At 57.2% G+C, this 56,443-nt stretch carries 53 protein-coding genes and 3 pseudogenes (2 of these 56 cut by a window edge); 20 read left to right on the forward strand and 36 right to left on the reverse strand.

The annotated features are described in order from the left end of the window. Both TU74_RS01045 and argF read right to left on the reverse strand, forming a co-directional pair. A protein-coding gene (locus TU74_RS01045; protein ID WP_047273996.1) for an ABC transporter ATP-binding protein crosses the window boundary here: on the reverse strand, positions 1–130 show its start. It extends 980 nt beyond the left edge of the window; only the first 130 of its 1,110 coding nucleotides appear in the window; it begins with the start codon at positions 128–130; its stop codon lies beyond the left edge, outside the window. Beyond that, complete coding sequence (argF, locus tag TU74_RS01050) at positions 127–1,047, reverse strand: ornithine carbamoyltransferase (RefSeq protein WP_047292620.1); 921 nt, start codon at positions 1,045–1,047, stop codon at positions 127–129. The genes TU74_RS01045 and argF overlap by 4 nt, the downstream gene beginning before the upstream one ends. 389 nt (positions 1,048–1,436) lie before the next feature. Here argF and grxD point away from each other — a divergent pair, with 389 nt between their 5' ends. Continuing rightward, entirely contained in the window at positions 1,437–1,778 is a 342-nt protein-coding gene (gene grxD, locus TU74_RS01055) for a Grx4 family monothiol glutaredoxin (protein WP_047273998.1), read from the forward strand. Between the two features lie 94 nt (positions 1,779–1,872). On the opposite strand, the gene bfr is transcribed toward grxD, so the two are convergent. Next, positions 1,873–2,343 carry a bacterioferritin gene (gene bfr / locus TU74_RS01060; protein WP_047274000.1) on the reverse strand — a complete coding sequence of 157 codons (471 nt, stop codon included), beginning with the start codon at positions 2,341–2,343 and terminating at the stop codon, positions 1,873–1,875. 199 nt (positions 2,344–2,542) lie between these two features. Further along, the gene (locus TU74_RS01065) at positions 2,543–2,761 is read right to left on the reverse strand and encodes a bacterioferritin-associated ferredoxin (protein ID WP_047274002.1); all 219 of its coding nucleotides are present in this window, start codon (positions 2,759–2,761) and stop codon (positions 2,543–2,545) included. A gap of 277 nt (positions 2,762–3,038) precedes the next feature. Here TU74_RS01065 and TU74_RS01070 point away from each other — a divergent pair, with 277 nt between their 5' ends. Beyond that, complete coding sequence (locus tag TU74_RS01070; RefSeq protein WP_047274004.1) at positions 3,039–3,641, forward strand: peroxiredoxin; 603 nt, start codon at positions 3,039–3,041, stop codon at positions 3,639–3,641. A gap of 70 nt (positions 3,642–3,711) precedes the next feature. Here TU74_RS01070 and rnt read toward each other — a convergent pair whose 3' ends face one another. Together rnt and pyrC are read right to left on the reverse strand one after the other, a co-directional pair. Continuing rightward, on the reverse strand, positions 3,712–4,383 hold the full coding sequence (gene rnt / locus TU74_RS01075; RefSeq protein ID WP_047274006.1) for a ribonuclease T: 672 nt from the start codon (positions 4,381–4,383) through the stop codon (positions 3,712–3,714). Then, positions 4,380–5,426, reverse strand: a complete 1,047-nt coding sequence (gene pyrC / locus TU74_RS01080; protein WP_048374614.1) for a dihydroorotase — start codon at positions 5,424–5,426, stop codon at positions 4,380–4,382. Before pyrC ends, rnt begins: the two co-directional genes overlap by 4 nt. Positions 5,427–5,581: 155 nt before the next feature. Here pyrC and TU74_RS01085 point away from each other — a divergent pair, with 155 nt between their 5' ends. Next, the gene (locus TU74_RS01085; RefSeq protein ID WP_047292478.1) at positions 5,582–6,487 is read left to right on the forward strand and encodes a flagellar protein MotY; all 906 of its coding nucleotides are present in this window, start codon (positions 5,582–5,584) and stop codon (positions 6,485–6,487) included. A 128-nt stretch (positions 6,488–6,615) separates the two neighbouring features. Beyond that, complete coding sequence (locus tag TU74_RS01090) at positions 6,616–7,833, forward strand: argininosuccinate synthase (RefSeq protein ID WP_048374615.1); 1,218 nt, start codon at positions 6,616–6,618, stop codon at positions 7,831–7,833. Positions 7,834–7,911: 78 nt separating this feature from the next. On the opposite strand, the gene TU74_RS23025 is transcribed toward TU74_RS01090, so the two are convergent. After that, positions 7,912–8,700 carry a hypothetical protein gene (locus TU74_RS23025; protein ID WP_053069945.1) on the reverse strand — a complete coding sequence of 263 codons (789 nt, stop codon included), beginning with the start codon at positions 8,698–8,700 and terminating at the stop codon, positions 7,912–7,914. Positions 8,701–9,689: 989 nt separating this feature from the next. On the opposite strand from TU74_RS23025, the gene TU74_RS01100 reads away from it, so the two are divergent. Continuing rightward, positions 9,690–10,316, forward strand: coding sequence for a response regulator transcription factor (locus TU74_RS01100; protein ID WP_047274014.1), 627 nt, complete (start codon positions 9,690–9,692; stop codon positions 10,314–10,316). A gap of 115 nt (positions 10,317–10,431) precedes the next feature. On the opposite strand, the gene TU74_RS01105 is transcribed toward TU74_RS01100, so the two are convergent. From TU74_RS01105 to metG, 4 genes are all read right to left on the reverse strand, one after another. Next, complete coding sequence (locus TU74_RS01105) at positions 10,432–10,614, reverse strand: PA3496 family putative envelope integrity protein (RefSeq protein ID WP_047274016.1); 183 nt, start codon at positions 10,612–10,614, stop codon at positions 10,432–10,434. Positions 10,615–10,720: 106 nt separating this feature from the next. Continuing rightward, the gene (nth, locus tag TU74_RS01110; RefSeq protein WP_047278722.1) at positions 10,721–11,359 is read right to left on the reverse strand and encodes an endonuclease III; all 639 of its coding nucleotides are present in this window, start codon (positions 11,357–11,359) and stop codon (positions 10,721–10,723) included. Positions 11,360–11,428: 69 nt separating this feature from the next. After that, positions 11,429–12,424: an electron transport complex subunit RsxB gene (rsxB, locus tag TU74_RS01115; protein WP_048374616.1), complete on the reverse strand. Its 996-nt coding sequence runs from the start codon at positions 12,422–12,424 to the stop codon at positions 11,429–11,431. A 209-nt stretch (positions 12,425–12,633) separates the two neighbouring features. Then, a complete protein-coding gene (gene metG / locus TU74_RS01120; RefSeq protein ID WP_047292484.1) occupies positions 12,634–14,685 on the reverse strand; it encodes a methionine--tRNA ligase in 2,052 nt (683 codons plus the stop codon). A 181-nt stretch (positions 14,686–14,866) separates the two neighbouring features. Between metG and apbC the strand changes: the two genes are divergently transcribed. Further along, positions 14,867–15,961, forward strand: a complete 1,095-nt coding sequence (gene apbC, locus TU74_RS01125; protein ID WP_047274024.1) for an iron-sulfur cluster carrier protein ApbC — start codon at positions 14,867–14,869, stop codon at positions 15,959–15,961. A 121-nt stretch (positions 15,962–16,082) separates the two neighbouring features. Here the strand turns inward: apbC and TU74_RS01130 are convergent, their stop codons facing one another. Next, positions 16,083–16,292 carry a cold-shock protein gene (locus TU74_RS01130; protein ID WP_002554837.1) on the reverse strand — a complete coding sequence of 70 codons (210 nt, stop codon included), beginning with the start codon at positions 16,290–16,292 and terminating at the stop codon, positions 16,083–16,085. Positions 16,293–16,644: 352 nt separating this feature from the next. Between TU74_RS01130 and dcd the strand changes: the two genes are divergently transcribed. Both dcd and TU74_RS01140 read left to right on the forward strand, forming a co-directional pair. After that, positions 16,645–17,211 (forward strand): dCTP deaminase, encoded by a 567-nt coding sequence (dcd, locus tag TU74_RS01135; protein WP_019411020.1) that lies wholly within the window; start codon positions 16,645–16,647, stop codon positions 17,209–17,211. Between the two features lie 94 nt (positions 17,212–17,305). Beyond that, the gene (locus tag TU74_RS01140; protein ID WP_047274028.1) at positions 17,306–17,506 is read left to right on the forward strand and encodes a hypothetical protein; all 201 of its coding nucleotides are present in this window, start codon (positions 17,306–17,308) and stop codon (positions 17,504–17,506) included. 8 nt (positions 17,507–17,514) lie between these two features. On the opposite strand, the gene pdeM is transcribed toward TU74_RS01140, so the two are convergent. The 11 genes and pseudogenes from pdeM to TU74_RS01195 form a co-directional block, all read right to left on the reverse strand. Next, a complete protein-coding gene (pdeM, locus tag TU74_RS01145) occupies positions 17,515–18,171 on the reverse strand; it encodes a ligase-associated DNA damage response endonuclease PdeM (protein WP_048374617.1) in 657 nt (218 codons plus the stop codon). 1 nt (position 18,172) lies between these two features. Then, a pseudogene (locus TU74_RS01150) lies at positions 18,173–20,664 on the reverse strand (ligase-associated DNA damage response DEXH box helicase). Between the two features lie 79 nt (positions 20,665–20,743). Then, a complete protein-coding gene (locus tag TU74_RS01155; protein WP_048374621.1) occupies positions 20,744–21,871 on the reverse strand; it encodes a succinylglutamate desuccinylase/aspartoacylase family protein in 1,128 nt (375 codons plus the stop codon). Between the two features lie 139 nt (positions 21,872–22,010). After that, the gene (locus TU74_RS01160) at positions 22,011–23,666 is read right to left on the reverse strand and encodes an ATP-dependent DNA ligase (RefSeq protein WP_048374623.1); all 1,656 of its coding nucleotides are present in this window, start codon (positions 23,664–23,666) and stop codon (positions 22,011–22,013) included. After that, complete coding sequence (locus tag TU74_RS01165; protein WP_048374625.1) at positions 23,663–24,682, reverse strand: ligase-associated DNA damage response exonuclease; 1,020 nt, start codon at positions 24,680–24,682, stop codon at positions 23,663–23,665. Before TU74_RS01165 ends, TU74_RS01160 begins: the two co-directional genes overlap by 4 nt. A gap of 132 nt (positions 24,683–24,814) precedes the next feature. Continuing rightward, the gene (locus TU74_RS01170) at positions 24,815–27,259 is read right to left on the reverse strand and encodes a penicillin acylase family protein (RefSeq protein ID WP_048374627.1); all 2,445 of its coding nucleotides are present in this window, start codon (positions 27,257–27,259) and stop codon (positions 24,815–24,817) included. Positions 27,260–27,534: 275 nt separating this feature from the next. Next, on the reverse strand, positions 27,535–28,176 hold the full coding sequence (locus tag TU74_RS01175) for a glutathione S-transferase N-terminal domain-containing protein (RefSeq protein ID WP_047278705.1): 642 nt from the start codon (positions 28,174–28,176) through the stop codon (positions 27,535–27,537). A 204-nt stretch (positions 28,177–28,380) separates the two neighbouring features. Beyond that, positions 28,381–28,602 carry an SEC-C metal-binding domain-containing protein gene (locus TU74_RS23230; RefSeq protein WP_082149790.1) on the reverse strand — a complete coding sequence of 74 codons (222 nt, stop codon included), beginning with the start codon at positions 28,600–28,602 and terminating at the stop codon, positions 28,381–28,383. Between the two features lie 7 nt (positions 28,603–28,609). Then, a complete protein-coding gene (locus TU74_RS01185) occupies positions 28,610–29,095 on the reverse strand; it encodes an LEA/WHy family protein (protein ID WP_048374631.1) in 486 nt (161 codons plus the stop codon). 32 nt (positions 29,096–29,127) lie between these two features. Beyond that, a complete protein-coding gene (locus tag TU74_RS01190) occupies positions 29,128–29,604 on the reverse strand; it encodes a YchJ family protein (protein WP_048374633.1) in 477 nt (158 codons plus the stop codon). A 4-nt stretch (positions 29,605–29,608) separates the two neighbouring features. Next, entirely contained in the window at positions 29,609–30,106 is a 498-nt protein-coding gene (locus tag TU74_RS01195) for a DUF6231 family protein (protein ID WP_048374635.1), read from the reverse strand. A gap of 310 nt (positions 30,107–30,416) precedes the next feature. Here TU74_RS01195 and TU74_RS01200 point away from each other — a divergent pair, with 310 nt between their 5' ends. From TU74_RS01200 to TU74_RS01210, 3 genes are all read left to right on the forward strand, one after another. Then, positions 30,417–35,030 (forward strand): dermonecrotic toxin domain-containing protein, encoded by a 4,614-nt coding sequence (locus tag TU74_RS01200; RefSeq protein ID WP_053069946.1) that lies wholly within the window; start codon positions 30,417–30,419, stop codon positions 35,028–35,030. A 134-nt stretch (positions 35,031–35,164) separates the two neighbouring features. Next, a complete protein-coding gene (locus TU74_RS01205) occupies positions 35,165–35,443 on the forward strand; it encodes a DUF1145 domain-containing protein (RefSeq protein WP_047292504.1) in 279 nt (92 codons plus the stop codon). Next, on the forward strand, positions 35,436–36,194 hold the full coding sequence (locus TU74_RS01210) for a hypothetical protein (protein WP_048374639.1): 759 nt from the start codon (positions 35,436–35,438) through the stop codon (positions 36,192–36,194). Before TU74_RS01205 ends, TU74_RS01210 begins: the two co-directional genes overlap by 8 nt. 82 nt (positions 36,195–36,276) lie before the next feature. On the opposite strand, the gene TU74_RS01215 is transcribed toward TU74_RS01210, so the two are convergent. Further along, positions 36,277–36,741 carry a CopD family protein gene (locus TU74_RS01215; RefSeq protein WP_048374641.1) on the reverse strand — a complete coding sequence of 155 codons (465 nt, stop codon included), beginning with the start codon at positions 36,739–36,741 and terminating at the stop codon, positions 36,277–36,279. 97 nt (positions 36,742–36,838) lie between these two features. Between TU74_RS01215 and dinG the strand changes: the two genes are divergently transcribed. The 5 genes from dinG (at position 36,839) to pdxH (ending at position 44,826) form a co-directional block, all read left to right on the forward strand. Further along, the gene (dinG, locus tag TU74_RS01220; protein WP_047278693.1) at positions 36,839–38,983 is read left to right on the forward strand and encodes an ATP-dependent DNA helicase DinG; all 2,145 of its coding nucleotides are present in this window, start codon (positions 36,839–36,841) and stop codon (positions 38,981–38,983) included. Positions 38,984–39,078: 95 nt separating this feature from the next. Beyond that, positions 39,079–41,430, forward strand: a complete 2,352-nt coding sequence (locus TU74_RS01225) for a beta-galactosidase (RefSeq protein ID WP_048374643.1) — start codon at positions 39,079–39,081, stop codon at positions 41,428–41,430. Between the two features lie 349 nt (positions 41,431–41,779). Continuing rightward, positions 41,780–42,925, forward strand: a complete 1,146-nt coding sequence (locus TU74_RS01230) for a serine hydrolase domain-containing protein (protein ID WP_048374645.1) — start codon at positions 41,780–41,782, stop codon at positions 42,923–42,925. A 109-nt stretch (positions 42,926–43,034) separates the two neighbouring features. Then, a complete protein-coding gene (locus TU74_RS01235) occupies positions 43,035–44,153 on the forward strand; it encodes an OmpA family protein (RefSeq protein ID WP_048374647.1) in 1,119 nt (372 codons plus the stop codon). Between the two features lie 25 nt (positions 44,154–44,178). Beyond that, complete coding sequence (pdxH, locus tag TU74_RS01240; RefSeq protein ID WP_047278687.1) at positions 44,179–44,826, forward strand: pyridoxamine 5'-phosphate oxidase; 648 nt, start codon at positions 44,179–44,181, stop codon at positions 44,824–44,826. Here pdxH and TU74_RS23235 read toward each other — a convergent pair. Next, complete coding sequence (locus TU74_RS23235; RefSeq protein ID WP_080963764.1) at positions 44,774–45,055, reverse strand: 30S ribosomal protein S3; 282 nt, start codon at positions 45,053–45,055, stop codon at positions 44,774–44,776. The genes pdxH and TU74_RS23235 overlap by 53 nt on opposite strands. A 185-nt stretch (positions 45,056–45,240) precedes the next feature. On the opposite strand from TU74_RS23235, the gene TU74_RS01245 reads away from it, so the two are divergent. Beyond that, on the forward strand, positions 45,241–45,705 hold the full coding sequence (locus TU74_RS01245; RefSeq protein ID WP_047274071.1) for an outer membrane lipoprotein: 465 nt from the start codon (positions 45,241–45,243) through the stop codon (positions 45,703–45,705). Between the two features lie 111 nt (positions 45,706–45,816). On the opposite strand, the gene nhaA is transcribed toward TU74_RS01245, so the two are convergent. The 4 genes and pseudogenes from nhaA to TU74_RS23240 form a co-directional block, all read right to left on the reverse strand. Beyond that, a complete protein-coding gene (nhaA, locus tag TU74_RS01250; protein ID WP_047274072.1) occupies positions 45,817–46,998 on the reverse strand; it encodes a Na+/H+ antiporter NhaA in 1,182 nt (393 codons plus the stop codon). A 290-nt stretch (positions 46,999–47,288) separates the two neighbouring features. Continuing rightward, positions 47,289–48,899, reverse strand: a complete 1,611-nt coding sequence (locus tag TU74_RS01255) for an NAD(P)/FAD-dependent oxidoreductase (RefSeq protein WP_047274074.1) — start codon at positions 48,897–48,899, stop codon at positions 47,289–47,291. Between the two features lie 116 nt (positions 48,900–49,015). Further along, positions 49,016–49,687, reverse strand: coding sequence for a COG3650 family protein (locus TU74_RS01260; protein WP_048374650.1), 672 nt, complete (start codon positions 49,685–49,687; stop codon positions 49,016–49,018). Positions 49,688–49,746: 59 nt separating this feature from the next. Beyond that, positions 49,747–49,905 (reverse strand): annotated as a pseudogene (locus tag TU74_RS23240) (short chain dehydrogenase); the annotation flags it as partial. 194 nt (positions 49,906–50,099) lie between these two features. On the opposite strand from TU74_RS23240, the pseudogene TU74_RS23245 reads away from it, so the two are divergent. The 3 genes and pseudogenes from TU74_RS23245 (at position 50,100) to TU74_RS01270 (ending at position 51,579) form a co-directional block, all read left to right on the forward strand. Beyond that, positions 50,100–50,582 (forward strand): annotated as a pseudogene (locus TU74_RS23245) (Hcp family type VI secretion system effector). Further along, positions 50,583–51,293, forward strand: coding sequence for a DUF4225 domain-containing protein (locus TU74_RS01265; RefSeq protein ID WP_048374653.1), 711 nt, complete (start codon positions 50,583–50,585; stop codon positions 51,291–51,293). Continuing rightward, a complete protein-coding gene (locus TU74_RS01270; RefSeq protein WP_048374654.1) occupies positions 51,286–51,579 on the forward strand; it encodes a hypothetical protein in 294 nt (97 codons plus the stop codon). The genes TU74_RS01265 and TU74_RS01270 overlap by 8 nt, the downstream gene beginning before the upstream one ends. Positions 51,580–51,869: 290 nt before the next feature. Here TU74_RS01270 and TU74_RS01275 read toward each other — a convergent pair whose 3' ends face one another. From TU74_RS01275 to TU74_RS01305, 7 genes are all read right to left on the reverse strand, one after another. Further along, positions 51,870–52,379 carry a DoxX family protein gene (locus tag TU74_RS01275; RefSeq protein ID WP_048374656.1) on the reverse strand — a complete coding sequence of 170 codons (510 nt, stop codon included), beginning with the start codon at positions 52,377–52,379 and terminating at the stop codon, positions 51,870–51,872. Continuing rightward, positions 52,376–53,152, reverse strand: coding sequence for an HvfC/BufC N-terminal domain-containing protein (locus TU74_RS01280; protein ID WP_048374658.1), 777 nt, complete (start codon positions 53,150–53,152; stop codon positions 52,376–52,378). Before TU74_RS01280 ends, TU74_RS01275 begins: the two co-directional genes overlap by 4 nt. Further along, positions 53,149–54,033, reverse strand: coding sequence for an MNIO family bufferin maturase (bufB, locus tag TU74_RS01285; protein ID WP_193077414.1), 885 nt, complete (start codon positions 54,031–54,033; stop codon positions 53,149–53,151). Before bufB ends, TU74_RS01280 begins: the two co-directional genes overlap by 4 nt. Before the next feature lie 16 nt (positions 54,034–54,049). Further along, positions 54,050–54,358, reverse strand: a complete 309-nt coding sequence (locus tag TU74_RS01290) for a BufA1 family periplasmic bufferin-type metallophore (protein ID WP_047292525.1) — start codon at positions 54,356–54,358, stop codon at positions 54,050–54,052. 231 nt (positions 54,359–54,589) lie between these two features. Continuing rightward, positions 54,590–55,291, reverse strand: a complete 702-nt coding sequence (locus TU74_RS01295; RefSeq protein ID WP_048374660.1) for an ABC transporter ATP-binding protein — start codon at positions 55,289–55,291, stop codon at positions 54,590–54,592. Continuing rightward, on the reverse strand, positions 55,292–56,059 hold the full coding sequence (livG, locus tag TU74_RS01300) for a high-affinity branched-chain amino acid ABC transporter ATP-binding protein LivG (RefSeq protein ID WP_048374662.1): 768 nt from the start codon (positions 56,057–56,059) through the stop codon (positions 55,292–55,294). Continuing rightward, a protein-coding gene (locus TU74_RS01305) for a high-affinity branched-chain amino acid ABC transporter permease LivM (RefSeq protein WP_047274095.1) crosses the window boundary here: on the reverse strand, positions 56,056–56,443 show its 3' portion. Its footprint extends 869 nt past the window's final position; the window shows 388 of its 1,257 coding nt (coding positions 870–1,257); its start codon lies beyond the right edge, outside the window; the stop codon is at positions 56,056–56,058. Before TU74_RS01305 ends, livG begins: the two co-directional genes overlap by 4 nt.

Consider the following 56,443-nt stretch of genomic DNA (forward strand, 5'->3'; position numbering starts at 1 on the left):
CGCAGCCTGAAGAGCCCAGCAGGCAACCGATGTCGCCGGCGTTGAGGTGCAGGTTGAGGTTTTGCACAACGCTCTGGCCCTGATAGCCACAGGCCAGATCACGAAGGTTCAGCAGAAGAGGTTGACTCATGCGTGGTGGTACGCCGGTTGTACAAGGAATTCGAGCAGCGCTTTTTGCGCGTGCAAACGGTTTTCAGCCTGGTCCCACGCAACGGAGCGGGGATCGTCCAGCAGGTCTTCGCTGATTTCTTCCCCGCGGTGCGCGGGTAAGCAGTGCATGAACAGCACATCGTCGGCCGCCAGATCGAGCAGTGCCTTGTTGACCTGATAAGGCGCGAACGTCTTCAGACGCTTGGCGGTTTCTTCTTCCTGACCCATGGAGGTCCAGACGTCGGTACTGACCAGGTGGGCGCCGGTTACTGCGTCTTGCGGGGCACGTACGATGGTGACGCGTTCGCCTGCCTGGGCCACGAACTCGGGGTTCGGTTCATAGCCTTCCGGGCAGGCGATGCGCAGTTGGAAGTCGAACTGGATGGCTGCTTCTATATAGCTGTTGCACATGTTGTTGCCGTCCCCGATCCAAGCCACGGTCTTGCCTTTGATCGAGCCGCGGTGTTCCAGAAACGTTTGCATGTCGGCCAGCAGTTGGCACGGGTGCAGATCGTCTGACAGACCATTGATCACTGGGACGCGAGAATTGGCTGCGAATTCAGTCAGGGTGCTGTGGGCGAAGGTACGGATCATCACGGCATCCAGCATGCGTGACATGACGATTGCGCAATCGCCGATGGGTTCGCCACGCCCCAGCTGGGTGTCACGCGGCGACAGGAAGATCGCCTGACCGCCGAGCTGGATCATGCCCGCTTCAAAGGACAAACGGGTGCGGGTGGACGATTTTTCGAAAATCATGCCCAGTACACGGTTTTTCAGCGGTTCGAAAAGCACGCCGCGATTGCGCAGGTCCTTGAGCTCGATGCCTCGACGAATCACGCTGCTAAGCTCTTCGGGCGTGCAATCCATCAGGGAGAGAAAGTGCCTTGCGCTCATCATTAACTACCTTCTTTTGCAACGACTGCAGATGCTCAAAGCCAGGTTTTTCAGAAAAACGGGCGAGACCTGCGGCGTTAGCCGCACGTGGCGACGAAATAGGGGAAGGCGCGATCTTATAAGGAAATGTCGCGTCTTGCCAATAAGGGTGTTGTTTGGGAGGTTTCAGGCGCTGTGTACGCGGCATGAGCGCGTGCACTGTAAGCACTAATGGGTGGATTACCTGCCCTCAGCGCCCCATTTGTACACTGCCCTGCCATGGGTTGGCAATTGATGGGCAGCAGATGCAGACTATTGTCGGTGGGGGAGACCGAGCGTGGTGCCTGGGTTTCCGTTACAATGCGCCACCGTGCCGACAACTGAGTCGGAAAGTTCAGCCGAGGTGCTCCATGGATATCATCGAAACGATCAAAGAACAGATTGCCAACAACACCATTCTGCTCTACATGAAAGGCTCACCGAATGCCCCGCAGTGCGGCTTTTCGGCCAAAGCTGCTCAGGCCGTAATGGGCTGTGGTGAAAAGTTCGCTTACGTGGACATCCTGCAGAACCCAGAGATTCGTGCCAATTTGCCCAAGTACGCTAACTGGCCGACCTTCCCGCAACTGTGGGTAGGTGGTGAGCTGGTGGGCGGCAGCGACATCATGGCGGAGATGTTTGCCAATGGTGAGCTGCAAACCCTGATCAAGGATGCCGCCGCTAAAGCCGCAGCCGCCAAGACCGAAGCCTAAGGGGCTTTGCGCGCGAGTTTGAATAAATTAGCACGCATTAAAAACCCCGCCACTGTTTAGACAGGGCGGGGTTTTTTATTGGCTGAGGTTTGGATTATTCACCCATCTGCGATTGCAGATAGTTCTCAAGACCCACTTTATCAATCAGGCCAAGCTGAGTTTCCAGCCAGTCAATATGTTCTTCTTCAGACTCCAGAATGTCTTCTAGAAGTTCTCGGCTACCAAAGTCGCCCACAACTTCGCAGTGTGCGATGGCTGCTTTCAGATCGGCATGGCCTGTGCGCTCAATGCGCAGGTCGCACTCAAGCATCTCCTTGGTGTGCTCGCCGATGTGCAGCTTGCCCAGGTCCTGCACGTTAGGCAGGCCTTCCAGGAAGAGAATGCGTTTGATCAGCTTGTCCGCGTGTTTCATCTCATCGATGGACTCGTGGTATTCGTGAGCACCCAACTTTTCCAGGCCCCAATCTTGATACATGCGCGCATGCAAGAAGTACTGATTGATTGCGACCAGCTCGTTGCCGAGAATTTTGTTGAGGTGCTGAATGACTGAAATGTCGCCTTTCATCGCGAGGGCCTGCCTTAATGAACTGTATATGCGCAAGAGTTTGATCTGCACACTTACACCTGTCAAACCTAAGTATTTGAATAATAAATGAAAATTAATCGGAATAAGAATGTTTGTATTCCGCGTCTAGGCCCTAAGCACTTGAATTAATGGCATAAAAAAACCGGACATCATGTCCGGTTCTCTTTAAATGGCTACATCAGGCGACTGAAAATTCTGCCGGGTAACTCATGGCTGCCTGGCTGGCTTGCAGGGAAGACAGGGTTTCGCGCACCACTTGCTTGGCCAGGCACGCACATTTGCCACATTGACTGGCAACACCGGTCGCTTCGCGAACTTCACGGTAGCTGCAGCAACCTTCATAGATTGCGTCTCGGATTTTTCCATCAGTGACGCCAGTGCAGAGGCAAACGTACATAAATAAGAACCATCGCTGGTTGGGATTCAATGCGAAGGATCTTAATGTTAACGAGAATGATTGTCAAAGCAACTTAGGTCTCGATTGCGGGTTTAATTCCTGATGCTGACGAACGGTGTCACGCCTAACCCGGGTGGCTTTAAAAAAGGGGGGAGGCCGGACCCGACGAGCGGTGTATGATGGCCGATCTTTTTTCATGCGCGAGCTGATTGTTAACCGTGTCATTACCCATGACTGGCCAGCTCCCGTTTACCACGCTGCACATCAGGAGATATCCATGAGCGTACTCGTAGGCAAACAAGCCCCTGACTTCACCGTCGCCGCCGTTCTGGGCAATGGCGAAATCGTTGATAGCTTTACGCTGTCCACCGCGATCAAAGGCAAATACGGCCTGGTGTTCTTCTACCCGCTGGACTTCACATTCGTTTGCCCGTCCGAGCTGATTGCTCTGGACCACCGCATTCCTGAGTTCAAAGCCCGTAACGTAGAAGTGGTGGCAGTCTCCATCGACTCTCACTTCACCCATAACGCATGGCGCAACACGCCGGTAAACAACGGCGGTATCGGTCAGGTGCAATACACCATGGCAGCCGATATGAAGCACGAAATCTGCAAAGCCTACGATGTTGAATCTGAGGGCGGTGTCGCTTTCCGTGGCGCATTCCTGATCGATGACAAGGGCATCGTTCGTTCGCAGATCGTGAATGACCTGCCTCTGGGCCGCAACATGGACGAACTGCTGCGTCTGGTTGACGCCCTGCAATTCCACGAAGAGCACGGCGAAGTGTGCCCTGCGAACTGGAAAAAAGGCGACAAAGGCATGACGGCTTCCACCGCGGGCGTAGCGGCTTACCTGTCCGAGAATGCTGACAAGCTGTAAGCGTCGGTTGAGGGTATAAAAAAACCGGACGTTATGTCCGGTTTTTTATGCAGAATAGAAAGTCCCGGACTCAGTCGTCGAAATCTTTCCAACCGCCCATTTGCTTCCAGCTGTTGACGATGCCACAGAACAGCTCTGCCGTTTTTTCGGTGTCGTAACGCGCCGAATGCGCTTCCCGCCCATCGAAGTCGATATCAGCAGCCTGACAGGCTTTGGCGAGTACAGTCTGGCCGTACGCCAGGCCAGCCAGTGTGGCGGTGTCGAAGCTTGAGAACGGATGGAACGGGTTGCGTTTCATGTCCAGTCGAGCAACCGCAGCGTTCAGGAAGCCGAGGTCGAAACTGCTGTTATGGCCAACCAGGATGGCGCGTTTGCAGCCATTGGCTTTCAAGGCTTTGCGAACACCGCGGAAGATGTCAGTCAGGGCTGTTTCTTCGCTGACAGCCATGCGCAATGGATGATCCAGCTTGATACCGGTGAACTCCAGCGCAGCCGGTTCAATGTTGGCGCCTTCGAACGGTTCCACGCGGTGGAAATAGGTGTGTTCAGGGAACACGAAGCCTTTCTCGTCCATGCCGATCGTGACCGCTGCGATTTCCAGCAATGCATCGGTTGAGCTGTTGAAACCGCCGGTTTCAACATCGATCACCACTGGCAGGTAACCGCGAAAGCGCTCAGCCATGGGGTGACGTGGGCCGCCATGCCCGCCTTCATGTTCATCGTCGAAATGGTCGTCACTCACAGCTGTTCCTCCAGCAGGCGCCAGCGCAGTTTTTCACCGGCGCGCAGCGGGATTACGGTCAGCTCACCGAACGGCAGGCTGGTTGGGGCAGTCCACTCCTGGCGAACCAGTGTGATGTGTTCGGTGCTGGGTGCCAGTCCGTAGAAGCGAGGTCCGTTGAGGCTGGCAAAAGCCTCCAGCTTGTCCAGCGCATTACGCTGTTCGAAGGCTTCGGCGTACAACTCGATGGCTGCGTAGGAGGTGTAGCAACCAGCGCAGCCACAGGCCGCTTCTTTGGCGTGCTGGGCATGCGGTGCGGAGTCGGTCCCCAGGAAGAACTTCTCGCTACCGCTGGTTGCTGCATCGAGCAGGGCATGCTGATGAGTATTACGCTTCAGGATCGGCAAGCAATAGAAGTGCGGGCGTATCCCCCCCACCAGCATATGGTTGCGGTTGTAAAGCAGGTGATGAGCAGTAATCGTTGCGGCGACTTGACTGGACGCTTCGTTGACGAACTGCACGGCGTCCGCAGTGGTGATGTGTTCGAACACCACTTTGAGCGTCGGAAAACGCTCTACAACACGGCGCATGTGCTCGTCGATGAAGATTTTCTCGCGATCAAATACGTCCACATCGGTGCGTGTCACTTCGCCGTGAATCAGCAAGGGCATTCCGACTTCAGCCATGGTTTCCAGCACCGGGAAAATAGCGTCAATACTGGTGACGCCAGAGTCGGAGTTGGTCGTTGCGCCTGCAGGATATAGCTTTGCAGCGTGTACGAAACCACTGGCTTTGGCTGTGCGAATGTCTTCAGGCTGTGTGCGATCGGTCAGATAGAGCACCATCAGCGGCTCGAAGCGGCTACCCGCAGGGCGAGCGGCCAAAATACGCTGGCGATAGGCATCAGCTTCGGCGGCATTACGCACCGGAGGCACCAGGTTGGGCATGATGATGGCGCGGCCAAAAGTGCGCGCTACATCCGCGACAGTGTGAGGCAACACAGCACCATCTCGAAGATGTATGTGCCAGTCATCGGGACGCAGAAGGGTCAGGCGGTCGGACATTGGGGATTCCAGGCGGGTCAAACTGAGGCGAATCCTACCGGAAAACACTCTGTCAGGCACTCGCTATCAAGTTTTGCGGCGCTTAACCGATATCTTTTGAGAATGTCGTCTATCTGTTTGCTGTTTTTTTGCAGTACAAGCCTGTGGAGCCGCCCGTGCGCCAGCGTTATCTAGCCCTACTCAGTATGTTTGCCAGCCTGCCTGCCATGGCCCTGACTTTCCAGACCCGTCTGGAGAATATCGAGTGGAAGGTGGAAGGTGACAAATTCGAGTGCCGTCTGATTCAGCCCATCACGGACTTCGGTTCCGGGGTTTTCGTGCGCCGTGCGGGTGAACAGGCCATTTTTCGCCTGAATGCCTTCAACGCCATGCTCGGTGAGGGTTCTGCCACGTTGCTGGCTGCCGCAGCTCCCTGGCAGCCGGGGCGCGGAGATATCAACCTTGGCTCGGTACGTATTGGTCGGGGTCAAGTCTTGTTCAACAGTTCCCAGGCACAGGCCGCAAGCCTGGTGCGCGGTTTGCTGGAGGGGCGTACTCCGTTAGTCAGGCATTATTCCTCGACCAGCGGAACGTCCGAGGTTCGTTTGCTACCCGTCAAGTTTCGTCAGGCGTATAGCGATTACGAAGCCTGTACGACCAAACTGTTACCCAAAAACTTTGAACAGGTACGTCAAAGCCAGATCGGTTTTCCCGGGGGAGGGATCGATCTGGACAATCAGGCGCGGGCAAACTTACAGGTCATGGTGGAATACATGAAGGCAGATCCTTCGGTAAACCACATCACGCTGGATGGGCACTCGGACAACTCCGGTAATCGTCTGACCAATCGTGATTTGTCCCGGCGCCGAGCCTTGGCCGTGATGGATTTCTTCAAAGAAAACGGGATTCAAGAGTCGCAAATCACCCTGCGGTTTCACGGAGAACAGTACCCGTTGGTGCGCAATTCCAGCGCTGCGAATCGTGCAAGAAATCGCCGTGTCAGCGTGCGGCTTGAACGGGTCGCCGCGCCGGAAAAAACCACTTCCCCTGTAGGTACCACAAACCCTGCAAGCGTCTCTTAAAGCAGTCACCGTCGTCGCGCTATTGAAACTAACTGTCGCTTTGTCGTCTTAAGCTGTCGCGCCTCTGTAATTTTTGCAACTTGAGCGGTAGACTGTTCGGCTTTTCGAACAACCCGTGGAGTGATGGCATGGCGGACGTAAACAAGGTCGTTCTGGCTTATTCGGGCGGCCTGGACACTTCGGTGATCCTGAAGTGGCTGCAGGATACTTATAACTGTGAAGTCGTAACCTTTACCGCTGACCTGGGTCAGGGTGAAGAGGTCGAACCTGCACGTGCCAAGGCGCAAGCCATGGGCGTCAAGGAAATCTATATTGACGACCTGCGCGAAGAGTTTGTTCGAGACTTCGTGTTCCCGATGTTCCGCGCCAATACTGTTTACGAAGGTGAGTACCTGCTGGGTACCTCCATCGCTCGTCCGCTGATTGCCAAACGCCTGATTGAAATCGCCAACGAAACGGGCGCTGATGCCATTTCCCACGGTGCTACCGGTAAAGGCAACGACCAGGTACGTTTCGAGCTTGGGGCCTACGCACTGAAACCCGGCGTAAAAGTCATTGCGCCGTGGCGTGAATGGGATCTGCTCTCGCGTGAAAAATTGATGGATTACGCTGAAAAGCATGCAATCCCTATCGAACGTCACGGTAACAAAAAATCCCCTTACTCCATGGACGCCAACCTGCTTCATATCTCGTACGAAGGCGGTGTGCTGGAAGACACCTGGACCGAGCACGAAGAAGACATGTGGCGCTGGACCAAGTCCCCGGAAGATGCGCCGAACACCCCGACGTATCTGGAACTGACCTATCGCAATGGCGACATCGTGGCGTTGGACGGCGTTGAAATGACGCCTGCGACGGTTTTGGCCACTCTGAATCGTATTGGTGGGGAAAACGGCATTGGCCGTCTGGATATTGTTGAAAACCGCTACGTTGGCATGAAATCCCGTGGTTGCTACGAAACCCCGGGCGGCACCATCATGCTGCGTGCTCACAGGGCGATAGAGTCGATTACGCTGGACCGCGAAGTGGCGCACTTGAAAGATGAGTTGATGCCTAAATACGCCAGCCTGATTTACACCGGCTACTGGTGGAGCCCGGAGCGCGTTATGTTGCAACAGATGATTGACGCCTCTCAAGCCCACGTGAATGGTGTAGTTCGTCTAAAACTCTACAAAGGTAATGTCATCGTTACCGGCCGTAAGTCCGATCAATCGTTGTTTGATGCAAATATTGCAACTTTTGAGGAGGATGGTGGTGCTTACAATCAGGCTGATGCAGCTGGTTTTATCAAGCTAAACGCACTGCGCATGCGCATTGCGGCGAACAAGGGCCGTAGCTTTTTCTGATTAAGAGCGGCTTTCGAAAAAAACCCCGGCCACTGGTCGGGGTTTTTTTTAGGTGAGTGTTTAGGCATGACTATATGTTCAATAGGTTGTGCTCAATGCGTCTGTTTCAGTGTTGTAAGTGAAAATAGTGGTTGTCTCCCATAGCTGAAATTTTTTATAAATCAGGGGGGGTAAAGGGTGTTTGTTTATCAGTGCGTTGACGTGGCTATTGATTAATAGGATAAGCACCTTGTTTTTGTCGGCCGAGTGTCTTGCTGAGGTCATGGTTTCGTAAATTAATGACAGCACTTCTTCAAGTTCATGTTTGTTCATCAAGTGTTTGTCCGAACGTGTCAGGTTGGCAACGTGCAACCCCTCTGTAATGGCCCTTCTAAAGGTTTTGTGTTTGGCTGAATCCATTTCTTTATGCCGTTTGCCAGCCTCTGTGAGCGTCTTTTTGGTGCTTTGTTTAAGGTGGGCTTGTTGGGCATATGTTTGGCTTTGAGGCAGCAGTATGAGGTTGTGCGGGGTGCAAAAGCTAAACCTGATGTCTGGGTGATCGGTTATTTTTTTTGGCGCTGATTTCGAGCGTGCAGGCAGACTGTCATGACATTCTTTGCCTGGTTGTATTGCGTGAATGTTGGATTCTAAAAAGTTTTTTTCATTTGAGAAATCCGAGGGCGAGTAGAGTCTTTTGTTATTGAAATTTAAAGTTATAAAGAAAAGTATAACCAGCGCAATCGGGAAAGCGACTAAAAACCAAACGTAGATCTCCTGATTCTCCTTGTTAATGTAAGGCAGGGACACGGAGGCTGAGGCTTGCGTCAGTATTGAGAAAATGGCAATCACCGTCAGCGGATTTTTGGTGGTGGGTTTGCTCTTAAGCATAAGGGAACCTATTTGTCTGAAAAGACCTCGATTAATGAAGGAAAGTAAGAGTAGTCGGATGGAAATTATTTTTCGATGTTATTAAGAGGTCTTAGGCGTTTTTAATAGTGTGTCTATTTATAAACTTAGACGTGGGGTTTTGAATGTGCAAGTTTAACGTTGTTTGAAGTGGGCGATAGGTGATGAATGTTTTGCCCCTGAAATTTTTTTGGATGTAGTCCTGATCGCAAGTCGAAGAAGGAGTTTTTACGGGGATTAATCCTTTCTCGCGCTGATGTTTTATGCGTCATTGATGTCTCTGTTTTCAGCGTTATGGCGAGTCCTGTAAAAATATGAGTTAAATGATCCTTGCATATTTTTCCGAATGATCTGTAGTACCTTTCCTTAAGTGATAATTTGAAATACTTTCTTGAGAAATAAGAGTAGATTTTGCCGGGTGAGATTAAACGTGTGTGGCGGCACATAAGAGCGTGCTAGTGTGGTTCGCCTGCATAGTTTAAGAATATTTTGTAGTGATATTTATGTGTATCCACTGTCTTCAGACGAATTTTCATGTCTGTACGTGTTGTCACAACGAATATCATTGATATAAGGTTTGTCACAAGTAAATGAGTCTAAGGCTGTTTTTGAAACGCAGCAGGTGCATGTGTCAATCCACATAAGGGAGGGATCTCAGGAAGTAAATGACATGTATGGTGTTACGTCAAAGTGTCGCTTGCGTAGGTGCGATGGAATTGCAATAAAACACTCGTTTGATTAATCGTGTGTCCGTACATGCTGTGGGATACGGTTTTTATTTCGTGAGGATGTCCACGCTTTGACAAGCGGGAAGCTTTTCTTTAGAGCAGTTTTTTGTAGGGAAAATCGTTATTTTATGTAGGTGATGTCTTTGGCTGTTAGTGCTCGGGGGGGGGCGCTATGCCCAGGGTGTTACGACTAGGCTATTGTGCTGACTCTAAAAATTCGAACAGCGAAAATTGGAATTACCCATGAATAAAGTGCTGATCGTGGATGATCATCCCGTGATCCGTCTTGCTGTACGTATGCTCATGGAACGACATGGCTATGAAGTCGTTGCTGAGACGGATAACGGTGTGGATGCATTACAACTTGCGCGTGAACATGCGCCGGATATTGTGATACTCGACATAGGGATACCTAAGCTGGACGGGCTGGAAGTGATTGCTCGTCTTTCAACTCCGGCGCTGCCTGTGAAAGTACTGGTTTTAACTTCACAAGCGCCGGGACATTTTTCCATGCGTTGCATGCAAGCCGGGGCGGCGGGATATGTATGCAAGCAGCAGGATCTGACAGAGTTACTCAGTGCAATAAAAGCGGTGTTGTCGGGTTACAGTTACTTTCCTAATCAGGCATTGCACTCAGTGCGTACCAGTCTCGGCAATGCCAGTGAGGCCGATATGGTTAATCGGTTATCGGGCAGGGAGATGATGGTGCTGCAGCAATTAGCGCGCGGGAAAAGTAACAAGGACATTGCCGACGGGATGTTCTTGAGTAACAAGACAGTCAGTACATACAAAACGCGCTTGTTACTGAAACTCAATGCCCGATCCCTGGTTGATCTGATCGAGCTTGCTCAGCGAAACGGCTTGGTGTGAACGGCGGCGCCATTACGTTTCACCTTTAGACGGCTATCTCGCGTGTGTAGCGAGATAGCCGTACGCTCTGGCTCCCAGAAAAAAAGCCTCTTTGTGCAGGAGGCTTTCCAGCTGATCAGAGATCGAAGTCATAGTCCGAAAGCTGCTTCTGGAGTCTTCTTTCTTCCAGAAGATTATCAATGGTTCTGCGTTTGGCGAGATTGGTCTTCGCCACCTCCGGAGCCGGGACGACCTCTTCCTCCTGCTCGTCTGACACAAGCTCTTCGTCTACATCCAGTTCTTCTTTGCCAGTGCTCATTCTGCTCACTCCAGACCAAGACAGCTATTGGCGCCCCTTATAGCGACAAACATCGCCAGGGTAAAAAAGATTTTCTCAATCGATCAGTGAATAAAATCGCTATCGCTCAATCATCAGACGTCTTTTCCTTAAAGTCGCACAGGTCTTCAATTCGGCAGCTCCCGCATCTGGGCTTACGTGCTTGGCACACATAGCGCCCATGGAGGATGAGCCAATGGTGCGCATCCAGCAGGTAGGGCTTGGGCACGAACTTCATCAGTTGCTTTTCGACCTCCACCACATTTTTGCCCGGCGCCAAGCCGGTACGGTTGCTTACACGAAAAATATGAGTATCGACGGCCATGGCAACCTGCCTGAACGCGGTGTTTAGCACCACATTCGCCGTTTTGCGGCCGACACCCGGAAGTGCTTCGAGCGCTTCCCGTGTCTGCGGCACTTGGCTGTCATGTCGCTCAATCAGTAACCGGCATGCCTCAATCACGTTTTTGGCCTTGCTGTTATACAAGCCGATGGTCTTGATGTACTCCGATAAGCCGTCCACTCCCAGAGCGTAGATGGCTTCTGGCGTATTCGCGACCGGAAACAATTTGGCCATAGCCTTGTTGACGCTCACGTCGGTTGCCTGTGCGGACAAAATAACCGCGATCAACAGTTCGAAGGGCGATGAGTAAGCCAGCTCCGTTTTGGGCTCAGGATTGTCTTCGTGGAATCGACGAAATATTTCAAGGCGCTTTGCGGCGTTCATGAGTAGTGGCGTTTCCTGATGGGCTGTCGGTTTATGCGCGGTAGAAAATGTGTATCAATCTGAAAAATATCAAGCGCTAGCGTCGTGCAACGAAATAATCAGCCGTTCTGCGCGATCCGCGGCCTCTTTTAATGGCGCCAACTCTTCGGTTGAGCGATTCAGGCTGATGGCTTTGTTCAGCTCTGCCCGGCGCAGTGCCAATTGAATTTTTGCGCGCTTGAGATCGGCGCCCTGGGTGCTGGCTGTGGGCGCCAAGGGCTGAGGTGTTTTTTCAAGTGTCGCCAATACCTGTTCGGCAGATTCAAATTGTTGCCCGAGCACGTTGAGTTGGGCTTGTTGTTGCGCTGTAGGAGGGTGGCCAAAGGCTTTGAGTGACTTGTGCAGTTGAGCGCGGGCCATGGCCAGCGTAATTTTGGCCTTTTTAAGCGTCGCTTCATCGCTGCCGGGTGTGCTGGAGATGGATTGCACGTCGGATTCGCGCGTTGTCGGGTGGCCCACCGCAACAGGTTGGGAGCGTGCAGCGCGTGCGGCTTGCCTGATCTCATCTTCACGCTTGAGGCGGGCTTCACGTTGTTCATAACGAAAACGTGCATGTTGCCGTTTTTGTGCGCGGGCTTGGTACTCGTCCGTACGCTGTGCAAGCCCACCAATCACCGCAATGACGTTCTCGGGGAGTGGGCGCATTTCAATGCAGTCTACCGGGCAGGGCGCAACACACAGGTCGCAGCCTGTGCATTCATCCACGATTACGCTGTGCATCAGCTTGGCAGCGCCGAGAATGGCATCAACCGGGCAAGCCTGAATGCATTTGGTGCAGCCGATGCATTCAGCTTCGCGGATGTAGGCAACTTGAGCTGCAGCAGATCCGCGCTCTGCGTCGAGGGCAATGACAGGCACCTGGAGCAACTGTGCGAGGGCATGAAGGGTTTCTTCGCCACCAGGAGGGCATTTGTTAATCGCTTCGCCCTGCGCAATCCCTTGTGCATAAGGTTTGCAGCCCGGGTGGCCGCATTTTCCGCACTGGGTTTGCGGCAATAAGGCGTCGATCTGTTGTATCAGGCTCATTGTGTGATGTTTCCAACGACAGCAAGCCGTCCGCTGCGCTCATGATCAGGGAATCATCGAAACGGGCTTGGTAGTAACGCGTGAATGTCAGGTCAGTCATGGTCGCCGTCAAGCGAGGGTGCTGATTATCCGATAAGGCAGGAAGGGAGGCTACTGTAGAACGTTCGCTGACGACCCGCAGGTCGTCAGCGAATGTGAGGCGCGGTGTCTTACTTGATGCGTTGACCCGGCTTGGCGCCACTGTCAGGGCTCAGCAGGTAAATTTCTTCACCGCCCGGGCCTGCCGCCATGACCATGCCTTCCGAAATGCCGAAACGCATTTTGCGCGGCTTGAGGTTGGCAATCATCATCGTCAGGCGACCTTCGAGTGCGGCCGGGTCCGGGTAGGCACTTTTGATCCCGGAGAACACGTTGCGCTGTTCGTCGCCGATGTCGAGGGTCAGGCGCAACAATTTGTCGGCACCTTCAACGGCCTCTGCCTTGAGAATCAAGGCCACGCGCAGGTCAACGGCGGCGAAAGCGTCAAAGTCGATCTCGGCTGCCAGAGGTTCTTTTACCAGTTCGCCGTTACCTTTGGGGGCGGCGGAGCCAGTGTCGGTCTGGCTCGCAGCCAGGTCTTCTTTCGATGCGTCAGTCATGGCCTGTACTTTTACCGGGTCAATGCGGGTCATCAGTGGTTTGAATGCATTCAACTGATGATTGCTCAGCAGTGTGGTGTGATCGTCCCACGTCAACGGCGACACATTGAGGAATGCCTCTGCATCGGCGGCCAGTACCGGCAGCACAGGCTTGAGGAAAATGATCAACTGACGGAACAGGTTGATACCCAGTGCGCACACCGCCTGGACTTCGTCCTGTTTACCTTCCTGCTTGGCCATGGCCCATGGGGCTTTTTCGGCAATCCAGGCGTTGGCGCGGTCGGCCAATGCCATGATTTCGCGCATGGCGCGTGCGAAGTCGCGTGCTTCATAGGCTTCGGCAATGCTCGGAGCGGCCGCCAGAAATGCATCGGTCAGCTCAGGTGCTGCGTTGCCTTCAACCAACACGCCCGCATTGCCCTTGTGGACAAAGCCTGCGCAGCGGCTGGCAATGTTCACCACTTTGCCGACCAGGTCAGAGTTGACCTTTTGCACGAAATCTTCGAGGTTGAGGTCCAGGTCGTCGACCCCGCGACCCAGTTTCGAGGCGTAGTAGTAACGCAGGTATTCAGGCGACAGGTGGTCCAGGTACGTGCGGGCCTTGATAAAGGTGCCGCGGGATTTGGACATTTTCTGGCCGTTGACCGTCAGATAGCCGTGCACGTTGATGGCCGTTGGCTTGCGATAACCTGCGCCTTCGAGCATGGCGGGCCAGAACAGGGCGTGGAAGTTCACGATGTCCTTGCCGATGAAGTGATACAGCTCGGCGGTGGAGTCTTTGGCCCAGTAGGCGTCGAAATCCAGATCAGGACGGCGTGCGCAGAGGTTCTTGAAACTGGCCATGTAGCCGATGGGTGCATCCAGCCATACATAGAAATATTTGCCGGGCTCATCGGGGATTTCAAAACCGAAGTAGGGTGCATCGCGTGAGATGTCCCACTGTTGCAGACCCGCATCGAGCCATTCGGCAATTTTGTTTGCGACGGCATCTTGCAAGGCACCGCTTCGCGTCCAGCTTTTGAGCATGGCGTCGAAGTCTGGCAGCTTGAAGAAGAAGTGTTGCGACTCTTTGAGAACCGGTGTGGCACCGGAAATCGCTGATTTCGGGTTCTTGAGATCCGTGGGTGCGTAGGTGGCACCACATTTTTCGCAGTTGTCGCCGTATTGATCTTCAGTGCCGCATTTCGGGCAGGTGCCCTTGATGAAGCGGTCGGCCAGGAACATTTTCTTTTCCGGGTCGAAGTACTGAGTAATTGAGCGAGTTGCGATATGGCCCGCTTCGCGCAGCTTGATGTAGATCGCACTCGACAGCTCACGGTTTTCTTCGGCGTGGGTCGAGTGGAAATTATCGAAGTCAACGAGGAAGTCGGCAAAGTCGGCGCTGTGTTCAGCCTGGACGTTGGCGATCAGTTGCTCTGGCGTGATGCCTTCTTTTTCAGCGCGCAACATGATTGCCGAGCCGTGGGCGTCGTCTGCGCAAACATACGTGCATTGGTTGCCGCGTTGCTTCTGGAAGCGCACCCACATATCGGTCTGGATGTACTCAAGCATATGGCCAAGGTGGATTGAACCATTGGCATAGGGCAGGGCGCTGGTGACGAGGATCTTGCGTGGCTCGGACATGGGGCTCGGCTACTTGATGAGACGGTGGTCGGCCACTATAAAGCGCCGGGCGATATATTTCACCCCGTGGACACGTATCTGAGGGTTTATGGTGGTTTCAAGGCTTTTAAAAGCCTGCTTTGGTTGCTTCAGAAGGTTAGGATAGCGGCCTGTTTTAATCAGATCTTTTCGGGAGTTGCCCATGAGCGCCGTCAATCGCGCAGCGGTGGAGGCTGTCCTTCGCCAGTACACCGACCCTTACTTGAATCAGGACCCTGTGTCTGCCGGCTGCGTCCGTCATGTCGATGTCCAGGGCGATCGCGTCAGCGTGCAACTGGAATTGGGCTACGCCGCCGGTCTGTTCAAAAATGGCTGGGCGCAGATGCTGCAAATGGCCATTGAAAACATGGATGGCGTGTCAGTTGCCAAGGTTGAGGTCAACTGCGTGATTGCAGCGCACAAGGCCCAGGCGCAAATCCCGGGGCTGGCCAATGTTAAAAACATCGTGGCGGTGGCCTCGGGCAAGGGGGGCGTGGGCAAATCCACCACGGCCGCAAACCTTGCGTTGGCACTGGCGCGCGAAGGTGCGCGGGTCGGTATTCTGGATGCCGACATTTATGGGCCGAGCCAGGGGGTAATGTTTGGTATCCCGGAAGGTACACGGCCGAAGATCCGTGACCAGAAATGGTTTGTGCCGATTGAGGCCCACGGCGTTGAAGTGATGTCCATGGCCTTTTTGACCGATGACAACACGCCGATGGTGTGGCGTGGGCCGATGGTGTCTGGCGCGCTGTTGCAACTGGTGACGCAGACGGCCTGGAATGATCTCGACTACTTGGTGATTGATATGCCGCCGGGCACTGGGGACATCCAGCTGACCCTGGCGCAGAAAGTTCCGGTCACCGGGTCTGTCGTGGTGACCACGCCTCAAGACCTGGCATTGCTGGATGCGCGTAAAGGTGTCGAAATGTTCCGCAAGGTCAATATCCCGGTATTGGGGGTTGTCGAGAACATGGCGGTCCACATCTGCTCCAATTGCGGTCACGCAGAGCATCTGTTCGGCGAGGGCGGGGGTGAGAAGCTCGCGACGCAATATGGTGTTGAGGTGTTGGCCTCACTGCCACTGTCGATGGCCATTCGCGAGCAGGCGGACAGCGGCAAGCCGACGGCGATTGCCGAACCGGACAGCCAGATCGCAATGATTTATCAGGAATTGGCCCGGCATGTGGGCGCACGCATCGTCTTGCACGAAGCCGCATCACAAGCCATGCCGACCATCACCACCAGCGACGATTGAAATTCGGCAGCGGGGGCGGGCTGGCTCGCCCCTGTTGAAGTACGGGGCACGTGTTGCTTTTACGGCAGGCATAAAAAAACCCCGCTTTTGAGGGCGGGGTTTTTTACTGGATCAGTACAAGTTAGATAACTTGAACTTCCTCAGCTTGCATGCCTTTCTGACCGCGAGTAGCGATGAAAGAAACCTGTTGGCCTTCTTTCAGGCTTTTGAAGCCGTCGGATTGGATTGCTTTGAAGTGAACAAACAGGTCGTCACCGGATTGTGGAGTGATGAAGCCGAAGCCTTTTTCATCGTTGAACCACTTAACGGTACCAGTTTGGCGATTAGACATGGTGTAACTCCTTGGACAAAGATAACTGCGACTCAGGAAAAGCCCTGGCCGAGACTGAGTGCAAAGAGCAGGAAAAATTCTTGGAGATGGTTGGATCGAAATTCAACATCGTGTAGAGATTCTCAGTGACACAAGCAACACAGTGACGCCACCTTAACCCTTTTTCAGGAACGTGCAAAGGGTCTTTGCGAAGGTTTCTCTAAAAACGTGACTGGCGGTTGGCCTCACAGCCTGTATTCCCGGTCGCTACAGCTATTTTCAATAAATCTCTCTCAGGCTTTTGAACCTGACACCTCGCCCCGGTAAGATGCCGAACAGAATTTTTCCACCTCGCTATTCAGGACACCCCGCCATGAGCATCAAATCAGACAAGTGGATCCGCCGCATGGCGCAAGAGCACGGCATGATCGAACCCTTCGTTGAGCGCCAGGTGCGTGGCGAAGGCGCCGACCGTCTGATCTCCTATGGTGTGTCGAGCTACGGCTATGACGTGCGCTGCGCGAACGAATTCAAGGTGTTCACCAATATCAACTCCGCCACCGTCGATCCGAAAAACTTCGATGAGGGCAGCTTTGTCGATGTCACCAGTGACGTGTGCATCATCCCGCCCAACTCATTCGCGCTGGCGCGCACCGTCGAGTACTTCCGTATTCCGCGCAACGTGCTGACGATCTGCCTGGGTAAAAGCACGTACGCCCGCTGCGGCATCATCGTCAACGTGACGCCCCTTGAGCCGGAGTGGGAAGGCCACGTGACGCTGGAGTTCTCCAACACCACGACCTTGCCGGCGAAAATCTACGCCAATGAAGGCGTCGCACAGATGCTGTTCTTCGAATCCGATGAGGAATGCGAAGTCTCCTACAAGGACCGTGGCGGTAAATATCAGGGCCAACGTGGCGTGACCTTGCCGCGTACCTGACGAACCGAGGGAATTCCTGAGCGAAAATACACTCTACTGGGTGTATTTCCGGTGATGCACCCAGCGCGCCGGATCCACGCTCAGGAGTGCCCCTATGAAGATTGATCCGAGTATCCGCGCCCAACTGGCCAGCCTTGAACCGAATCAGGTCGGTATGTTGGCCTGGTCGCTGCTCGCACACCCTCCGATGCAAGCAGGCGGCATCCCCGGCCAGCCTGACCCCGATACCCCGCAACCCACTGAACCGGGCGTCCCGACAATTCCGGACGAGCCACCGCCTGCGCCAGTGGCGTGAATATTCAGTCAGTCATGCGTCAGTGGCCACACGCCTTCATCTGCTACCAGATACAGGCGCGTACCCGGCGCAGGGCTGACGTTCATCCCCCCTGTGAATGCACCGAACGCCGGTAGCAAACTGATCCTTGGGCCGAGACAGAAACAGGGCGCACGTACGCTTTGCCGACCTTTACCGCGCAAGCGGAAAGTGGGATGCACATGGCCGGCCAGTACATGGTGAGTGGCATGGGGCTGCGGCTCATGCTGCAGGGCAAAGGGCCCCATCAACCACGGTTCGGCTACCACCTCAATCTTCAATGCCTCAGGCGGATCCCCGGCACGCCGGTCGTGGTTGCCCCTGATTAACCTCATCGACACATCAGAGTGCGCCTCGCGCCACGCGCCAATGGCCGCCAATGTGTTCAGCGCGTGGGATTCGGGTGCGTGCAGGAAGTCCCCCAGAAAAATCACCTCTGTGCAGGGATAACGCCGCATTAATCGATTCAGTACATCGATATTGGTTTGAGTGGTGCCGGTCGGCACCGGCTGGCCCAGTTTTCGATAGGCTGCCGCTTTGCCGAAGTGCGCGTCAGCTATCAACAGGGTGTGTCGGCGCGGCCAATAGATGGCCTTTTCTGCCAACAGCCATAGCTCTTCACCTGCCAGTTCAACCACCACTTTCATGCTATTTCGTTCCTTTCACGACAGCGGCTTCCAGGTCCTTGACCATGCTGCGATACGATCCGCCAGTTTTTCAGAGCTGAGGCTTTCACGAAAACGCTCCACCAACAGCGGGAAGGCGAACGGGGTGGCTCGTTGGATGGCATGCACATCGAGCGTCAGTGCGCGCATGTCACTCAAGGTCTGTTCCAGGCGCTGAATATCCAACTCCTGACGCAATACTTCCTCCTGGGCTTGGGTCAACAGCAGATTGTTGGCGTCGTATTGCTTGAAGACTTCAAAAAATAGCCCACTGGAGGCTTGAACCTGGCGCGTGCTTTTCTGCGCGCCGGGGTAACCGCCAAACACCAGTCCCGAAATACGCGCAATTTCCCTAAAGCGCCGCAAGGCCAGTTCACCGGCATTGAGGCTGGCAAGAATGTCTTCCAGCAAGTGGTCTTCATCAAACAGGCCTGCCTTGAGCAGGGACGCCCAGTCCACCGCGGTCGCGCTGAGCAGTTCAAAACCATAGTCATTCACCGCGATCGAGAACGTCAGCGGTTGCTGTTGACTGATCCGCCAGGCCAACAGGCTGGCCAACCCCAGGTGCACCTGCCTCCCGGCAAAGGGATACAGGAACAGGTGCCACCCTTCACGGGATTTAAGGGTTTCGGCCAGCAGCGTATGGGTGCCGGGCAGGGCCGACCATGCCTGTTGCACCTCCAGCAAGGGCTTGATCGCCTGCATTTCCGGGCCTGTGAACTGCCCCTGGCGAGCGGCATCCAGTTGCGCGACAACCGCATGCGCCAACTCGCTGGAGAGCGGCATGCGCCCACCGTTCCAGCGCGGCACGGCGGCTTTTTTGCCCGAGGTACGTTTGACGTACGCCACCATGTTTTCGACGCGCACCAATTCCAGCAAGCGCCCGCCGAACAGAAAGCCGTCACCCGGTTTGAGCCGTGCAATAAACCCTTCTTCGACACTGCCCAGCGATTGCCCGCCGCCGCCTTTGCGCCAGTACTTCAATTGGATACTGGCGTCACTGACGATGGTGCCGATGCTCATGCGGTGGCGTCGGGCCAGGCGTGCGCTGGGGACTTTCCACACGCCGTCGGCATCGGGTTCGACACGCTGGTAGTCCGGGTACGCGGTCAGCGAGTCGCCGCCATGATGGACAAACGCCAGCGCCCAGCGCCATTGAGCCTCGCTCAGGTCGCGATAAGCCCAGGTGCTGCGCACTTCGTCCAGCAACTCATCAGGCGTGAAGCCACCGGCCAACGCCATACTGACCAGATGTTGCACCAATACATCCAGCGGGCAGTGGGGCGATTCGCGGGGTTCAATCAAGCGGGCGGCCACGGCGGCTTTGGCGGCAGCGGCTTCAACCAGCTCCAGGCTGTGGGTCGGCACCAGCGTCACACGCGAAGGCCGCCCCGGCGCATGACCCGAGCGGCCCGCACGTTGCATCAAGCGGGCGATGCCTTTGACCGAGCCGATTTGCAGCACCCGCTCAACCGGTAAAAAATCCACCCCAAGATCCAGACTCGACGTACAAACCACCGCTTTGAGCGTGCCTTCCTTGAGGCTGCGCTCAACCCAGTCCCGCACGCCTCGGGCCAAGGAGCCGTGATGCAGAGCAATCAATCCGGCCCAGTCGGGACGGGCTTCCAGCAACGCTTGATACCAAATCTCGGATTGCGCGCGGGTATTGGTAAAAATCAGGCAACTGGCGCTGCTGTCCACTTCGGCCACTACCGCGGGCAGCATGCGCAGTCCGATATGCCCGGCCCAGGGAAAGCGTTCGATGGAGGGCGGCAGCAGGGTGTCGACCTGTAAATCCTTGATGACGTTGCCTTGGACACTGACGCCCCCGCCTTGCGGCAATAGCACATCCTGGGCGTGGGCCTGATTGCCGAGGGTTGCAGAAATACCCCACACGATCAGTTGTGGATTCCATTTGCGCAATCGTGCCAACGCCAATTGCAGTTGCACCCCGCGCTTGTTGCCAATCAACTCGTGCCACTCATCCACCACCAGCATGCGCAGGTTGGACATCTGTGCCTTTGCGTCGGCACGGGTCAGCAGCAAGGTCAGGCTCTCGGGGGTGGTCACCAGCGCACTGGGCAGGCATCGACCCTGTCGGGCGCGTTCGCTGCTGCTGGTGTCGCCCGTGCGCAGGCCAATGCTCCACGGGATGTCCAGCTCTGCCAGCGGTGCATCCAGCGCCCGCGCAGTGTCCGCTGCCAGCGCGCGCATGGGGGTGATCCACAGGACCGTCAGCGGTGCACTGGCCGGTTTGCGCGATTTGGGCGGGGTCAGCGGTTTGGCTGGCGCGGCACGGGCAAAGCGGTTGAGGGCTGCAAACCACACTGCATAGGTTTTGCCGGCGCCGGTACTGGCATGCAGCAGACCGGACTCACCGCGCTTGACCGCCGCCCAGACCTTTTTCTGAAAGGCGAACGGCACCCACTGTCGAGCACTGAACCACTGTTTCGCGAAGTTATTGGAGTCAGCCATACGCGCGGGTAATGCTCTGAGGGGGCTTGATTCAGAGACCGCGAGTGCTGCCGGTTAGTGCCCAAAATTGTTGCTCGCCTCAAGGCGACAGCAGGTACTCGCTGCGGTGCTCCCCGGCCCCCGCTACATGCGCGATGACCATGCCGGCCGTGGCCATGCGCCGTAACGAACGGGCGTACAACACGCCTTGCGTGGCGCTGTAAATGGGCGTGACGCGGTCGCTGAGCGGGTCAATGACCTGCGCGATCAGTTGGCCGTCGCGCAGTCTCTCGCCCGGGCGGGCGCAAAACACCAGCAGCCCCCCGACGGGCGTCGTCACCGGTTCAACCCCGGCCAGCGGCGTAGCGGGGCACAACAACGCGGGGGCAGGTGGCGGGTCGCCAGCAATGGCACCCAGGTCGATCAAATAATCAAGCAACGCCTCACAGTCGGCCTTGGCCATGGGGTGGTTGACGTCATGCTGACCGCGCAACTCCACGGTGACTGACACACAACCCTGGGGGATGGCGGCGACGTGCCCGAAGCGTTGCTTGAGCTCCCACCACAAAAGCGTCAGGCATTCGTCGAAGGACAGTCCGCCTGAATCGGTGGCCAGCAGGCTTGCCTGTGCACCGATGCGACGCGCCAACGGTTCGACACGGGGCCAGGCATCGGGGGTGGTGTAAAGGTGAGGGACGGCTTCGAAATCGCAATGCAGGTCCAGCACGATATCGGCATCGCAGGCCAACGTTTGCAAGGTCAGGCGCTGAGATTGCAGCGTGGTCACGGGCACGTGCTGAGCGAGGGTTTCACGCAAATGATGGCGAATCAGATGCAGGTTATGAGTGGGGTCATCGGTTAAAAGCCCTTCAACGGCATCCCCTATTTCAAGGCTTAAATCGAGAAACAGGCGATTGAAATTCTGCCCGCTTTCCAATTCAAAGCGGCCCAGGGGGACGTCCATCAGCACTTGTTCCAGGCCAGCGGGGTTTGCCATCGGCACGATCACGATTTCACTGCGCAACCGGCCCTCGCTTTCCAGCTCGGCCAGCCGCTGCTTGAGGTGCCACGCGACCAGCATGCCCGGCAGTTCATCCGCGTGCAGCGCGGCCTGAATGTAGACCTTGCCCTGCGGCTGCTCAGGGCCATAGTGAAAGCTATGAAGCTGGCGTTCACTGCCGGGTACGGGGGCCAGCAAGGCGTGAGTTCGATGTCGTTCTGTTCGCATGCAAAAGTCCCGATGAGCCAGGTCAGGGAGCGCCAGCCTGCAGCGTTCCGGCCAATGAGGTCACACAGGTCCGAATAATGGCAGCGATGCTGGCTCGCGAAAAGCTCCCCTACCGCGTTTTCCGCACAGGCGATGGCCTTTAGCCCAGCAGGGCTTGCAGGGTTTCAAGGCTGTCGGCCTCAGCCACGGGTTTGTCCTGTCGCCAACGCAACATGCGCGGAAAGCGCACGGCGATCCCGCTTTTATGGCGTCTTGACAGAGCAATGCCTTCAAACCCCAGCTCGAACACCAGGCTGGGGGTCACACTGCTGACCGGGCCGAACTTCTCGACAGTGGTCTTGCGCACGATCGCGTCGACTTTGCGCATTTCTTCGTCGGTTAACCCTGAATAAGCCTTGGCGAAGGGCACCAATTGACGATCCGATTTTTCCGGCGGTCCGTCCCATACGGCAAAGGTGTAATCGCTGTAGAGGCTGGCACGCCGACCATGCCCGCGTTGGGCGTAGATGAGCACGGCGTCGACACTGAACGGGTCGACTTTCCATTTCCACCACACGCCCACGTCCTTGGTGCGCCCGACGCCGTAGTGCGCCGTGCGCGCTTTGAGCATCATCCCTTCCACGCCCAATGCCCGAGACGCCGTGCGTTGTTGCGCCAAGTCCGACCAGTCGCGCCCTTGCAATAGGGGGGATAGCTGCAACGCGGACTGGTTGGCCTGATCCACGGCGGCTTCCAGTTGCGCCCGCCGGTAGTGCTGCGGGTGCTGGCGCCAATCCTGGCCTTGCCACTCCAACAGGTCGTAGGCAAGCAGCACCACCGGAATTTCTTGAAGGATCTTTTTACTCAGCGTCTTGCGGCCAATACGTTGCTGCAACAGGGCGAATGGCTGCACGCGGGGGCCGATTTGCGGCGCGTGATTCCAGACCACGATTTCACCATCGATGACGCTCCCGTCCGGCAGGGCAGCGCCCATTTCCAGCAGCTCCGGGAAGCGCTCGCTGATTAACTCTTCGCCCCGCGACCACAGCCATACTTGCCCGTCGCGTTTGACCAGTTGGGCACGGATACCGTCCCACTTCCATTCCACTTGCCAGTCGGTAGGCGGCCCCAGCTGGGCCTCGAATTGCTCGACCGGCAGTTGCAGCGGATGCGCGAGGAAGAACGGATAAGGTTGCCCGCCCCGTTGCGCGTGTTCATCGGCTGACGGTTCGGCGATCAGTTTCAGGTAGTCGGCCGCAGAAGGCTTGCGCGACAACTCGGTATAACCCACCAGCCGCTGGGCCACGCGCTTGCTGTCGACCCCGGCCAGGGCCGCGAGGGCGCGGGTCACCAGCAGTTTGGAGACACCCACGCGGAAACTGCCAGTGATTAACTTGATGCAGACCATCAGGCTTTGTTGAACGAGTTGCGCCCACAGGGCCGGGAGGCGCTGCGCCAAGTCTTCTGGCGACGCTCCGCGCAGCGGTAACAGATGATGCTCAATCCAGTCAGCGAGCCCGGCCTCGCTGCGGTGCAGGGATTCAGGCAACAGCAGCGACAGGGTTTCGGCCAGATCGCCGACGGCTTGGTAGCTTTCTTCAAACAACCATTCAGGCAGGTCGGCCTGTTGCATGCCAATCTCGCGCAATACGCGGCTGGGCACCAGTTGGCGCGGGCGTCCGCCTGCCAAAAAGTACACCGCCCAGGCGGCATCGGCGGGCTGGGCCTGGCTGAAATAGTCTTTCAGCGCGGCCAGTTTGGCGTTGCTGGAGGTGGTGGCGTCGAGTCGACCATAGAGCTGCGCGAAGGCCTTCATGATGCGAGCTCCGGCGGGGGCGTTGCTTCTTCGTCATCGCCGTATTCGGTGACAAACCCTTGGGCATCGAGGCCCTTTTCCCGCAGAAACCGCACCAGCGTGCCGATCGAACCATGGGTCACCATGACCCGTTCGGCGCCGGTTTGCTCGATGGCCCACAACAATCCGGGCCAGTCGGCGTGGTCGGACAGAATAAATCCGCGGTCCACCCCCCGGCGTCGCCTCGGGCCGCGCAGGCGCATCCAGCCGCTGGCGAAGGCATCGCTGTAATCGCCAAAGCGGCGCATCCAGGTGCTGCCGCCCGAAGAGGGAGGCGCGAGGATCAAGGCCTGTCGTAGCAAGGGGGCGGTCTTTTTGAGGTCCCCGGCGTACAGGGTTTCAGGGATGTAAATGCCCGCGTCGCGGTACACCCGGTTCAGCGGCTCCACCGACCCGTGGGTCACGATCGGGCCGATACTGGCGTCGATCCCGTGCAAAATGCGCTGCGCTTTGCCGAAGGCATAACAGAACAGCACGCTGGCTTTGCCCACGCGCTGATTGGCACGCCACCACTGATTGATTTCGGCAAAAATCTGCGCTTGCGGCTGCCAGCGGTAAATGGGCACGCCGAAGGTCGATTCAGTGATGAACGTGTGACAGCGCACGGGCTCGAACGGCGCGCAGGTGCCGTCGGGTTCCACTTTGTAATCCCCTGAGGCCACCCACACTTCACCTTTGTAGGCCAGCCGAACCTGCGCCGAGCCCAGCACATGGCCCGCCGGGTGAAAGCTGAGGGTGACGCCGTGGTGTTTCAGGGGCTGACCGTAGGCCAGGGTTTGCAGGCTGATGTCTTGGCCAAGCCGTGCACGCAAGATGCCCGCGCCAGGTTCGGCGGCCAGGTAATGGGTGTTGCCCGTGCGCGCATGGTCGCCATGGCCGTGGGTAATCACCGAGCGTTCGACAGGGCGCCACGGGTCGATATAAAAATCCCCGGGCGGGCAGTACAAACCTTCAGGTCGCGCGATAACAAGGTCCATGGGCATGCCGTGGCAATGGGCTTGCTATGTAGGAGGCGAGGGCAGGGCGGGAAGTTCGAAAAAGGTGCGGGGCTGGCACGGCCGCGCAAGGTGAGTTCTATGAACGCGCCCTGCGCGGCAGTCTGAGGGGTTTTACCTGCCCGGTGTCAGCGTCAGGCGGGTGTTGCCGTACACCTTGTCGAAATGTTGCGGTTGCATCGGGAAGCTCACGTACTGCCCTTTGAGCCACGGATCGATGCCGTCGGCGTAATGCGGGCTGGCCGGGTTGCTGGATTGCCCGCTGCTGTTCTGCGCCATCATCGGCTCGGGTTGCCCGAAATCAACGATCATGCGCATGGCCGGGATCAGCGTGGTGTCGAAGTTCGAATCCCCCAGGCGATACGCGGCCATGTTCAGCGTGGTGTGATCCCCGCCCGCCGCAATCGGCCCACGCACGGTCTGGCCCTGGGCATTGCGCCACACGTAATGGTGCAACGTGCCCCATTGCCAGGCCTTGTGATTGCTGCCCATCAGGCGTTCACCCGCATCGACGGCCGCCACCAGGCTGCGGGCCAAGACGGCCGGTTTGTCGCGCTGTTGCCCATTGCGGGCGTCACTCCAGAACGGGCTGTCTTCGCGGCTCAGCAAGTGATCGGCCTGAGCCGAGTACGACAGGTTGCCGTTGCTGATAAACGCCTTCCAGCTGGCGCTGTTTTCGGGGCCAAGGGCGTCGAGGAACGTCACTTGCGTACTGGCCTGCAGGAACAATTCATACAGCGCCGCGTCGGCGGAGGTCGCATTGAGCTTGCCGTCAAAGGCCAGCAACCGGCTCAGGGCCTCGCGGGCTTTGGACTGGTCGGCAGCGGGCAGCGCAGCAATGGCTTGTTTCAGGGGCTGCGCCATACCGGGTGCGGTGAGCATGGCCTTGAGTTTGGGGGCGAACAGGGTGACCTGGTCGTACTGCATGGCGATCAGGCTGCGCGCGTCCTGTTTGCCGCTGCCAGCCAATTGCGCGAGGCGCTCGCTGCGCTCAGGTGACAGCCACGAGTTTGACAGTTGCATGCCGTAGCCAAAGGCTGCCGTGCGCTGGTTGGCCGTGCCGAGCCAGCCCTGAGCCGGGTCTTGATCGTAAGGGTGCAGCATGGCGTCGGCATAACCGTCCCAGTCGTAGCGACTGTCCCAGCCCGGCGACGGGATCAGGCCCAGCCCTTCGCGGCGGTTGGGGTACAGACCGGTCACTTGCCAGCCAATGTGCCGGGCGTCGGCATATAGCAAATTGAGCGCGACCGAACGGATTTCACGGCTGGCGTCGGAGGCGGCTTCGCTGGTTTGCGCCCGGGACAGGTTGAAAAACGCATCCAGCGTGCTGTCACCCTTGAAGTCCGGCAGTTGCAGGGCCAGGCCCAAGTGACTGTTGAGCGGGTTGTTGAGCAGCGGCCCGTGGCGGGTTTCATACACCGCTTCACGCACTGGGCGCTGCCCCTTAATGAAGAACGTTTCGTTGCGCACGCTGGTGGGCAACCATTTGCCGTTGGAGAGGTAATACAGACGATTACCCTCGCGCTTGAGCTTCTCGACAAACACGTCCTGATTGTCGCCCATGGCCATGCTCATGCCCCACGCCACGTTGCCGTTGAAACCGGCAAACAGGGTCGGCAGCCCGGCAATCGTGGCCCCGGCAGCCTGGTACTTGGGCGCGCGGATTTGCACGTAGCTCCAGGCCGAAGGGATGCCGATGGGCTGATGAATGTCGTTGGCCAACAGGCTTTTGCCCGACCGGCTACGGGCCGGGCCAATCGCCCAGTCACTGGACGCCGTCACCCCCGGCAGACTCATGTGCGTGACCTGTTCAAGGGCTTGCGTCAGGCTGTCCAGCCCTTGTAACTGAGTGCCAAGGTTCAAGCCCTTGAGCTTGTCGGCCTCGCTGGTGGGCAACGCTTCACCGGGGTAGGTCGGCATCAGCCAGGCCAGTTTGTCGCTGCCCACTTTCTGCGCCAGCACCAGCGCATTCAACTCTTCTTGCAGGTTGGTCGACATGCCGAAGCTCAGCAGGCTGTACACCAGGGCCGAATCTTCGGGTTTCCAGTACTCGGCCTTGTAGCCTGCCCGGGCCAAATCTTCGGGCAACTTGTCGCGGTAGCGGAACAGGTAAGCGTTGACGCCCCGCGCATACACTTCAAAGAACTTTTTCAGGCGCGGCGATGCACTTTTGTACAGCTCACTGGCGTTTTTCTTCAGGTTGATGCTGCGCATCAGGCGGTCGGTGGGCAGGGCATCGGCGCCGTCCAGCTCGGCCAGACGGCCCTGAGCGAGCAAGCGCAGGCGCACCATTTGGCTGATGCGGTCGCTGGCGTGAACATAGCCAAGGGTGAACAGCGCGTCATGGAAACTGCTGCTTTCAATCAGCGGCATGCCTTGCGCGTTACGGCGCACCGACACGTTCTGCGCCAGCCCTTTGAGCGGTTGCACACCCGACGTCGGCACAAGGCTTTGTGAGGCGTGGTTGTTCATCTGGCAACCGGTCAGGCTCAACACGCCGACCACTGCCGCGGCAACGCCGAACCGGGGTAAAAAATGAATGAAGGCTGGCGAGGCCATGGCAAAGCTCCTGCGAAGGGGGGATGTCAACGAAAGGCGCTACGTTAGTGACGCGCACGGGGGCACGCAAGGGCTATCTGGCGAAAAGCCAAGGCGCTGCAGGCCGCCGATTCACGCAGACGGAGCATTGAGGATTTGCAGTGCATAGCAGGGTGGAGCTGCGTGAATGGGCGAGTGCCATCTGATCGAGACCGAACGGCGCGAGGCGCGACTCGCCGCCTCGCGTGATCGGCCTGCAGCGCCAGCGTTATGACGCTTGCAGCGGTAAGGCGTGTTTACTGCGGCGGGTTGATCTTGGCCACCAGTGCGTAAGCCCGTTCGGTGGCCGGGCGGGCCTTGACCCGGGCAAACCAGCTTTTCAGCGCCGGGAAGTCATCCAGATTCTGGCCTTGCCAGGCGTGCGGCACGATCCACGGGTAAATCGCCATGTCCGCGATGCTGTACTCGTCACCTGCTACGAACTGCCGGCCTTCCAGCTGCTTGTTCAATACGCCGTAGAGGCGGGCCGTTTCGTCGGTATAGCGCTTGATCGCGTAGGGGATTTTCTCGGGCGCAAAACGATTGAAGTGATGGTTTTGCCCCGCCATCGGCCCCAGCCCGCCCATTTGCCAGAACAGCCACTGCAGGGCCATTTGCCGACCTCGTAAATCCTTGGGCAGGAACTGACCGGTTTTTTCGGCCAGGTACAGCAGGATGGCGCCCGATTCGAACAGCGACAGCGGCTCACCGCCGTCCGCCGGGGTGTTATCGACGATGGCCGGAATGCGATTGTTCGGTGAGATTTTCAGGAAGGCGGGCGCGAACTGTTCATTTTTACTGATGTTGATCGGGTGGACCTTGTACGGCAGGCCAGCTTCTTCGAGAAACAGTGAAACCTTGTGGCCGTTTGGGGTGGTCCAGTAGTAAAGATCGATCATGAAGGGCTCCAGAAGGGAATGTTCACGTTGAAACTGATGCCCGGCAAAGGTAGCAGTTCACTCGCAGTTGTCAGTTTTACGCCTTCTGTTGTGAAGGGGAAACGTGCCATCGCAGGATCTGGTCGCAACTTTCAGGCGATAAAAACACAAACGCCGCACCGGCCCGAAGGCAGATGCGGCGCTGGTCGGGCGCTTTTGACAGGATCAGGCGCCGTGACACTTTTTGAATTTCTTGCTGCTGCCACACGGGCAAGGATCGTTGCGGCCAACGTCTTTCAACGCATTGCGCACAGGCTCCTGATGGGCGTGACCGCAGTTCGGGCCATGCACGTGGCCGTTGCCGTGGTCATGGGCGTGATCATGCTGGTCATGCTGGTCATGATCGTGGTTGCAGTCCGGGCCGTGAACGTGGGGTTGTTGGGTCATTGCTCAATCACTCTGGAATAAAATCGCCGGGGATTATCTCGCCTTTGCGCATCACGTGCACGTCGTTACCGTAGAACAGACCGGTCTCCAGCGTACCTTCAAGCCGATAAGGGATGGGCTGGTCGGGCGACTCCAGCAATTTGACCAGGGGTTTGATGTGTTGCCACATATTGGTGCGCACGGGAACGATGTACTCGGCAGTGCCGTTGGGGTCGACGCTGAACCATTGGCTGTGTTCGCCTTCGGTCAACAGAACCGGCCCCAAATACACTTTGTAGCTGATGCCGCGCACGGTAAGGGTCGAATCATTGCGGTTATCGACCCTGAAATGCAGCTTGAAGCGCTGCTCCAGCAGTTTGGCCTGAACCAGTTCGACGCGTTCCAGGCGCACCTCGGGGTCTTTGTCCGAGGACTCAAACCAGGAGGCACACCCCGACAGGCCCGCTATCAGTAACAGGACGGCGGTGTGTTTAATAAGTGCCCGAACATCCATTCCTTGCTCCTTATCAGCCACGTCAGTTCAGCTTATTGGGCGAAATAGCCGGCGCAGCATTTTTTGAATTTGAAACCGCTGGCGCAAGGGCAGGGGTCATTGCGCCCTACTTTGAGCGGCACGGTTGGATCAATGAAGTACCAGCGACCGGCACTTTGTACGAATGAAGACTTTTCCCGATGACTGTGTTCGCCATTGGCGTCATGCCAACGCGCGGTAAAGGTGACGAACGCATGTTCAGGTTGACCACCAAACACTTCACTGTGTTCAACCTCTAACCCGAGCCAGGTACTTTGCGCGCTCCAGCTCTTCATCGACTCACAGTCCAGACCCGCTTGCTGCACCGGGAGTGTAGTGGCCACCAGATAATCCACCTGCCCCAGCACATAGGCGCTGTAGCGTGAACGCATGAGGGTTTCGGCGCTCGGGGCCTCGGTCCCTGCGTGATAATGCCCGCAACAGGCGTCGAGCAGGTTGCCGCTGCCACACGGGCAAATAGATGTACTCATCGTGTTACCACCAATACTTGCCAAAGTTTTCCGGATTCGCCCAGAACCGGGCATTCAGCCAGTCTGGCACGTGTTTGTACTCGCGTAAGTCGTAAGTAAAGAGAGTCAATATCTGTTGGTCACGCTGAAAGCTCTCGCTGTTTTGTAGGGCTAAAGCGAAAAAGTCCGTTTCTTTCCAGTCGCATGCTGCCAGATCCGCGAGTACCGCGAGACGGCTGGCGTTCAGGTTGCGAATCCCGCCCAGCAATTCAAGGCCCGCTTTTTTGGGCATGTGCTCAAGGCAATCGACCACCAGGGCTAGATCAAAACGCTGGCCAGCCAACGCTTCGGGAAGCGCGCCGGGGGCGGCGAGGGAGATCCGGGCCTCTGGGTGGGCCTTGTGAAAGGCTTGCAGTGCCGGGACATCACTGGCGGTTACCACCAGCAGGTGTTCGGGGGCATAAAGCTCAAGCAAGGCCGCCAAGGCTTGCTGAGGTGTACGGCTGTCAATGCCAGGTTTCATTTCAAAGTTCTCTCTGCCTAAGCGCTCAAGACTAGCGTGCCGGGAACGTGGGGCCTAGTCGATGTGCGCAAAGGCGCACAGGTGAAGTGAGTCCGCTACTCCTGATGCGGTAGCCGGATAACACCTTGCCTGCCCAGACACGTGTGCAAATAAGGTACAGCGGTCTTAGGACCGTCTCCATTTGATAAGGGAATTTATGACCACACCGTCTACTGCCGACCCAGTCTTACAACCGTCCAATCCACCTGTTTATCACGCCGTTAATGCACAATTTTTCACGCGTCCAGGGATCGATACCGTGATTCGGGACATGTTCAAGCATGCACTGGAAGAGCGCTACCCCACACTGACGATTGATCTGGCCACTGCCCGCCTGGCCACCCCGCTACCCACTGGTGGCTGGGAATTGCCGCTGCTCATGGACAAGATCAATGACTTTCTTGTCAACGGTGCTGCGATGGAGATCAGTCATGTCAGCCCGCGTAACTACTACTTCTTGTCTGACCGGGAGGGCAACCGCCTCAAGCTTGCCGACGATTATGAAGTCGATATGCAGGTCATTGAAGCATTGATCAAAGAGTTGCCCTGGAGTGTACCGATAGGTCTGAAAACCGCACTGGCGGACTATTGGTCACAGCAAACGGAGGGCGGGGTCACGCGATGGCGATGGCTCAGTAATGTACTCAAGGACACATTGGCAATGAAGGCGCTTGAACAGAGCAGCCTCAGTGAAACTGAGCTTGAAACCTTGCAACAGGTCCTGAATTTTCCGGACAGTGAGGAGCGGATCAGTTTTTACGGCGATCAAGCGACTCGCGTCTTTTATGTGCAATCGACGCTGATGTTTTCAGGGAATACGGGCAGGGTATTGAATCCACATTTACTGTTGGTTCGTTACGCCAGCGAGTACACCGCGACGCCCTGTGTATTGATGTGCCAACCCAATGGCGAGATCGAAGCCTTCAACTCAGTGGACGCCGTTACACAATCCAGGGCGGTCATTGTGCAAGCCTTGTATGCCGTGGATACGGTTGTTTCCAAGCGCTATGAGGTCGATGGCGATGCCTTTGATGCCGAGGCGGCCCTGATTCTCAATAAACAGATGAACAACATCACTGCGTTGCGCCTGCCCAATCGTTCAGGCCTGCAAGCAGTGAAGTCGACCTACCAGGCGATGACAAACCCTGCCCAGTTTTTCAGGGGGGCCCCGGCGGGCAAGCCTGAGAAGGTAGGCAAACTGTGGGCTGTATTGCCCGACTGGATGGTAACGGCTTCCCGCGAACATCAAGAAGACTACCGCTCATGGAGCCTGGCGCTGGCTCAGGCCAAAAAAAATGCCAAAGGCCTCGACTACCTCAGTGGTGTTCCCGATCTGCACAGCTATACCGTTGAAGCGCTCAAACGTCATCTCAGGCGCGATCAACTACGGTTAACACCGCAGGCGCCTCACAGTGTGACGATGCCTGATTATGACCCCGACCACATTGAACTGACCTTTCTCGTGGTTTCCGGCACCGTTATTCCTGGATCAACCGATGTGAGCGGCGTTGTAGAACGCATAAAAATGACCCTGACAGACTTGGCCATCAAAAATCTGGCAGGCAAGCCTGAAGGTGAACTGATTAGCGTGCAGCATCGCCAGGGGGTGGCACTGCCTGCCTGGCTTACGGCCGACTACATTACCCAGCGCAATGGGTTAATTCAAAGCGTCGATATCGGTCGGTTTTACCCTCAAACCCTGAAAAGCTATCTACTGGATAACAGCCAGGCAGCGCGAAAGCGTGAAGCGCAGTTTAGCGATCAACTCAGGTGGTATTTGCCGTTACACGCCCTGGAACTGAGTCTCAGGAAGGAAAACGGCATGACGACGGCGGGCGCGAACCTTGTAGCGGCGCTCATGCACAGGTCTTCACAACCGCGCCAGGTCAATGGCCAACGGGCAGTGATTCGCAACCTAGCCCTGCTCAGTCACGCTGAGGCGAAACCTGATGTTGTGTGCAATATGTTCATCATCGAGCCGGCGAACCTTGAGACCGGGCCACACGTGCTTTACCGGCCGATGTATGTCAAATCTCTGCAGGAGTTTGCATCCCGGGCAGCCTTGATGAATGCCATCGCGCACCCCGGGGAGTTGCAAACCAGCGTATTGACCTGGATGACCGACTCGGCCAGAACGGTGTACGACAACGGAGGCTTCCTTGAGCCGCATTACGTTCGATTCTCAGGCGAAGACGACTTCCCTGTGTTATTTGGAAAGCCAGAACCTGCGTCGCTCGCCACTGAGGGGGTGAGCGACGAGCTGACACAGCAAGTTCAAAACAATCAGTTAATGGCTTATCTCTACCGAGTGAACGCGCTGGCGCTCATTCATCAGGCCGATAGCGATACCGTTTCCAATCGTGAAAGCAGGTGGGCGCTGTTTATTGAAGGCGCCAGCCTGATTTTCAACACGTTCATGCTGCCTTATCTGCGTGGACCGTTAATGCTGACGGCCTGGTGGGTGTTATTGGTGCAAGCCCTGAATAAAGATATTCCCGGATTAAGCAGCAATGACCCTGTTACCCGGGAGTTGGCCATTGTCGATATGCTGCAAAACCTCGCAATGGTGCTGTTTCAGAGGGTGCCTGCGCCGACCGGTTCGCAGAGTAAACCCCAAGCCGTGGCGACCCGGAAATTGTTATCTGCAGGGGGTCCACGGCGGGTGCTTAGCGAGTGGCCGCCCCGTCCCGAAGCCAAAATAATGGACGGTCCTGTACGAATGGCGGGCGAATGGCAGCAACGGTTGAGTCGTGATCTGGACTTCAGTTTTGCCAGTGCCAGTAACCGTCTTTCCCCGAACCTGCGTTTAAAGCTGGAGCAACTGGCAGTGCCCACGCCAGTCCCTTTGCCGCTACCCGCCAAAACAGGTGTGCGGGCGGGTCTTTACCCGGTTGGGGAGGCCTGGTTTGCCTTGATTGAGGGTGGTTTTTACCCAGTCCGGATTGAGTCCGATGGCGTCAGCATTGAGGGCGGGCCCCCTCTGCAAACGGATGGGCACGGTCACTGGTCGCCTGATCTGAGACTGCGACTACGGGGTGGCGCGCCTGGCAAACAGATCAAAGCCCTGCGTGAGCGCAAGGCGCAGCGCATTGCCGAGCTGGCAAGTGAATATGAGGTGTTCGTTCGGGAGCGACAGGCCGGTCAAGTAAAAATAAATCTTGAAAACACAGTGTTAGAACGCTTTATAAGTGACCGACGCAGAACGCCAGATGAAGTACTCGCACAACGTGAGCGCTTATTGCAGAGCCTTGATACGCAACTGGAAAAATTCGAGCGTCAAATAGCCCTTAATCAGGAGCGCAAGACTCTCGGTGTGGCGATGCCCAATGAGGATCTGGTCCAGGCCATGGATTATGTGGTCGTTAATACGTTTGCTTGTATTAAACACAATAAAAAAGTGCGTGCCGAATTGATTAATAAGTGGGCCGGGCTGGAGCAATCCTTGGTAGCGGTCTCCAAGGATGATAAAGACCTTCCCTTGGCACGGCGAGCGTTACGCACAGAGGGCTGGAAAGCGCTGATCCAGATCAATGAACACGATCTGCGATGGTTTGAGCGTATTGAAACGTATATGGGTGAGCTTCCTTCGCTGGGCGAGCGCGGTAAGCGAGCTCATGAAAGCTTGAGTGTTCTCCGTGAGCAGGAGCCCTTGACCTCGACTCAAGTCAAAGGCGCTCAGATCGGGTTATTGGGGTTTACCTGTACCACCCATGAGAACCCTGAATTGCAAGAGCGCCTCAGTGAGGTCATCAACAGTGTGCTTGAACAAGTACACACCCACGACCAATTGAACCAACTTGAGCTTCCACTTGAAGAGCGTCTGGCCGTTCTTGGCAGTGTCGTTGAGCAATATGGAAAGGCGTTGGATGCCTTGTTCAATGTCAGGAAAGTTAACGTTGAGGACATTGATGTTCACACCTTTGACGCCATCGTTGCGCTAATGGAAGGGCTTTATAAAGGCGCTGAATTGCTGCTGGCCGATGACATCAAACCGCTTGAGCTGAATCGTAAAAAAATCAAAAAAGACAAAGTACCGTTAACGTCCCGTCCTTTGAAACGCATTATTAAAACCCGGCATAAGGGCCGCCTGATCGGTGACCTTAAGTCGTCGCAGGACGGCGCAGCCCCCGAGACGGTCGAAGTGCGCTCCGACACAGACAATAAAGTGCTCTCCACGTATGTCAGAGAGGGTGACAACTGGAACGTTGTGGCTATTGAACGCACCGCTGAGCCTGCCCCTTTGAAGCGCGGCCTTGCTGACCTCAAGCGTGAGGCGCTCAAGCTCTATGGCATGGCAGAGGTTCACCTCAAGCGCGCTGAAGGCCTGATCAATAGTGCCCGATACCCTCAGGAGGCAGAAGAAATCTTGTTGCATGTGGCTGATCGGCTGGGCAAGAGCGCCTCAGATCTTGAAGCCGGCAGCGCCGCCGATACCGAGCGCTGGCGGCAAAAAGAAGATCAGGAACTGGTCGCCGGAATGCGTGCCAGAGCCCTCGATATCAGGTCAAAAGCTCAAAATTTACGCGTGCGTTTGAGCCTGAAATTGCCCCCCACCCATGGCAGTCTGCAATACCTGCTTGAACACCAGCGTGTCAGCATTGAGCTGTATCGCAAGCGCCAGCGACTCAAAAGAGACTTCATTGATGAGTATGCGATCAAGGACAGGGACGGTAACTTTGTGTGGTGCGCTCACTTTCATTACAAAGAAGCCGGTAAAGCCAAACACGACTATGAAGTCGCACACCTTAAACGCTGGTCGCAGCGTACCGATGACTACTGGTCATTGAAAGACAGCGCGAAAAACCAGCATGAAATAGTCGAGGTTTACCGCAGTCAAATCGGCAAGAACCTTGCAGATCAGTGGTTTTTACCCTTGACCACGTAATGGGCGCAGGGGTGGGCAACGACCTCACACGCGTGATTAACGCGTTGAGGTATTTTTGCCCGGGCCTCTGGCGCTGTTGTCCTGCCACCCGTTAAGGTGCACCCAAAGAAAAAACATAACGATCAGGGGGAGCTATGAAGGTGCTTTGGGGGCTGGGGAAGGTCTTGACCCTTATGTTTTGGGTGGTCGTGGTGATCAACGTGTTCAATCCGTTGATCAACCCGTTTGATGTGTTGGTCAACCTGGCCGGCAGCTTGTTGCTGCTGACTCACGTGCTTGAGCTGCTACTGTTCAACGGCAGCGTCAAAGACCGCCCTCATCCTTGGCGTGATCGCCTGCACATCCTTCTGGTTGGCATTTTTCACCTGCAAACCCTTCGCTCTACTTCTGAACAAGGCGCTCACCATGCGTAAGTTAGGTTTATTGGTCGCCCTGTGCAGCCCGTTTGTCCATGCCGAATCGGTCAAGGTTGATCCCAACACGCTGATGCGTTTACCCGCCAATACCAGCGTTTTGCAACTCGAACAGCTGGACGTGGCGGACTACGGCACGTTGCTGATCCCGCCCGGTGTGACTCAGGTCAAGATTGACCAACTGCATTTGGGGCGTGAGGCGCGCATCACCATCGTCCCGGCTGAACGTGCCATTGAGTTGCACGCCGCTTACGCCAACTTCGAAGAAGGCAGCCAGATCAACGCCCGCGGCGCGGCGGGCACCTACGAAAAACCGGCGCGACCGGCGCGTGACCTGACCCTGCGTTTTGATGCCCTGCAAGCCAATGAGCTGTCGGTCGATGCCCGTGGCGGAACCGGTGCGCCGGGTTTTGTCGGGTTGGATGGCGGCAACGGTGACGCGCCGGGTTGCACGTGGGGTTCCGCGAGCGCAGGCCACAATGGGCAAAACGGTGGCAACGGTCAGCAAGGCGCTGCTGGCGCGCAGGTTCGGGTTGAGCTGCCGCGAGACTTTCCCGATGACCTGATTAAGGTGCGTGTGGACGGCGGCGCGGGTGGCAAGCCCGGCGCAGCAGGGCGTGCGGGGTCTGGCGGCAAATCCAAAGGATGCTTGGTATACCGCACCGACGGCGCAAAGCCAGGCAAGCCAGGGCTGGCCGGGGAACCCGGTGAAACCGGTTCTGCTGGCGCCGTCACCATCCAGCGTTTGTAACCCTTCCTGTAAAAACGCCTGTTGCGAAGGCTGCGAGCGGTGACAGGACGACCAATGCGTCGTCCTGTCACCGCTCAAGGCTTTACAACATGGGGCGTGCCGCCGCAATGGCCACCACTGCCAGCCCGACGATCAAGTTACAGCCCACCAGACGACGAATCCGCCCCAAGGCCGCCGCTCCGGCCGCCCACTGTTCAGCCTCGACCGCCTTGCGCAACTCCGGTAGTTGTAACGACTGGATACGAATGAACAGCGCCACCATCACGATGTACAACCCCATCATGACCTGCACATAACGCGGCGCGGTCTCAAACCCGTTAAAGCGCATGTGCAATAGGCCAATGCCGCTTATCGGCAAAATCAGCACGGCAAGCCATACCCAGATAAAAAACCGTGGGAATACCTGAACCCATAATTTCAACCTGGGCGGGCCTTCAAGGGCGGCCACGCTGGCCGGGCGCAGGATCATCCAGGCAAAAAACATCCCGCCCACCCAGATCAGGGCGGCCAAAACATGCAGGGTATAGGCAAGGGCAAAGGCGGTCATGAGGTACTCCGTTCGGCGCGGGATGAATTAGCGGGGTATGATAGCGGCCATTCGAACCACTGAAAATTTATCCAGCGTTTCTCGCGCCCGAAGAACCATGATTAGTAACGAACTCAAATCCCAGATCCAGGGCGCCTACTCGCGTTTTCTCGAAGCCAAAAGCCTCAAGCCCCGCTATGGCCAGCGATTGATGATCGCTGAAGTGGCCAAGGTGCTCGGCGACATCGACACCGACGAAGAAGGCCATCGCAGCGGCGAACCGGCCGTGGTGGCGGTCGAAGCAGGCACCGGCACCGGTAAGACCGTGGCCTATAGCCTGGCGGCCATTCCAACGGCCAAGGCCGCAGGCAAGCGGCTGGTGATTGCCACCGCCACCGTCGCGCTGCAGGAGCAAATTGTTTACAAAGACCTCCCCGACCTGATGCGCAACAGCGGGCTGAATTTCAGCTTCGCGCTGGCCAAAGGCCGTGGGCGCTACATGTGCCTGTCCAAACTCGACATGCTGCTGCAAGAAGGCCACGCGCAAACCGCGACAGCGCAGTTGTTCGAAGAAGAAGGGTTCAAGATCGAGGTCGATGAAGCCAGCCAGAAGCTGTTTACCAGCATGATCGAGAAACTGGCAGGCAATAAGTGGGATGGCGACCGTGACAGCTGGCCCCAGGCGCTGGAAGACCAGGACTGGGCGCGCCTGACCACCGACCACAGCCAATGCACCAACCGCCATTGCCCGAATTTCGGCCAATGCGCCTTCTATAAAGCCCGCGAAGGCATGGGCAAGGTAGACGTGATCGTCACCAACCACGACATGGTGCTGGCCGACCTGGCGCTGGGCGGCGGCGCCGTATTGCCCGATCCGCGTGACACCTTGTATGTGTTCGACGAAGGTCATCACCTGCCGGACAAGGCCATCGGCCACTTTGCTCATTACACGCGCCTGCGTTCCACCGCCGACTGGCTGGAGCAAACCGCCAAGAACCTGACCAAACTGCTGGCGCAACACCCGCTGCCGGGTGATCTGGGCCGTTTGCTGGAGCAAGTGCCGGAGCTTGCGAAGGAGATCAAGGCGCAGCAGCAGTTCATGTTCACCACGTGCGAGCAGATCGCTGACTTCAAGGTCGGTGAAGAACCGGAAGGGCGCGAGCGCCCGCGGCACCGTTTTGTCGGTGGGCTTATTCCCGACCACATGCGGGAAATGGGCATCGAACTGAAAAAAGGGTTCTCGCGCCTGACAGACTTGTTTACCCGGCTGACTGAAATTCTCAAAGACGGCATGGACGGTGAGGTCAATATCGGCATCACCAGCAATCAGGCCGAAGAGTGGTATCCGCTGTTTGGCAGCTTGCTGTCCCGTGCCCAGGGCAACTGGGAATTGTGGACCGCCTTTACCACCGAAGACCCGGAAGACAACCCGCCCATGGCCCGTTGGCTGACCTTGGCTGAAAGCGGTTCGCTGTTTGATATCGAGGTCAATGCCAGCCCGATTCTGGCGGCGGAAATGCTGCGCCGTAACCTGTGGAACGTTGCCTATGGCGCGTTGGTCACGTCGGCCACGCTGACGGCTTTGGGTACCTTCGATCGTTTTCGCATGCGTGCCGGGTTGCCGAAAAAGGCGGTGACGGCCGTCGTCCCCAGCCCGTTCCACCACGCCGACGCGGGCGTGCTGCGGGTGCCCGACCTTAAAGCCGACCCACGGGACGCAATGGCGCACACGGCGGCGATCATTCGTGACCTGCCGGGTCTGGTTGAGGGGTCCAAGGGCACGCTGGTGCTGTTCTCGTCGCGCAAACAGATGCAGGACGTGTTCGACGGTCTGGAGCGTGACTGGCGCAAGCAGGTGTTCATCCAGGGCAACTTGTCCAAGCAGGAAACCCTTAACAAACACAAGGCGCGGGTGGATGGTGGCGACTCCAGCGTGTTGTTCGGGCTGGCCAGCTTTGCCGAAGGTGTGGACTTGCCCGGCGCGTACTGCGAGCACGTGGTGATCGCTAAAATACCGTTCTCGGTGCCTGACGACCCCGTCGAGGCCGCGCTGGCGGAGTGGATCGAAGCCCGTGGCGGCAACCCGTTCATGGAAATATCCGTTCCCGACGCGTCGCTCAAACTGGTGCAGGCCTGCGGTCGTCTGCTGCGCACCGAGCAGGATCGCGGCACCATCACCTTGCTGGACCGGCGCCTGGTCACTCAGCGCTATGGCAAGGCGATCCTGAATGCCTTGCCCCCTTTCCGGCGCGAAATTTCTTGAGTGCAAGTCGGCGATCTCGCCGACTTTGCTGTCTATGCTTTGACTTTTACCACCTCACAGACCGTTTTTCGGTCGTTAGGGAGAACCACATTCCTATGATTCGCCGTTCCCTGTCTGCTGTTTTTGCGTTGTTGGTTTCGACCCCGCTACTGGCGGCGCCTGCCGGACAACAAACGTTGTTTAACTTCGTTCGCCCCGCCGATGTGGTGCAGGTGGCGACCGTGGATGCGTATTTGCCGCAGTACAACGCGGAACAAACGGCCGAAGGTGAGGTGTTGCGTCGTGTGACCTTCAACCCGGCGACAGCCCCGAGCCTGATGCTCAAGCCCCAGACCGGTGTTTGGGACTGGTCGCAGTCGGGCATGATGACGTTACGTATTCAAAACGCCATGAACTGGGCGCTGACCCTCGACGTCACCCTGCAAAGCAGCAACGGCAAAACCTTGACCAGCCGCGTCGCCCTGCCGGCAGGCCCGGCGCAGACGCTATTACTGCCCTTGAAGGCCAACACGCCGCACAGTCAGGGAATGCGCGCCGGGCCGCCGATGCCGATGACCCTCGACGGTCAGCGCATCTTGCTGGCTGCCAGTCAGGGTGAAATTGACCTGACCCAGGTGGTGTCGGTGACGCTGTCGGTCCCGCAGCCCAACGCAGCGCAAAGCATCTTGCTGGAGCGCTTTGGTGTGCAAGACGGCGACGGGGTGATCAAAGCGGTCTACAGCTCGATTGTGGACGAATATGGGCAGTCGACTCGCGCCCGATGGCCCGAGCGTGTGGTCAATGACGAGCAGCTCAAGGCCGCAGCCGCCCGGGAACACCAGCAACTCAAGGGCTGGCTGGCCAAGCGCGGCGATCAGGATAAATACGGAGGCTGGATCCAGGGCGCACCCTTTGAAGCCTCGGGCTTTTTCCGCACCGAAAAACGTGACGGGCGCTGGAACCTGATCACCCCGCAAGGGCATCCGTTTTATTCCTTGGGCCTGAATGCCGTGACCGCCCGTGACAGCCAAACCTACGTGGCGGGCCGCGAATGGATGTTCAGCGCACTCCCTAAAAAGGGCGAGCCATTGCATGCCTATTACGGCACCTCGGACCATAACAGCGACAACGGCGCGAGCCGCGGGCGAGCCTTTGACGCGGGGCGCTGGTACAACTTTTATGGCGCCAACCTGCAACGTCTTTATGGTCAGCCCTGCACCACCGGCAACGCGGCACAAAGCGCTGAAGCGGTGACCCCGTGTGCCCCCGAAGCCTTCGATGCACAGCGCTGGCAAGCCCATACGCTGGATCGCCTGCAAGCCTGGGGCTTTAACACCATCGGCAACTGGAGCGACCCGGCGCTGGCCGAGAGCAAGCGGGTGCCCTATACCTTGCCGCTGTCGATCGTGGGCGATTACGCCAGCATCAGCACCGGCTCCGACTGGTGGGGCGGCATGCCTGACCCGTTCGACCCGCGCTTTGCCATGGCCACCGAACGCGCAGTTGCCATCGCCGCCCGAGATCACCGCGATGATCCGTGGCTGATCGGGTATTTTGCCGACAACGAGTTGGCGTGGGCGGGCCCGGGCACCGATGCAAAAAGCCGTTATGCACTGGCTTTCGGCACGCTGCGCCTGACCACCGATGTGCCTGCCAAGCGCGCGTTCCTCAAGCAACTGCGGGACAAGTACCGTAACCAGCAAGGCCTTTCCAAAGCCTGGGGTGTCGACATCCCGGCCTGGGAGCTGCTTGAAGACCCGGGATTCGAAGCGCCGATGCCCAACCCTGAGCACCCGGAAATCGAAGCCGACTATCAATACTTCCAGAAAGTATTTGCCGACAACTACTTCAAGACCATCTCTGACTCGCTCAAGTGGCACGCCCCCAACCATTTGCTGTTGGGTGGCCGGTTTGCCGTCAGCACCCCTGAAGCGGTAGCGTCCTGCGCGCAGTATTGCGATGTGCTGAGCTTCAACTTCTACACCCTGCAACCGCAAGACGGCTATGACTTCGCCAAACTGCGAGAACTCGACAAGCCGGTGATGATCACCGAGTTCAACTTTGGCTCCCGTGATCGCGGCCCGTTCTGGGGCGGCGTGACCGAAGTGGCCAACGAAGAAGCGCGTGGCCCGGCGTACAGCAAATTCCTCAAGCAGGCGGTGTCGGAGCCGTCGATTGTCGGTGTGCACTGGTTCCAGTACCTGGACCAACCCGTGACCGGTCGGTTGCTGGATGGCGAAAATGGTCATTTCGGGATGGTCGGCATCACCGATTTGCCGTTTACCGGGTTTGTTGAAAACGTGCGCAAAGCCAATTTACAAGCGTTGGATCAACTCGGCCAAGAAGCCGCCAAGGCACAAGCTGACGCTAAAAATGACGTCAAAGCACCGCGTCACGCCCCTCAGGAGGGCAGCGAGGGCCGCTCTGGCGCGGGCCATGCGGGCGGGCATTCGGGGCAAGGGCACTGAGACTGCCCTGGGTTGCCGACGGAGAACGTGACGTATCTGTTGCCTTTGTGACCCATACCCTGGGCGGTCATGTTCTCTCGGATCAGCGGGTGCAAGCATTGGCCAGGGCGGTAGCCGCAGCGCTGTAACGCTGACGCAAGCGAGCTTGCCTGTTAAGGGCAGGTTCGCTCTAGCCTTGCCCGGGCGTGTGGTGTTTTCACAAAAAATCCACCTTGATGCGTTTACCTTCAGCCCCGATTTTTGAATGCTCAAAAATTGTGCGTTTAGATCCGTTTAGTCTGTTTCAAAATTTGATCGGGACTGGAACAATGCACGCCTTGTAGAGCCATGCGTGATCCAGGAGGGGCGGGTGCAGATTCAGGGTTTTCACGACCTTAAGTTCGAGGCGGTGCGTGAAGTATTCGCCGAGCTTTTCAACGATCCCCAAGAGCGTGGCGCCGCACTGTGTATTCAGGTCGGCGGTGAAACGGTCATAGACCTGTGGGGCGGTACGGCGGATAAAGACGGTGAACAGGCATGGCACACCGATACCATCGCCAATCTGTTTTCCTGTACCAAAACCTTCACTGCCGTGACGGCCTTGCAACTGGTGGAAGAGGGCAAGCTGGCGCTGGATGCCCCGGTGGTGCGTTATTGGCCGGAATTTGCCGCCGCCGGTAAAGAGTCCATCACCTTGCGTCACCTGCTGAGTCACCGGGCAGGCTTGCCTGCGTTGCGTGAGCCTATGCCGCCTCAGGCGCTGTACGAGTGGCAAACCATGGTGGATGCGCTGGCGGCTGAAGCGCCGTGGTGGACGCCGGGTGAAGGTCATGGCTATGCCGCCATCACGTATGGCTGGCTGCTGGGCGAATTGATACGCCGCGCCGATGGGCGCAGCCCGGGTCAATCGATCATGGCCCGTACGGCACTGCCGCTGGGGCTGGATTTCCACGTCGGGTTGGCGGATGACGAGTTTTACCGGGTCGCGCACATCGCTCGCAGCAAAGGCACGGTAGGTGATGCCTCTGCCCAGCGCTTGCTAAAGGCGATGATGAACGAGCCCACGTCCATGAGCACCCGGGCATTTACCAATCCACCGTCTATTATGACCAGCACCAATAAGCCGCAATGGCGTCGTATGGAGCAACCTGCGGCCAATGGCCATGGCAATGCCCGCAGCCTCGCCGGCTTTTACAACGGATTACTGGACGGCCAGTTGCTGGAGTCCGAAATGCTCGCCGAGTTGACCCGCGAGCACAGCGTTGGGGAAGACAAAACCCTGCGCACCCAAACACGCTTTGGACTGGGTTGCATGCTGGATCAGCCGCAAGTGGCGAACGCTACGTTTGGTCTGGGCGCCAAGGCCTTTGGCCACCCAGGAGCGGGCGGTTCCATCGGGTTTGCTGACCCGGAACGGGATGTGGCGTTTGGGTTTGTCACCAACACGCTGGGGCCCTATGTCTTGATGGATCCCCGTGCGCAAAAGCTGGTGCGGGTATTAGCAACCTGTTTGTAAGACTGTTTTGTAGGCCGTAGGTCGGATGCCTGTGGCTTTAATGCGCTTAATACGCTTTTTTATACGTATATCGCGTCCAATTATTTCTAATTCATTGTGTGGATATTCAATGTCATCTAATAAGACCCTTGCTCTGGCCCTCTGTCTGGCAATCACAGGTTGCGCACAAACTCCACAAAATGACGCTGAAGGCGGCCACAAATGGTGGCAGCTGGGCTCATCCGATCAAGCCGCAGCGCCGACCCCGGCTGACAAAGCCGATGCCCCGGCAGCCAAGCCGGCAGACAAAAAGAAGGCTGAGCCTGTCGTCGCCAAAACGGCTCCGGCCGCGACCGAGGCCAAAAAAGACAGCGATTCTAGCTGGTGGCCTTTTGGTTCGGACCGCGCGAAGAAAGACGAACCCGTCGCTAAAGAAAAAACGGTCGCCGCTGCTCCAGCGTCAAGAACCGAGAAAAACTGGTGGTGGCCGTTTGGTGGCACTGCTAAAGACGCCAAGCCGGTTGCAGCTCATGTCGTGCCGATGCCTGACCCTAAAGTGACCCAGGCCTGGCTGGACGAATATGAGCCACGCCTGCGTGCAGCGATTAAAGACACCAACCTGCAACTTGAACGTCGTGAAAGCCTGCTGGTGATCGTGGCGTCTGCGGACAGTGCGTTCAAACCGACGCGCCCGGATTTGTTGAAGCCGTCCATGCTCGGTCCGTTCACCCGCGTCGCCAAAGTGGTTGAAGGTGATCCGAAAACCGCTGTCCTGGTGCTCGGCCACGCTGACACCACGGGCGCAATGGCTGCCAACACCAAATTGAGCCTCGACCGTGCGCGTTCGGTTGCGGCGATTTTCCGCATGAGCGGCTTGCAGGCTAACCGCCTGACCTTGCGTGGCATGGGTTCGGTGATGCCGCGTGCGGCCAACGACAGCAACGAAGGTCGTGCATTGAACCGCCGTGTCGAAATCCTGATGACACCACAAAACACCATGCTGGCGCTGGTCAGCAAATACAGCCAGCCCGCCCTGTCGCCTGCTGAACTGGTCGCGGTACAGCCCGCCGTTGCCCCTTCCAAAGCCGTCACCGCTAAAAAAGCGGCGGCCCCGGCGAAAAAAGCCGTTGTAGCCAAGAAGTCCGCCCCGGCCAAAAAAGCGGTGAAGGCTGCTCCGACCAAGAAAGCCGTGGTTGCCAAAACCGCCGCAGCCAAAAAGGACGTGAGCAACACTCAAGCCAAAAACTGATTGGTTTGATGAACGGGAGGGCGGCATGACTCAAGCGCTGGCAGATATGCGACGTGACTACACCCGTGACGGACTCGCCGAGGCTCAGGCCCCGGCGGAGCCTTTCGCGCTGTTTCATCAATGGTTTGCAGACGCGGTTAAAACCGAGCAACCGCCGGTTGAAGCCAATGCCATGACCCTGGCAACGGTGGATGAAGACGGGCGTCCGCATTGCCGGGTGCTGCTGCTCAAAGGGCTGGATGCACAAGGTTTTACGTTCTTCACTAATTACACCAGCGCCAAGGGCCAGCAACTGGCGGCACGCCCTTTTGCGGCGATGACGTTTTTCTGGCCCACCCTGGAGCGTCAGGTGCGCATTGAAGGGCGTGTGGTCAAAGTGACGCCTGAAGAGTCGGACGCTTACTACCAGGTTCGCCCGCTGGGCAGCCGCATTGGGGCGTGGGCTTCGCCGCAAAGCCAGGTCATTTCAGGGCGTGAAGAACTGGCCGAACTGCTTCGTGTGACCCAGGAGCGTTTCACGGATACGCAGCCCCATTGCCCTGAGCATTGGGGCGGTTTCAGGTTGTTACCCGAGCGCATCGAGTTTTGGCAAGGCCGTCCCAGCCGCTTGCATGACCGCCTCAACTATCGGCTGTGTGGGACTGACTGGGCGCGCGAGCGTCTGGCGCCCTGACGGCATATTCGGACGCCGCGGCCTGCAACCACTGGGGCAAGTCGCGGCGTTTGATCTTCTGCTGGCGAGCCTCTTCCAGGCGTTGCAGCATAAACGTCCTGCGGGCCGGATCGTCACCTGCCAGCGACAACGCCAGATCCCTGTCCATCCAGCGTTTGATGCGCACATACAGCCACCAGTGGAAATACAGGCCGGCGGCTGTGGTGATGAAAATGATGAAATAGTCCATATCTGTCCTGTGTGAACGCAGCGTGACGAAGGATTACCCGCTACCCTTGCTTGACGTTTCGACCTGATTAAAGGCATTTATCTGGCTGTACAGCCGCTGAATAAAGGCCAGTTTTTCCGCACTCCGCCGTGACAGGGTGGTTGCAGCGGAGTTTAATGAATCCCTGATCTTTTGGAGTTGATCTAATGCGTAAGTCCGTACTGTTAATTGCTGCTTTTTCAACCATGACAGTCCTGTTGGGCGGCTGCACCTCCAACTTGACTGGCGACTCTTACTCGCGTGAAGAAGCGCGTCGCGTGCAGACAGTCCGCATGGGCACCATTGTTGCCCTGCGTCCGGTACAAATTGAAGGCACCAAAACCCCGATCGGCGCCGCAACCGGTGCTGTTGTGGGCGGGGTGGGCGGTAGCGCCATTGGTGGCGGTCGCGGCAGTATCGTGACAGCTGTGATTGGCGCAGTTGCAGGTGGTCTGCTGGGGTCGGCTGCTGAATCGGGCCTGACCAAAACCCAGGGTGTTGAAATCACTGTTCGTGAAGACGACGGCAGCACTCGTGCTTATGTGCAACAGGTTCAGCCGAACGAGATATTCCGTACCGGTGAGCGCGTTCGCATCATGACTGTTGATGGCACCAGCCGCGTAGCACACTAAGACCCGGCGCCAAAACAAAACCCCGGCCAGTGCGAACTGGCCGGGGTTTTTTTGTGTCTGCCCGGAGGCTACCTGAGGCGTTGGGCCTCAGGCAGCAACGGCTGATGCAGATCAGATGGCTGTCGGTTTGCGGCTCGCCATGGCAGTCACGGCATAACCGATCAACGCTGCCAGAATCGAACCGGTGAGGATCCCCATGCGGTCCATGCCGACGTACTCACTGCTGCCGGCCACAAACGCCAGAGAGCCAACAAACAGGCTCATGGTGAAGCCGATGCCGCACAGGATGGCCACGCCAAACACTTGCCCCCAGTTTGCGCCTGCTGGCAGCGCTGCCATACCGGTTTTGATGGCGATCCAGGTCAGGCCGAATACACCCACGGTTTTACCGATCAGCAAGCCTGCGGCAATCCCCATTGGCACGTGGCTGACGAAGTTGTGCAGAGTAATGCCCGCCAACGACACGCCCGCATTGGCGAAGGCAAACAACGGCAAGATCCCGTATGCCACCCACGGGTGCAATGCATGCTCAATGGTCATGAGCGGCGAGGGCTCGGAGTTCTTGGTGCGCAACGGGATGCAGAACGCCAGTGTGACGCCCGCCAGCGTGGCGTGAACGCCGCTTTTAAGCACACACACCCACAGAATCAGGCCGACAATCATGTACGGCGCGACCTTCACCACGCCCATGCGGTTCATGAGGATGAGCACCAGCAGGCACGCAGCGGCCAGAATCAGGGACAGGCCCGACAGTTCGCTGGAATAGAACAGGGCAATCACCACAATCGCGCCCAAGTCATCGATGATCGCCAGCGTCATCAAGAATAGCTTGAGCGACACCGGAACCCGCTTGCCCAGCAGCGCCAGGACACCCAGCGCGAACGCGATGTCGGTGGCCATGGGAATTGCCCATCCGCCCAGCGCATCCGGGTAGTCCTTGTTGATGAACCAGTAGATCAGCGCGGGCACCACCATGCCACCAATCGCTGCGGCACCGGGCAGCACCACCTGCGATGGCTTGGACAACTGGCCTTCCAGCAGCTCGCGTTTGACTTCCAGGCCGATCAGCAGGAAAAACAACGCCATGAGGCCGTCGTTGATCCACAGCAGCGAAGGTTTGGCAATTTGCAGGGCGCCGATTTGCACGGCCACGGGCGCGTCCAGAAAGGCGGTGTAGAAGTGTGAAAGCGGTGAGTTGTTAATGATCAAAGCCAGAGCGGCTGCGGCAATCAACAGCAGACCGCTGGCAGCTTCCAACTGAAAGAAACGAGTGAAAGTGCTACGCAGAGGCAAGGTCGCTCTCCATCGGTGAGTGAAAGGGTGCAACACCCTAACCTGAGAGGTTAGTTGTTAAAACAAAAACTATATTCTTTTTTGTTATAAGCGGGCGCGCGAAATCACACCGCTCAAAAGCCTAGCAGTTGTGTATCAAAGTGAGTCGCGAATTAGCCGTAAAAGCCCGAGGAAAAGGGCTCAAACAGTTGAAGGAAAATGCTATCGCCAAGTGGCGATAGGGCCTGAGGCCCCTTGTTTTTGATGGCTCGCGCAGAACTGTTGTGCAGTCTGTGCGAGCCATGCCTGGTTTAAGCGTCGATGCCCAGCAAATCGCGGGCGACCGCTTCAGCGATGCGGATACCGTCCACCCCTGCCGACAGAATGCCGCCTGCATAACCGGCGCCTTCACCTGCCGGGTACAGGCCTTTGACGTTGAGGCTTTGCATCGAGGCGTCGCGGGTCATGCGCAAGGGCGATGAGGTGCGAGTCTCGATCCCGGTCAGGATCGCGTCATGCATCGAGAAGCCTTTGATTTGCTTCTCGAACGCTGGCAAGGCTTCGCGGATGGCTTCGATGGCGTAATCCGGCAAGGCCAGCGCCAGGTCACCCAGCGAAACGCCCGGCTTGTACGACGGTTCGACGCTGCCCAGCGCGGTGGAGGGTTTGCCGGCAATAAAATCGCCAACCAGCTGTGCCGGTGCTTCGTACGTGCTGCCGCCCAGCACGTACGCGTGGGCTTCGAGGCGCTCCTGCAGCTCGATACCGGCCAATGGTCCGCCCGGGTAGTCTTCGGGGGTGATGCCGACGACGATGCCAGAGTTGGCATTGCGTTCGTTACGCGAGTACTGGCTCATGCCGTTGGTCACTACACGGCCGGGTTCGCTAGTGGCTGCCACGACCGTACCGCCAGGGCACATGCAGAAGCTGTAGACCGAACGCCCGTTTTTGGCGTGGTGCACCAGTTTATAGTCGGCTGCGCCCAGCTTCGGGTGCCCGGCATATTTGCCCAGGCGTGCGCTGTCGATCAGCGATTGCGGGTGTTCGATGCGGAAACCGACCGAGAACGGCTTGGCTTCCATGTACACACCGCGCCCGTGCAGCATACGGAAGGTGTCACGGGCACTGTGGCCCAGCGCCATGATGACGTGGCGTGCGTTCAATTGCTCGCCATCGGCCAGTATCACGCCGGTCAATTGGCCGTTGTCGATCAACACGTCGGTTACGCGCTGCTGGAAGCGAACTTCGCCGCCCAAGGCCTCGATCTGCTGACGCATGTTTTCCACGACGCCCGTCAGACGGAACGTCCCGATATGCGGCTTGCTGACGTAGAGAATTTCTTCAGGCGCACCGGCTTTCACGAACTCGTGCAGCACTTTACGGCCGTGGTGCTGCGGGTCTTTGATCTGGCTGTACAGTTTGCCATCAGAGAACGTACCGGCACCGCCCTCACCAAACTGCACGTTGGATTCGGGGTTCAGCACGTTTTTACGCCACAGTCCCCATGTGTCTTTAGTGCGCTGACGCACTTCCGGGCCACGCTCAAGAATGATGGGCTTGAACCCCATCTGAGCCAGCAACAGGCCAGCAAAAATGCCGCACGGACCGAAGCCGACCACAATCGGGCGTTCGCTCAGATCCTGTGGGGCCTGACCGACTACCTTGTAGCTGACGTCCGGTGCAGGGTTGACGTTGCGGTCATCGGCAAATTTGAGCAGCAACGGCGCTTCATCACGCACCGACAGGTCGATGGTGTAGATAAAGCACAGTTCGGAGGTTTTTTTGCGCGCGTCGTAGCTGCGCTTGAACAAGGTGAAATCGAGCAGGTCATCATCGGCGATGCCCAGGCGCTGCACGATGGCAGGGCGCAGGTCTTCTTCGGGATGGTCGATTGGCAACTTGAGTTCGGTAATTCGTAACATGACGGTGGTCCAGTATTGGGGCCAGGTTTACCCCGGCAGCCATAGACCGGCGATTATAGGCTGCTTCGGGGTAAATCCGTCAGGCTTAAACGGCAATGTTCAGTAACAGTCGTCGATTAGTCGTTGCGCGCGCCACCGAAATAGCCGCAACCGCGCTGCACCTGCCCGTTGACCCGCAGCTCGGCGCCTAAATGTTGCACGCTGCCATTAGTACTGTCGGTGCAACGTTGCGGGGCCACCCACAGTTCAATGCGTTGGTGGTTGGCTTCGGTGGACAGGTAAAAGCGCCCGTCACCGACTTGCTCTTCCACATACGGCAGCGCCAGGGGCGGTTGGCCTTCACGGGTCAACTCCAGGCCCTTACTGCCCGCACGGACGTCCCACGCCGGGCCGTTGCCGTTGGCATGCACGGTCAGTTGCTTGAAATTCGGGTCTTGGCAGGCCGTACTGCTGCGCTCAAGACGATAGAGCTGTTTGACGTTGACCTCGCCATTCGAACCGGCGGTTTTACTGGCGATAAATTGGCCGCGAATGTCCGCGAACAGGGCCTCGGGCTTGATGGGCATGTCGGCGGCATCTTGTACGAGCGTGGTGTTTTCGCTGTCACGCACCACGTAACGCTGTTGTCCGACACAGGGCTGGAAGACCAGCTCACCGTCGGTCGAAACCAACTGGCCTTGCAGACGCGACAAACCCGCATGGCTGTCCACGGGTTTGCTGTTGAACAATTGGCAGCCCGCGAATACGGGGAGCAGGGCGACTAAAACTAAGGAACGGGCAGCACGCATCTTCGGGTCTCCTGACAAGTGCCGCCACGTTACTCAGGCTCGCCTGCCATCACAAGTGTTTAGCCGACCTGATACGTCTGGCCGGTGTGCAAACCTTCAACACTTTTTGCGTAGGCCAGTGCCACCTCCGCGGCCGGAACCGGTTTGAACCCGCGCAAGAAAGGAGCGTAATGATCCATGGCTTCTTCCAGTACGGTGGGGCTGACCGAGTTCACACGTTGATAGCGGCGGCTTTTGCGAAACCGCCTTGACACGGTACAGGGGGGGGGCTTTGCAGATCACCCCTTCTGAACAGGGATTTATTGGGTGGCACTGCTCTTGAATACACCACTTTTTATATTTCGGAGAAGTCCTACACGTCGCCTTAAGCCCTTGAATTAGCCTGTTCAGCTTATTTAAAGGAGTGGCGTGAATGGCTAACCAAGGTTACATGACCATTATCGGCAAGGCGCAAGGCCTTATTTCGGCGGGGTGTTCAACTCAATAATCGATTGGCAATAAATGCCAGTCTGCACACGCCGATGAAATTATGGTGCTTTCTTACAATCACAATATGGCCAATTTTGGGAATATTGACAGGCCAACACATAAACCCATTCTGATTACAAAGAACGTTGATAAATCGTCGCCTTTACTCGCTCAAGCGCTCTCCAGTAGAGAGGAAATAAACGGCGTTATTCACTTTTATCGCATTTCTTCATTTGGATTGCAGGAAAAATTTTACACCGTTGAAATCAAAGGCGGTGTTGTTGTCGATCTCACACTCGATATGCCCCATGCCGTTTTACAAAATGACTTCGAGCCCCAAGAGCATCTTGCAATTCGATACCGCTACATTACTTGGACTCACCATTTGGCAGGGACCAGTGGGTACAGTTCATGGGGAGATGAGTAAATGAGCCCTTCAAAGGATGGCTGTTTTCCTGACAGTTGCGATTATTGGGTCGTCAGTCAGGCCGCGGCGAATTTGGCAAAACAAGCCTGCACACTTGGCGCTCGTCACATTCAAGATGGCACACTGCGTATTCAATTCAATCGGGAGGTACGAGGTATTGTTAATGATGTTGCTTTGGGAAATAAGAGCCCTGAGGAGGGTCTGCAGGACATAAAAAATGAACAGAGCAGCCTCCTTAGTCAATCATTGGAAGTCGCTCAAAAAGGTGTTGCCGCAATCGCAGGTGCACTTCAGATCGCTGCGGGTGCCGGGATGTGCTATGCCTCAGCTGGTACGCTCTGTGTCTTTGCTGGAGGACCGTTGATGGCTCATGGGGCCAACAATGTGTATGAAAACGGGCGAAATTTATGGGAAGGACGCTCTGATACACAGGGGCCACTTAGAAAGGGGTATCAGAAGCTGGCTAGCCTAATGGGGGGCAGCGCTTTCGAGGGTGATATAGCTTACGGGACTTTGGAGTTGGGACTTTCCGCCTACGGCGTCGGTCGGTTGGTATTAAAGCCTGATGCATGGCGCTTGTTCAGGTATGTGCGCACCGATTATGTGCGAGGGTATGAAAATGCGAGTAAAACGGCTTTGTCATTTGAAATGTTATCGAATGGCGTGACAATAGAATCTATGTACTCGGGTGCCAGAGATAATGATGAATAACGCGCTCCTGGTGTCGATGCTCTATTTGTTTGCTTCGGTTGTTGTTTTTTTGGTTTTTTTTGCGACGTCCAGAGCGATATCGGGGCGAAGGTTTAAAGTGGCCCGGTTCTGGTTGTTTTTTGTACTGGCCATGTTTTGGGGGATGGTTCAATTAAATGTAGCGCGCCATGGTTATATTTATTTCTTTCCTTCTTCCAAGGTCATTATTGAAGGTGACTATATCGTCCGATGGGTCGCATTTATAAGTGCTGTGCTTCAAGCCGTTTGCATCCCAAGTCGAGAATAACCTCGGCGTTTTTTGTCTCAAAAATAGACGTGTACCTAAAGCGTTGTGCGTGAATGTCGACGTCTTGCTGACATCATGGGCTCTTGGTTATGCCCTGTGGACGGTGTTTGTCGCCGCCAACATTAATTCGGTGGCCGCTTGTAATTTATTCTCCCCCCCCTATGCCAGCATGCTCAATACCGACCGGTCTGATGCGCTTGTGCAGTGCGTTTGCGTCATGACCTCAAGCGCACGCACTTATGGGGGGATTACCTCATGAGTTGGTTTCAACGCACTGCGTCGACCTGCGATCAGCCTTGACGATAACGGCGCGCCAGCCAGTGGTCGATGGAAAGGGTGCCCGGTCCCCGCGCCATCAGGTACAGCAAAATCGTGGCCCACGTCCCGTGCGTGGCGTAGGCATCGGGGTAAACGAACAGTTGAATGGTCAGGGTCATGCCCAGCAGCGCCAACGCTGAAAAGCGGGTCGCCAGGCCCACCAAAATCAGCACGGGGAACAGGTGTTCGCAAACGGTCGCCGCGTAAGCGGCGAACTCCGCAGGCAGCAGTGGCACCTTGTACTCGTGGCTGAACAAGTACAGGGCTGAGTCGGCCAGGTGCGGGGTGCCCCACTCGAACGTGCCGGACACGAAGTCCAGTGCAAAGCCCTCGACCTTGGTTTGCCCGGACTGCCAGAACACGGCGGCGATGGAGAAGCGCGCGATGAACGCTATCAGGGAGTGGGGAATGCGTTGCAGAGCCTGCGTTGTACTGGCCACAAAATGACCTAACGTGCAGGCATAACCTGTCAATGTGCTCATGGCCTTACCTCGTGGACGGACTGCACGTCAGTGATTGCGCCTTTGCTGATGAGCAGCGCCAGGCACTGGCTCAAGTCAAACTCTGGGTCGGCTTGCAGGGCGTAGTCAGTAGCTTGCCCAAGAGGGCAGCGGGTTTTCAAAAGTCGAATAAACGCCACGCAGCCTGAGCTGACGGCGAACACTTCCACGTTCAGACCATGGCGCAGCACCAACGCGCTTTGCGGGTGACGCGGGTCCAGGCCCTGAAGTTGCCCGTCTTGTGTGTGGGCGATCCACAAGGCGGCCACGGCATACGCAGAGTGCAAGGTGGCGACGCTTGGGTGCAGGGTCATGCGCAGGTGTTCAAGCGTCTCGGGTGTGGCCACTGCGCGCGCGAGTATGTGCGGGTTCAGGGGCAGGGCATCGGCGGCGTGATACGCCTGCACGCAGAGCCATTCCAGACGTGCGACATCTGCCAGGTACGGCAGGCTGTTGGCCGGAGCAAAGCCTTGAATGAAGTCCGGGAAGCCACGACCGTAGCGGCTCATGACCGGATGGTCTGGCGGGTTTTTCTGCACAAACACGTGGGCCATGCCATGGAAAAACGTTTCGCCCACCCATTGGGCGACCACCGGAAAACTGCTGCCCAACGCGTTGATCAAACCGCTCTGTACGTTGTTTCGGTACACGGAAAACCGGCTCGCCGCATCACTGCCCTCCGGGCAGATCACGCCCTGCGGGCAACTCGGCTGCGGATCGAACAGGGCGGCGCTGAAGGCTTGTTGCAGGGTCATAAGCGCACCTTTGAGGTCTGTAGACAGTGATCAGCGCGCTGCGCGTCGATGAGCAGCTCGCTCAAGGCGGGGACGTGATTGTCCCGTTCAATCAGCGTCGCCATGGGACCGATCCGCATGAGTACCTGCTGATAAAGGGCCCAGACGGCGTCATCCACGGCTGAACCATGGTTGTCGATCAGCAGGCGCTGACCCTGGCTGTCGGTATCTTCAGCAAAACCTGCCAGATGAAGTTCGCCGACGGCTTGTAATGGCAGGGCCTCGATGTAGGTCATGGGATCGCGGCGATGATTGATGCAGGACACGTACACATTGTTCACATCCAGCAACAGGCCACAGCCGGTGCGCTGGATCACGTGTTGAATAAACGCGGCCTCGTCGTAATCGGCCTGATCGAACTCGACGTAGGTCGCCGGATTTTCCAGCAGCATGGGCCGTCGCAGGGTGTTTTGTACCTGATCGATATGCTCACAGACGCGCGTCAACGTCGCGTCGTCATAACGCAGAGGCAACAGGTCATTGAGAAACCACGGACCGTGTGTGGACCAGGCCAGATGTTCAGAGAATTGTTCAGGCTGATAGCGGTCGAGCAGGGTGCGCAAGCGCAACACATGTGCTTGATCCAGCGGTCCGTCGCTGCCAATGGACAGGCCAACACCGTGGATCGATAGCGGGTAGTGTTCTCGAATCAAGCTCAAGTAGTGGTGAAAAGGGCCTCCGTCGACCATGTAGTTTTCGGCATGGACTTCGAAGAACCCGACATCGGGTCGGGTCTCCAGAACGTCCTGGAAGTGCTCGGCCTTGAGCCCCAGCCCCGCACGTGGCGAAAGCTGGGGCGCACGAGGCGCGATGAGCGAAGCAGTCGGGCTGTGCATCATCATGGCTCGATGACGATTGTCAGGATTTGGCGGTATAAGCAGTCAACTGACCGAAGCCGGTCGGTGATGTGCTGCTGACAGTGCTCTCGCATGTGCCTTTAGGGACGAGTTTCCAGGCGTTGGCCTGATGGTCGGTTTTGGCTGTGCCCGCGCAGGTGGTGCCAGCGCCAGCGGCGCAATCGTTCTTGCCAGCCATGGCAACACCGAAGCATTTTTCCATGTCGCCCGACGCGAATGCGGTGGAGGGCAGGGCGGCCATGCTCAAGGCTGAACCCAGGGCCAGCGCCAAGGCGGTGGCGGACACAGTGCGAGTGGTTAGGTTAGACATGGTGATTCTCCGAGGTTGAGTTTTTAGTGTGGCCAGCGCGTTATGGCGACCGGCTTACCCCACTAGAGAGGCGACCTCGGGTTTTGTTACAGATGAGTCGAAAAAAATAAATGGCGTGGCTGGGGCGGGTGGAGTCGATGCTGAAACGCCGCGCTGCGCCTGTGCAACCGTGTTAAACCGCTGCGCAAAAAAAAACGGCCCCGAAGGGCCGCTCTCGTGTCACAGGCAGGCTTAGCCGCCGAGGTAGGCGTCGCGCACTTTTGGATCGCAGAGCAACTGCTCGCCCGTGCCTTGCATGACCACCCGGCCGTTCTCCAGCACGTAGGCGCGGTCGGCAATTTTCAGGGCCTGGTTGGCGTTTTGTTCCACCAGAAACACCGTCACACCTTCTTTGCGCAGTTGTTCGATGATGTCGAAAATCTGCTGAATGATGATCGGTGCCAGCCCCAGTGACGGCTCATCCAGCAACAACAGCTTGGGTTTGCTCATCAGCGCCCGGCCAATGGCAAGCATTTGCTGTTCGCCACCGGACATGGTGCCGCCACGTTGGGTGAAACGCTCTTTGAGCCGCGGGAAAAGGTGCAGCACCTTGTCCATTTGCTCCTGGTACTCGTGCTTGTCGGTAAAAAAACCGCCCATGGCGAGGTTTTCTTCGACGGTCAGCCGAGCAAAGACACGACGTCCTTCAGGGACCACGGCGATGCTCTTGCGCATGATCTGCGCCGAACTTAACCCCACCAGTTCTTCGTCCAAGTAACGAATACTGCCGCTGTGAGCCTGTGGCGAACCGCACAGGGTCATCATCAACGTGGATTTCCCCGCACCGTTGGCGCCGATCAGGGTCACGATTTCTCCCTGACGGACCTCGACGTTGACGCTGTGCAATGCCTGAATCTTGCCGTAGAAGGTTGAAACGTTTTCGAATTGCAGCATTTACGCTTCCCCCAAATAGGCTTTGATCACGTCAGGGTTGTCGCGGATCTGTTCCGGTGTGCCGTCGGCCAACGGCGCACCCTGATTGATGACCACGATGTGGTCAGAGATGCTCATCACCAGTTTCATGTCGTGCTCAATCAGCAACACCGTGGCGTTGTGCTCTTCACGCAGTACGCCGATGAGCGCCTTGAGGTCGTCGGTTTCCTTGGGGTTCAAGCCGGCGGCGGGTTCGTCGAGCATGAGGATGCGCGGGCGCGTCATCATGCAGCGGGCGATTTCCAGACGCCGTTGCTGGCCATAAGCCAAAGTGCCCGCCGGGCGGTTGGCGAACTCGGTCAGGTTGACCTTGTCCAGCCAGTACGCAGCGTACTCCATGGCGTCATGTTCGCTTTTACGAAAGGCTGGCGTTTTGAACAAGCCCGCCAGGAAATTGGTGTTGAGGTGGCGATGTTGAGCGATCAGCAAGTTCTCGACAGCCGTCATGTCCTTGAACAGGCGCACGTTCTGGAAGGTGCGCACCACGCCTTTGCGGGCAATTTCGTGACCGGGCAGGCCTTCAATCGCCTGGCCATCGAGCAAAATGCTTCCGGCCGAAGGCTTGTAGAACCCGGTCAGGCAGTTAAAGACGGTGGTTTTACCCGCCCCGTTGGGGCCGATCATGGAAACCACCTGTTTTTCCTTCACGGTCAGGCCCACGCCGTTGACCGCCAACAAGCCGCCAAAGCGCATGCTCAGGCCGCTGACTTTCAGTATCTCGCGGCTCATTTTCGCAGCTCCAGGTGAGGACGTTGCATCGGTAGCAGACCTTGCGGACGCCAGATCATCATCAGCACCATCAGGGCGCCGAACAGCAACATCCGGTATTCACTGAAGTCTCGCATCATTTCCGGGAGCAGAATCATCACCACGGCAGCCAGAATCACGCCCAACTGCGAACCCATACCGCCGAGCACAACGATGGCCAGAATGATCGCCGACTCCAGGAAGGTGAACGATTCGGGGGTCACCAGCCCTTGGCGGGCCGCAAAAAAGCTACCGGCAAACCCGGCGAATGTTGCGCCCAGGGTGAAGGCCGAAAGTTTGATGACGGTAGGGTTCAAGCCCAGTGCCCGGCAGGCGATTTCGTCCTCACGCAGGGCTTCCCAGGCC

Source organism: Pseudomonas lundensis, assembly GCF_001042985.1.
In the GTDB taxonomy this organism is placed as follows: Bacteria; Pseudomonadota; Gammaproteobacteria; order Pseudomonadales; family Pseudomonadaceae; genus Aquipseudomonas; species Aquipseudomonas lundensis.

Excerpts from the sequence above, each read along its gene's own strand:
- argF (WP_047292620.1), bottom strand. The coding sequence starts at position 1,047 with ATGAGCGCAAGGCACTTTCTCTCCCTGATGGATTGCACGCCCGAAGAG.
- grxD (WP_047273998.1), top strand. The coding sequence starts at position 1,437 with ATGGATATCATCGAAACGATCAAAGAACAGATTGCCAACAACACCATT.
- bfr (WP_047274000.1), bottom strand. The coding sequence starts at position 2,343 with ATGAAAGGCGACATTTCAGTCATTCAGCACCTCAACAAAATTCTCGGC.
- TU74_RS01065 (WP_047274002.1), bottom strand. The coding sequence starts at position 2,761 with ATGTACGTTTGCCTCTGCACTGGCGTCACTGATGGAAAAATCCGAGAC.
- TU74_RS01070 (WP_047274004.1), top strand. The coding sequence starts at position 3,039 with ATGAGCGTACTCGTAGGCAAACAAGCCCCTGACTTCACCGTCGCCGCC.
- pyrC (WP_048374614.1), bottom strand. The coding sequence starts at position 5,426 with ATGTCCGACCGCCTGACCCTTCTGCGTCCCGATGACTGGCACATACAT.
- TU74_RS01090 (WP_048374615.1), top strand. The coding sequence starts at position 6,616 with ATGGCGGACGTAAACAAGGTCGTTCTGGCTTATTCGGGCGGCCTGGAC.
- TU74_RS23025 (WP_053069945.1), bottom strand. The coding sequence starts at position 8,700 with ATGCTTAAGAGCAAACCCACCACCAAAAATCCGCTGACGGTGATTGCC.
- TU74_RS01100 (WP_047274014.1), top strand. The coding sequence starts at position 9,690 with ATGAATAAAGTGCTGATCGTGGATGATCATCCCGTGATCCGTCTTGCT.
- TU74_RS01105 (WP_047274016.1), bottom strand. The coding sequence starts at position 10,614 with ATGAGCACTGGCAAAGAAGAACTGGATGTAGACGAAGAGCTTGTGTCA.
- nth (WP_047278722.1), bottom strand. The coding sequence starts at position 11,359 with ATGAACGCCGCAAAGCGCCTTGAAATATTTCGTCGATTCCACGAAGAC.
- rsxB (WP_048374616.1), bottom strand. The coding sequence starts at position 12,424 with ATGAGCCTGATACAACAGATCGACGCCTTATTGCCGCAAACCCAGTGC.
- metG (WP_047292484.1), bottom strand. The coding sequence starts at position 14,685 with ATGTCCGAGCCACGCAAGATCCTCGTCACCAGCGCCCTGCCCTATGCC.
- apbC (WP_047274024.1), top strand. The coding sequence starts at position 14,867 with ATGAGCGCCGTCAATCGCGCAGCGGTGGAGGCTGTCCTTCGCCAGTAC.
- TU74_RS01130 (WP_002554837.1), bottom strand. The coding sequence starts at position 16,292 with ATGTCTAATCGCCAAACTGGTACCGTTAAGTGGTTCAACGATGAAAAA.
- dcd (WP_019411020.1), top strand. The coding sequence starts at position 16,645 with ATGAGCATCAAATCAGACAAGTGGATCCGCCGCATGGCGCAAGAGCAC.
- TU74_RS01140 (WP_047274028.1), top strand. The coding sequence starts at position 17,306 with ATGAAGATTGATCCGAGTATCCGCGCCCAACTGGCCAGCCTTGAACCG.
- pdeM (WP_048374617.1), bottom strand. The coding sequence starts at position 18,171 with ATGAAAGTGGTGGTTGAACTGGCAGGTGAAGAGCTATGGCTGTTGGCA.
- TU74_RS01155 (WP_048374621.1), bottom strand. The coding sequence starts at position 21,871 with ATGCGAACAGAACGACATCGAACTCACGCCTTGCTGGCCCCCGTACCC.
- TU74_RS01160 (WP_048374623.1), bottom strand. The coding sequence starts at position 23,666 with ATGAAGGCCTTCGCGCAGCTCTATGGTCGACTCGACGCCACCACCTCC.
- TU74_RS01165 (WP_048374625.1), bottom strand. The coding sequence starts at position 24,682 with ATGGACCTTGTTATCGCGCGACCTGAAGGTTTGTACTGCCCGCCCGGG.
- TU74_RS01170 (WP_048374627.1), bottom strand. The coding sequence starts at position 27,259 with ATGGCCTCGCCAGCCTTCATTCATTTTTTACCCCGGTTCGGCGTTGCC.
- TU74_RS01175 (WP_047278705.1), bottom strand. The coding sequence starts at position 28,176 with ATGATCGATCTTTACTACTGGACCACCCCAAACGGCCACAAGGTTTCA.
- TU74_RS23230 (WP_082149790.1), bottom strand. The coding sequence starts at position 28,602 with ATGACCCAACAACCCCACGTTCACGGCCCGGACTGCAACCACGATCAT.
- TU74_RS01185 (WP_048374631.1), bottom strand. The coding sequence starts at position 29,095 with ATGGATGTTCGGGCACTTATTAAACACACCGCCGTCCTGTTACTGATA.
- TU74_RS01190 (WP_048374633.1), bottom strand. The coding sequence starts at position 29,604 with ATGAGTACATCTATTTGCCCGTGTGGCAGCGGCAACCTGCTCGACGCC.
- TU74_RS01195 (WP_048374635.1), bottom strand. The coding sequence starts at position 30,106 with ATGAAACCTGGCATTGACAGCCGTACACCTCAGCAAGCCTTGGCGGCC.
- TU74_RS01200 (WP_053069946.1), top strand. The coding sequence starts at position 30,417 with ATGTTCAAGCATGCACTGGAAGAGCGCTACCCCACACTGACGATTGAT.
- TU74_RS01205 (WP_047292504.1), top strand. The coding sequence starts at position 35,165 with ATGAAGGTGCTTTGGGGGCTGGGGAAGGTCTTGACCCTTATGTTTTGG.
- TU74_RS01210 (WP_048374639.1), top strand. The coding sequence starts at position 35,436 with ATGCGTAAGTTAGGTTTATTGGTCGCCCTGTGCAGCCCGTTTGTCCAT.
- TU74_RS01215 (WP_048374641.1), bottom strand. The coding sequence starts at position 36,741 with ATGACCGCCTTTGCCCTTGCCTATACCCTGCATGTTTTGGCCGCCCTG.
- dinG (WP_047278693.1), top strand. The coding sequence starts at position 36,839 with ATGATTAGTAACGAACTCAAATCCCAGATCCAGGGCGCCTACTCGCGT.
- TU74_RS01225 (WP_048374643.1), top strand. The coding sequence starts at position 39,079 with ATGATTCGCCGTTCCCTGTCTGCTGTTTTTGCGTTGTTGGTTTCGACC.
- TU74_RS01235 (WP_048374647.1), top strand. The coding sequence starts at position 43,035 with ATGTCATCTAATAAGACCCTTGCTCTGGCCCTCTGTCTGGCAATCACA.
- pdxH (WP_047278687.1), top strand. The coding sequence starts at position 44,179 with ATGACTCAAGCGCTGGCAGATATGCGACGTGACTACACCCGTGACGGA.
- TU74_RS23235 (WP_080963764.1), bottom strand. The coding sequence starts at position 45,055 with ATGGACTATTTCATCATTTTCATCACCACAGCCGCCGGCCTGTATTTC.
- TU74_RS01245 (WP_047274071.1), top strand. The coding sequence starts at position 45,241 with ATGCGTAAGTCCGTACTGTTAATTGCTGCTTTTTCAACCATGACAGTC.
- TU74_RS01255 (WP_047274074.1), bottom strand. The coding sequence starts at position 48,899 with ATGTTACGAATTACCGAACTCAAGTTGCCAATCGACCATCCCGAAGAA.
- TU74_RS01260 (WP_048374650.1), bottom strand. The coding sequence starts at position 49,687 with ATGCGTGCTGCCCGTTCCTTAGTTTTAGTCGCCCTGCTCCCCGTATTC.
- TU74_RS01265 (WP_048374653.1), top strand. The coding sequence starts at position 50,583 with ATGAGCCCTTCAAAGGATGGCTGTTTTCCTGACAGTTGCGATTATTGG.
- TU74_RS01270 (WP_048374654.1), top strand. The coding sequence starts at position 51,286 with ATGAATAACGCGCTCCTGGTGTCGATGCTCTATTTGTTTGCTTCGGTT.
- TU74_RS01275 (WP_048374656.1), bottom strand. The coding sequence starts at position 52,379 with ATGAGCACATTGACAGGTTATGCCTGCACGTTAGGTCATTTTGTGGCC.
- TU74_RS01280 (WP_048374658.1), bottom strand. The coding sequence starts at position 53,152 with ATGACCCTGCAACAAGCCTTCAGCGCCGCCCTGTTCGATCCGCAGCCG.
- bufB (WP_193077414.1), bottom strand. The coding sequence starts at position 54,033 with ATGATGATGCACAGCCCGACTGCTTCGCTCATCGCGCCTCGTGCGCCC.
- TU74_RS01290 (WP_047292525.1), bottom strand. The coding sequence starts at position 54,358 with ATGTCTAACCTAACCACTCGCACTGTGTCCGCCACCGCCTTGGCGCTG.
- TU74_RS01295 (WP_048374660.1), bottom strand. The coding sequence starts at position 55,291 with ATGCTGCAATTCGAAAACGTTTCAACCTTCTACGGCAAGATTCAGGCA.
- livG (WP_048374662.1), bottom strand. The coding sequence starts at position 56,059 with ATGAGCCGCGAGATACTGAAAGTCAGCGGCCTGAGCATGCGCTTTGGC.